Annotated in this window: 48 protein-coding genes and 8 pseudogenes (2 of these 56 running past the window's edge); 34 read left to right on the plus strand and 22 right to left on the minus strand. The window is 71.7% G+C overall.

All coding sequences use genetic code 11. The features are described from left to right. The 9 genes and pseudogenes from BJF81_RS14090 to BJF81_RS14130 form a co-directional block, all read left to right on the plus strand. On the plus strand, positions 1-643 hold the 3' portion of the coding sequence (locus BJF81_RS14090; protein WP_075958875.1) for an endonuclease/exonuclease/phosphatase family protein. 581 nt of this gene lie to the left of the window's left edge; 643 of the gene's 1,224 nt are visible here — the last part of the coding sequence; the start codon falls outside the window, past its left edge; the stop codon is at positions 641-643. Between the two features lie 111 nt (positions 644-754). After that, positions 755-2,278, plus strand: a complete 1,524-nt coding sequence (locus tag BJF81_RS14095) for a PHP domain-containing protein (RefSeq protein ID WP_083664251.1) — start codon at positions 755-757, stop codon at positions 2,276-2,278. Between the two features lie 233 nt (positions 2,279-2,511). Then, positions 2,512-2,928: pseudogene (locus BJF81_RS21650) on the plus strand (LAGLIDADG family homing endonuclease); the annotation flags it as partial. 6 nt (positions 2,929-2,934) lie between these two features. After that, positions 2,935-5,966, plus strand: a pseudogene (gene dnaE, locus BJF81_RS14105) (DNA polymerase III subunit alpha); the annotation flags it as partial. Positions 5,967-6,071: 105 nt separating this feature from the next. Beyond that, the gene (locus tag BJF81_RS14110; protein WP_075958876.1) at positions 6,072-6,593 is read left to right on the plus strand and encodes a hypothetical protein; all 522 of its coding nucleotides are present in this window, start codon (positions 6,072-6,074) and stop codon (positions 6,591-6,593) included. After that, positions 6,593-7,060, plus strand: coding sequence for a hypothetical protein (locus BJF81_RS14115; RefSeq protein ID WP_075958877.1), 468 nt, complete (start codon positions 6,593-6,595; stop codon positions 7,058-7,060). The genes BJF81_RS14110 and BJF81_RS14115 overlap by 1 nt, the downstream gene beginning before the upstream one ends. A gap of 10 nt (positions 7,061-7,070) precedes the next feature. After that, positions 7,071-9,206, plus strand: a complete 2,136-nt coding sequence (locus BJF81_RS14120; protein WP_237770254.1) for a S9 family peptidase — start codon at positions 7,071-7,073, stop codon at positions 9,204-9,206. Beyond that, complete coding sequence (locus BJF81_RS14125; RefSeq protein WP_075958879.1) at positions 9,203-9,631, plus strand: HIT family protein; 429 nt, start codon at positions 9,203-9,205, stop codon at positions 9,629-9,631. The genes BJF81_RS14120 and BJF81_RS14125 overlap by 4 nt, the downstream gene beginning before the upstream one ends. A 178-nt stretch (positions 9,632-9,809) precedes the next feature. Then, positions 9,810-10,949: a baeRF3 domain-containing protein gene (locus BJF81_RS14130; protein ID WP_143780872.1), complete on the plus strand. Its 1,140-nt coding sequence runs from the start codon at positions 9,810-9,812 to the stop codon at positions 10,947-10,949. A gap of 107 nt (positions 10,950-11,056) precedes the next feature. Here BJF81_RS14130 and BJF81_RS14135 read toward each other — a convergent pair whose 3' ends face one another. Together BJF81_RS14135 and glnA are read right to left on the minus strand one after the other, a co-directional pair. Next, a complete protein-coding gene (locus BJF81_RS14135) occupies positions 11,057-11,914 on the minus strand; it encodes a 3-hydroxyacyl-CoA dehydrogenase (RefSeq protein WP_075958881.1) in 858 nt (285 codons plus the stop codon). A gap of 128 nt (positions 11,915-12,042) precedes the next feature. Continuing rightward, the gene (gene glnA, locus BJF81_RS14140) at positions 12,043-13,467 is read right to left on the minus strand and encodes a type I glutamate--ammonia ligase (RefSeq protein WP_075958882.1); all 1,425 of its coding nucleotides are present in this window, start codon (positions 13,465-13,467) and stop codon (positions 12,043-12,045) included. A gap of 107 nt (positions 13,468-13,574) precedes the next feature. Between glnA and BJF81_RS14145 the strand changes: the two genes are divergently transcribed. After that, the gene (locus tag BJF81_RS14145; RefSeq protein ID WP_075958883.1) at positions 13,575-14,000 is read left to right on the plus strand and encodes an RDD family protein; all 426 of its coding nucleotides are present in this window, start codon (positions 13,575-13,577) and stop codon (positions 13,998-14,000) included. Between the two features lie 551 nt (positions 14,001-14,551). Beyond that, positions 14,552-15,553, plus strand: a pseudogene (locus BJF81_RS19955) (LTA synthase family protein); the annotation flags it as partial. A gap of 201 nt (positions 15,554-15,754) precedes the next feature. Here BJF81_RS19955 and BJF81_RS18160 read toward each other — a convergent pair. The 6 genes from BJF81_RS18160 to lipB form a co-directional block, all read right to left on the minus strand. Beyond that, positions 15,755-16,543: a DUF4191 domain-containing protein gene (locus BJF81_RS18160; protein WP_075958946.1), complete on the minus strand. Its 789-nt coding sequence runs from the start codon at positions 16,541-16,543 to the stop codon at positions 15,755-15,757. Between the two features lie 5 nt (positions 16,544-16,548). Further along, a complete protein-coding gene (gene lipA / locus BJF81_RS14160; protein WP_075958884.1) occupies positions 16,549-17,601 on the minus strand; it encodes a lipoyl synthase in 1,053 nt (350 codons plus the stop codon). A 99-nt stretch (positions 17,602-17,700) separates the two neighbouring features. Beyond that, the gene (locus BJF81_RS14165) at positions 17,701-18,669 is read right to left on the minus strand and encodes an ABC transporter permease subunit (RefSeq protein ID WP_075958885.1); all 969 of its coding nucleotides are present in this window, start codon (positions 18,667-18,669) and stop codon (positions 17,701-17,703) included. Beyond that, a complete protein-coding gene (locus BJF81_RS21175) occupies positions 18,666-19,283 on the minus strand; it encodes an AAA family ATPase (RefSeq protein WP_342447156.1) in 618 nt (205 codons plus the stop codon). The genes BJF81_RS14165 and BJF81_RS21175 overlap by 4 nt, the downstream gene beginning before the upstream one ends. Next, positions 19,280-19,726 (minus strand): ATP-binding cassette domain-containing protein, encoded by a 447-nt coding sequence (locus BJF81_RS21180; RefSeq protein ID WP_342447157.1) that lies wholly within the window; start codon positions 19,724-19,726, stop codon positions 19,280-19,282. The genes BJF81_RS21175 and BJF81_RS21180 overlap by 4 nt, the downstream gene beginning before the upstream one ends. A 94-nt stretch (positions 19,727-19,820) precedes the next feature. Then, positions 19,821-20,471, minus strand: coding sequence for a lipoyl(octanoyl) transferase LipB (lipB, locus tag BJF81_RS14175; protein WP_075958886.1), 651 nt, complete (start codon positions 20,469-20,471; stop codon positions 19,821-19,823). Between the two features lie 195 nt (positions 20,472-20,666). Here lipB and BJF81_RS19960 point away from each other — a divergent pair. Then, positions 20,667-21,377 (plus strand): annotated as a pseudogene (locus BJF81_RS19960) (serine/threonine-protein kinase); the annotation flags it as partial. A 965-nt stretch (positions 21,378-22,342) separates the two neighbouring features. On the opposite strand, the gene BJF81_RS14185 reads toward BJF81_RS19960, so the two are convergent. The 3 genes and pseudogenes from BJF81_RS14185 to lpdA all read right to left on the minus strand — a co-directional run bounded on the left by BJF81_RS14185 (position 22,343) and on the right by lpdA (position 26,836). Continuing rightward, positions 22,343-23,380 carry a TIGR01777 family oxidoreductase gene (locus tag BJF81_RS14185; protein ID WP_075958888.1) on the minus strand — a complete coding sequence of 346 codons (1,038 nt, stop codon included), beginning with the start codon at positions 23,378-23,380 and terminating at the stop codon, positions 22,343-22,345. 1 nt (position 23,381) lies between these two features. Further along, complete coding sequence (gene sucB / locus BJF81_RS14190; RefSeq protein WP_075958889.1) at positions 23,382-25,370, minus strand: 2-oxoglutarate dehydrogenase, E2 component, dihydrolipoamide succinyltransferase; 1,989 nt, start codon at positions 25,368-25,370, stop codon at positions 23,382-23,384. Positions 25,371-25,457: 87 nt separating this feature from the next. After that, positions 25,458-26,836: pseudogene (gene lpdA, locus BJF81_RS14195) on the minus strand (dihydrolipoyl dehydrogenase). A gap of 96 nt (positions 26,837-26,932) precedes the next feature. Here lpdA and BJF81_RS18165 point away from each other — a divergent pair. After that, entirely contained in the window at positions 26,933-27,109 is a 177-nt protein-coding gene (locus BJF81_RS18165) for a DUF5302 domain-containing protein (protein WP_158068706.1), read from the plus strand. Positions 27,110-27,237: 128 nt separating this feature from the next. On the opposite strand, the gene BJF81_RS14200 is transcribed toward BJF81_RS18165, so the two are convergent. After that, positions 27,238-28,779: a leucyl aminopeptidase gene (locus tag BJF81_RS14200; RefSeq protein WP_075958890.1), complete on the minus strand. Its 1,542-nt coding sequence runs from the start codon at positions 28,777-28,779 to the stop codon at positions 27,238-27,240. Positions 28,780-28,870: 91 nt separating this feature from the next. On the opposite strand from BJF81_RS14200, the gene gcvT reads away from it, so the two are divergent. Then, a complete protein-coding gene (gene gcvT / locus BJF81_RS14205) occupies positions 28,871-29,977 on the plus strand; it encodes a glycine cleavage system aminomethyltransferase GcvT (protein WP_075958891.1) in 1,107 nt (368 codons plus the stop codon). Positions 29,978-30,007: 30 nt separating this feature from the next. On the opposite strand, the gene BJF81_RS17700 is transcribed toward gcvT, so the two are convergent. Beyond that, positions 30,008-30,814 carry a helix-turn-helix transcriptional regulator gene (locus BJF81_RS17700; protein ID WP_075958892.1) on the minus strand — a complete coding sequence of 269 codons (807 nt, stop codon included), beginning with the start codon at positions 30,812-30,814 and terminating at the stop codon, positions 30,008-30,010. Between the two features lie 222 nt (positions 30,815-31,036). Between BJF81_RS17700 and BJF81_RS17705 the strand changes: the two genes are divergently transcribed. Further along, positions 31,037-31,261 (plus strand): hypothetical protein, encoded by a 225-nt coding sequence (locus BJF81_RS17705; protein ID WP_075958893.1) that lies wholly within the window; start codon positions 31,037-31,039, stop codon positions 31,259-31,261. A gap of 265 nt (positions 31,262-31,526) precedes the next feature. Here the strand turns inward: BJF81_RS17705 and BJF81_RS14220 are convergent, their stop codons facing one another. Next, entirely contained in the window at positions 31,527-32,039 is a 513-nt protein-coding gene (locus tag BJF81_RS14220; RefSeq protein WP_075958894.1) for a bifunctional adenosylcobinamide kinase/adenosylcobinamide-phosphate guanylyltransferase, read from the minus strand. Beyond that, positions 32,036-32,902, minus strand: coding sequence for a DUF937 domain-containing protein (locus BJF81_RS14225; RefSeq protein ID WP_075958895.1), 867 nt, complete (start codon positions 32,900-32,902; stop codon positions 32,036-32,038). The genes BJF81_RS14220 and BJF81_RS14225 overlap by 4 nt, the downstream gene beginning before the upstream one ends. A 147-nt stretch (positions 32,903-33,049) precedes the next feature. Between BJF81_RS14225 and BJF81_RS14230 the strand changes: the two genes are divergently transcribed. Further along, positions 33,050-33,268: a hypothetical protein gene (locus tag BJF81_RS14230; RefSeq protein WP_075958947.1), complete on the plus strand. Its 219-nt coding sequence runs from the start codon at positions 33,050-33,052 to the stop codon at positions 33,266-33,268. Between the two features lie 21 nt (positions 33,269-33,289). Here the strand turns inward: BJF81_RS14230 and BJF81_RS14235 are convergent, their stop codons facing one another. Then, on the minus strand, positions 33,290-33,889 hold the full coding sequence (locus BJF81_RS14235) for a DUF3043 domain-containing protein (RefSeq protein WP_083664256.1): 600 nt from the start codon (positions 33,887-33,889) through the stop codon (positions 33,290-33,292). Between the two features lie 68 nt (positions 33,890-33,957). Here BJF81_RS14235 and BJF81_RS14240 point away from each other — a divergent pair, with 68 nt between their 5' ends. Then, a complete protein-coding gene (locus tag BJF81_RS14240; RefSeq protein WP_075958896.1) occupies positions 33,958-35,337 on the plus strand; it encodes a dipeptidase in 1,380 nt (459 codons plus the stop codon). After that, positions 35,334-36,284, plus strand: a complete 951-nt coding sequence (locus BJF81_RS14245; RefSeq protein WP_075958897.1) for a glutathione S-transferase family protein — start codon at positions 35,334-35,336, stop codon at positions 36,282-36,284. The genes BJF81_RS14240 and BJF81_RS14245 overlap by 4 nt, the downstream gene beginning before the upstream one ends. A gap of 434 nt (positions 36,285-36,718) precedes the next feature. Here the strand turns inward: BJF81_RS14245 and BJF81_RS17715 are convergent, their stop codons facing one another. Both BJF81_RS17715 and BJF81_RS14250 read right to left on the minus strand, forming a co-directional pair. After that, positions 36,719-37,294, minus strand: coding sequence for a hypothetical protein (locus BJF81_RS17715; RefSeq protein ID WP_143780876.1), 576 nt, complete (start codon positions 37,292-37,294; stop codon positions 36,719-36,721). A gap of 277 nt (positions 37,295-37,571) precedes the next feature. Further along, positions 37,572-37,985, minus strand: a complete 414-nt coding sequence (locus BJF81_RS14250) for a hypothetical protein (protein WP_075958898.1) — start codon at positions 37,983-37,985, stop codon at positions 37,572-37,574. 536 nt (positions 37,986-38,521) lie between these two features. Between BJF81_RS14250 and trpS the strand changes: the two genes are divergently transcribed. The 8 genes and pseudogenes from trpS to BJF81_RS14285 all read left to right on the plus strand — a co-directional run bounded on the left by trpS (position 38,522) and on the right by BJF81_RS14285 (position 45,168). After that, on the plus strand, positions 38,522-39,643 hold the full coding sequence (gene trpS / locus BJF81_RS14255; RefSeq protein ID WP_446740566.1) for a tryptophan--tRNA ligase: 1,122 nt from the start codon (positions 38,522-38,524) through the stop codon (positions 39,641-39,643). 2 nt (positions 39,644-39,645) lie between these two features. After that, positions 39,646-39,912: pseudogene (locus BJF81_RS21655) on the plus strand (glycerate kinase); the annotation flags it as partial. A gap of 79 nt (positions 39,913-39,991) precedes the next feature. Further along, a complete protein-coding gene (locus BJF81_RS14260) occupies positions 39,992-40,738 on the plus strand; it encodes a glycerate kinase (protein ID WP_158068701.1) in 747 nt (248 codons plus the stop codon). Positions 40,739-40,886: 148 nt separating this feature from the next. Beyond that, a complete protein-coding gene (locus BJF81_RS14265) occupies positions 40,887-41,240 on the plus strand; it encodes a HesB/IscA family protein (protein ID WP_075958899.1) in 354 nt (117 codons plus the stop codon). Between the two features lie 67 nt (positions 41,241-41,307). Continuing rightward, positions 41,308-42,033, plus strand: coding sequence for a leucyl/phenylalanyl-tRNA--protein transferase (aat, locus tag BJF81_RS14270; RefSeq protein ID WP_075958900.1), 726 nt, complete (start codon positions 41,308-41,310; stop codon positions 42,031-42,033). A gap of 51 nt (positions 42,034-42,084) precedes the next feature. Beyond that, positions 42,085-42,972, plus strand: a complete 888-nt coding sequence (gene ctaC, locus BJF81_RS14275) for an aa3-type cytochrome oxidase subunit II (protein WP_075958901.1) — start codon at positions 42,085-42,087, stop codon at positions 42,970-42,972. A gap of 15 nt (positions 42,973-42,987) precedes the next feature. Then, positions 42,988-44,763, plus strand: a complete 1,776-nt coding sequence (gene ctaD / locus BJF81_RS14280; protein WP_075958902.1) for an aa3-type cytochrome oxidase subunit I — start codon at positions 42,988-42,990, stop codon at positions 44,761-44,763. 3 nt (positions 44,764-44,766) lie between these two features. Further along, entirely contained in the window at positions 44,767-45,168 is a 402-nt protein-coding gene (locus BJF81_RS14285) for a cytochrome c oxidase subunit 4 (protein ID WP_075958903.1), read from the plus strand. A gap of 76 nt (positions 45,169-45,244) precedes the next feature. Here the strand turns inward: BJF81_RS14285 and trpD are convergent. Next, a pseudogene (gene trpD / locus BJF81_RS14290) lies at positions 45,245-46,344 on the minus strand (anthranilate phosphoribosyltransferase). Next, positions 46,341-46,763 carry a hypothetical protein gene (locus BJF81_RS14295; protein ID WP_075958904.1) on the minus strand — a complete coding sequence of 141 codons (423 nt, stop codon included), beginning with the start codon at positions 46,761-46,763 and terminating at the stop codon, positions 46,341-46,343. The pseudogene trpD and the gene BJF81_RS14295 overlap by 4 nt, the downstream one beginning before the upstream one ends. A gap of 216 nt (positions 46,764-46,979) precedes the next feature. Here BJF81_RS14295 and ctaE point away from each other — a divergent pair, with 216 nt between their 5' ends. The 6 genes and pseudogenes from ctaE (at position 46,980) to BJF81_RS14325 (ending at position 52,152) form a co-directional block, all read left to right on the plus strand. After that, positions 46,980-47,633, plus strand: coding sequence for an aa3-type cytochrome oxidase subunit III (gene ctaE, locus BJF81_RS14300; protein WP_075958905.1), 654 nt, complete (start codon positions 46,980-46,982; stop codon positions 47,631-47,633). Between the two features lie 70 nt (positions 47,634-47,703). Further along, positions 47,704-48,507, plus strand: coding sequence for a cytochrome bc1 complex diheme cytochrome c subunit (qcrC, locus tag BJF81_RS14305; protein ID WP_075958906.1), 804 nt, complete (start codon positions 47,704-47,706; stop codon positions 48,505-48,507). Position 48,508: 1 nt separating this feature from the next. After that, positions 48,509-49,585: a cytochrome bc1 complex Rieske iron-sulfur subunit gene (qcrA, locus tag BJF81_RS14310; RefSeq protein WP_075958907.1), complete on the plus strand. Its 1,077-nt coding sequence runs from the start codon at positions 48,509-48,511 to the stop codon at positions 49,583-49,585. Continuing rightward, positions 49,582-51,395, plus strand: a pseudogene (gene qcrB / locus BJF81_RS14315) (cytochrome bc1 complex cytochrome b subunit). Before qcrA ends, qcrB begins: the two are co-directional and overlap by 4 nt. 103 nt (positions 51,396-51,498) lie before the next feature. Beyond that, on the plus strand, positions 51,499-51,834 hold the full coding sequence (locus BJF81_RS14320) for a metallopeptidase family protein (RefSeq protein ID WP_075958908.1): 336 nt from the start codon (positions 51,499-51,501) through the stop codon (positions 51,832-51,834). A 36-nt stretch (positions 51,835-51,870) separates the two neighbouring features. After that, positions 51,871-52,152: an Lrp/AsnC family transcriptional regulator gene (locus tag BJF81_RS14325; RefSeq protein WP_075958909.1), complete on the plus strand. Its 282-nt coding sequence runs from the start codon at positions 51,871-51,873 to the stop codon at positions 52,150-52,152. Between the two features lie 50 nt (positions 52,153-52,202). On the opposite strand, the gene BJF81_RS14330 is transcribed toward BJF81_RS14325, so the two are convergent. Beyond that, entirely contained in the window at positions 52,203-53,957 is a 1,755-nt protein-coding gene (locus BJF81_RS14330) for a DEDD exonuclease domain-containing protein (RefSeq protein WP_075958910.1), read from the minus strand. A 191-nt stretch (positions 53,958-54,148) separates the two neighbouring features. Between BJF81_RS14330 and BJF81_RS17720 the strand changes: the two genes are divergently transcribed. After that, a complete protein-coding gene (locus tag BJF81_RS17720) occupies positions 54,149-54,361 on the plus strand; it encodes a hypothetical protein (protein ID WP_075958911.1) in 213 nt (70 codons plus the stop codon). Positions 54,362-54,418: 57 nt separating this feature from the next. Here BJF81_RS17720 and BJF81_RS14340 read toward each other — a convergent pair whose 3' ends face one another. Then, complete coding sequence (locus BJF81_RS14340; protein WP_075958912.1) at positions 54,419-56,227, minus strand: AMP-dependent synthetase/ligase; 1,809 nt, start codon at positions 56,225-56,227, stop codon at positions 54,419-54,421. A gap of 137 nt (positions 56,228-56,364) precedes the next feature. Here BJF81_RS14340 and BJF81_RS14345 point away from each other — a divergent pair, with 137 nt between their 5' ends. Beyond that, positions 56,365-57,129 carry the 5' portion of an ROK family glucokinase gene (locus tag BJF81_RS14345; protein WP_075958913.1) on the plus strand. The gene runs 198 nt beyond the window's last position, so only the first 765 of its 963 coding nucleotides appear in the window; its start codon is at positions 56,365-56,367; its stop codon lies off the right edge, out of view.

The raw sequence follows: 57,129 nt of genomic DNA on the forward strand, positions 1-57,129 counted from the left end.
CTACTCGCAGGAGGCGCAGGAGGTGCTGCGCCTGTCCAGCAAGTCCCACTGGGACGTCCCCGTCGAGGTCGGCCACAGGACCGTGCACGTGCTCGCCGCCCACCCGACCCCGCCGACCTTCGACGGGCCCGAGGACCGCAACGGCCGGCGCAACCACGACGAGATCCGCTTCTGGGCCGACTACGTCGGCTCGCCGAAGGAGTCGGCCTACATCTACGACGACGAGGGGGAGCGGGGCGGGCTCAAGCCGGGCGAGCGCTTCGTGGTCGTCGGTGACTACAACGCCGACCCGCGCGACGGGGACTCGGTGAACGGCGCGATCGACCAGCTGCTCGACCATCCGCGGGTCAACACCACGGTCACCCCCGCCAGCGAGGGCGGGGCCGAGCAGGCCTTCCTCCAGGGCGGCGTCAACCTCGAGCACCGGGGCGACCCGGCGTTCGACACGGCCGACTTCTCCGAGCCGCCCGGCAACCTCCGCGTCGACTACGTCCTGCCCAGCCGGTCGTTGAAGATCGACGACGCGGGGGTGTTCTGGCCGACCTCCGACGACCCGCTGTTCCGGCTCGTGGGCACCTACCCGTTCCCCACGAGCGACCACCGGCTCGTGTGGGTGGACGTGCGGCTGCCACACCGGGGCTGAGGGGGTCGCCCGCCCCGCTGAGGGACCCCTGCGGGCCCCCCACCTGCGTCGTCGTCCGCGGCCCCGGCGCGGGGGCATACCTGTCGGTGGAGGGACCTAAGATCGGGGGCGATGTCAGCGCCAGCCAGCTCCGGGAACTTCGTCCACCTGCACAACCACACCGAGTACTCGATGCTCGACGGTGCGGCGCGGATCGAGGACATGATCTCGACGGCGCACGACCTGGGCATGCCGGCGATCGCGACCACCGACCACGGGTTCATCTTCGGGGCCTACGAGTTCTGGAAGACGGCGCAGAAGTACGACGTCAAGCCGATCATCGGGCTCGAGGCCTACCTCACGCCGGGCACCCACCGGACGGACAAGACCCGGGTGAAGTACGGCGACGGCGGGCGTGACGACGTCTCCGGCGGCGGTGCCTACACCCACATGACGATGCTGGCCCGGAACAACAACGGCATGCACAACCTCTTCCGGATGGCCTCGCTGGCCTCCATGGAGGGCTACTACTTCAAGCCCCGCATGGACAAGGAGCTGCTGGAGACCTACGGCCAGGGGATGATCGTCACCACCGGGTGCCCGTCGGGGGAGATCCAGACCCGGCTGCGGCTGGGGCAGTACCGCGAGGCCGTCCAGCACGCCAGCGACCTGCGTGACATCTTCGGCCACGAGAACGTCTACTGCGAGCTCATGGACCACGGGATCCAGATCGAGCGGCAGGTGCGCCAGGACCTGCTCAAGCTGGCCCGCGAGCTCGACCTGCCGCTGCTGGCGACCAACGACCTGCACTACACCAAGCAGGAGGACGCCAAGGCCCACTCGGCCCTGCTGTGCGTGCAGTCCGGGTCGACCATGCAGGACCCCAACCGGTTCCAGTTCGGCGGCGACGGCTACTACCTCAAGACGGCCGAGGAGATGCGCCACCTGTGGCGCGAGCTGCCCGAGGCCTGCGACAACACGCTCGTGGTCGCCGAACGCTGCGACATCTCCTTCACCGAGGGGGAGGGGCGCTACATGCCCAAGTTCCCCTGCCCCGAGGGCCACGACGAGACGAGCTGGTTCCTCGCCGAGGTGGAGACCGGGCTGCACCGGCGCTTCCCCGAGGGCGTGCCCGACTACGCCCGCAAGCAGGCGGCCTACGAGTCGAACGTGATCATCGATAAGGGCTACTGCTTCACGCCGGAGACCCCAGTGCTCATGGCGGATGGAGCCTGGAAGCCGATCCAGGATGTCCGGGCGGGGGAGGACGTTACCTCGGTAGACATGTCTTCCTACCGCGGACGCGTGGCCAGGGTCGAGGAAGTCCTGACTCGAGAGGTGTCCGAAGAGCTTTACGTAGTACGACCGCATGGTCAGCCATGGCCCATCCGTGCGACCGCGGAGCACCCGTTCCTCGTCGCTCGGCGTGGCTGGGTCGAGGCCAGGGACGTCCGTCCTGGGGACGAAGTCATGCTGCCGCAGCCGCCCAGAGATCCTTACCAACCGTTCGACCTGCGGTCGCTCATGCAGGAACGCGGCTGGCAGACCGAGGAACGGCCGGGCCAGCGCGTGGCCCGTCTCGGGTCGGGCAGGCTGCGGGCGCTCGTCCGAACAAGGGAGACATGCCGGGGGCCGTGGAATGGTCGCCAGAACTGATGTGGCTGCTCGGGATGTGGGTGGCAGAGGGTCATCTCTACGACCCGGATGGCGAGACGAACCCCGGGCAGATCGGGTGGACCCTCCACAAGGACGAGCCGGCAGTCGGCCGCCTCTGCGAGGCGATCGAGAACCTGGGTCTCGGCACCCCACGTGTCTACAAGAAGTCCTCGGAAAGCGCGCCATCCCACCAGGGCGTCTGCATCATGCTGACGAACCACCCCCTGGCACTGATGCTCAAAGAGCTTTTTGGCACCGGCGTACGGAGCAAGACAGTGCACCCGTGGGTGCGGTCGGTCCCGGATGAAGGTCTTTGGGCTTTCATCGAGGGGTGGGTCGACGGGGATGGGCACCAAGATGCCCGAGGAAAGACCAACGTTGTCACGGTGAACCCGACACTGGCGCGGGAACTTCGGAACATACTTTTGTCCCTCGGTCAGTGGGCCACCGTTCAGCAGAGTCCTAGCCAACGAACCTGCAAGGTCCTGTGGGTCAAGGAGAGAAGCAAGGCCCCCTATAACGCGTTCAACGCCGACGGTCGATGGTGGGTCAAGGTGCGCGCGGTCGACCGTGAGCCCTACAACGGCACCGTCTACAACCTCACAGTTGACGAGGACCACACCTACGTGGCCGAGGGTGTCGCGGTCCACAACTGTGGGTACTTCCTTGTCGTTTCCGACTTCATCAACTGGGCCAAGGACAACGGCATCCGCGTCGGGCCGGGACGAGGCTCCGGCGCCGGGTCGATGTGCGCCTACGCGATGGGCATCACCGACCTGGACCCGATCCCGCACGGGCTGATCTTCGAGCGCTTCCTCAACCCCGAGCGCAAGTCGATGCCCGACTTCGACGTCGACTTCGACGACCGGCGACGCTCCGAGGTCATCCGCTACGTCACCGAGAAGTACGGCGACGAGCGGGTCGCGATGATCGTCACCTACGGCACGATCAAGGCCAAGCAGGCGCTCAAGGACGCCTCCCGGGTGATGGGCTACCCCTTCGCCATGGGGGAGAAGCTCACCAAGGCGATGCCGCCGTCGGTCATGGGCAAGGACATCCCGCTCTCGGGCATCCAGGACCCGGAGCACAAGAGGTACGGCGAGGCCGGCGAGTTCCGCCAGATGCTGGCCGAGGACCAGCACGCCGCGGAGATCTTCGAGACCGCCAAGGGGCTGGAGGGGCTGAAGCGCCAGTGGGGCGTGCACGCCGCCGGCGTCATCATGTCCAGTGAGCCGCTCATCGACCTCATCCCGATCATGCGCCGGGAGCAGGACGGCCAGATCATCACCCAGTTCGACTACCCGACGTGCGAGACGCTCGGGCTGGTCAAGATGGACTTCCTGGGCCTGCGCAACCTCACCGTCCTCGACGACGCGATCGTCAACATCCGGGAGAACCGCGGCGAGGAGATCGACCTCGACGCCCTCTCCAAGGACATGACCGACCGGAAGACCTACGAGCTGCTCGGTCGCGGCGACACCCTCGGCGTGTTCCAGCTCGACGGCAACGGCATGCGCCAGCTGCTGCGGCTCATGCGCCCGGACAACTTCGAGGACATCTCCGCCGCGCTCGCGCTCTACCGTCCCGGCCCGATGGGGGTGAACGCGCACACCAACTTCGCCCTGCGCAAGAACGGCCAGCAGGAGGTCGTCCCGCTCGACCCGCAGCTGAAGGGCAAGCTGCAGCCGCAGATGGTGGAGGCGCTCGAGCCGATTCTCGGAAATACCTACGGCCTGTGCGTTGCGGGGGACACCCCCATCGTCGACGCCGACACGGGCGAGAGGGTGCGCATCGACGAGCTCGCCGACCGGGTCACGGAAGGGTTCTTCACCTTCGGTGTCGACGATCGCGGCAAGGTCGTCCGACGCCGGGTCACCCACTGGTGGGAGATGCCCGCGAAGCCGGTGCTCACGGTGCGCACGGACGCTGGTCAGGAGCTCCGCCTGTCGGCGGACCACAAGGTGCTCACCACCCGGGGCTGGGTCCCGGCGGGCGAGCTCGTGGCCGGGGTGGATGCGATCGCCCGCAGCTCGGACGAGCGCGTCGCGGCTCCTGAGCCCGCGATGGCGGCTGCCGGTGTTGCGGGCGGGATGTCGACCCAGGGTGCGACCGGGGGGCGCGAGACCGCATACCCGGAGCTGGACTGGGCCATCGTCGAGGACATCCACGTCGGTGACCCCGAGCCCGTCTACGACATCACCGTCGACGACGTGCACAACTTCGTCTCCAGCGGCCTGGTGCTCTCGAACTGCATCTACCAGGAGCAGGTGATGGAGATCGCGCAGAAGCTGGCGGGCTACACCCTGGGCAACGCCGATCTGCTCCGCCGGGCGATGGGCAAGAAGAAGAAGGAGGTGCTCGACGCCGAGTACATCCCCTTCTCCGACGGGATGAAGGCCCAGGGCTACAACGAGGAGTCGATCGCCTCGCTGTGGGGCGTGCTCGTGCCGTTCTCGGACTACGCCTTCAACAAGGCGCACACCGCGGCCTACGGCGTCATCTCCTACTGGACCGCCTACCTCAAGGCCAACTACTCGGCCGAGTACATGGCCGCCCTGCTCACCAGCGTCGGCGACGACAAGGACAAGACCGCCCTCTACCTGGCCGAGTGCCGGCGGATGGGCATCGCGGTGCTCCCGCCCGACGTGAACGCCTCGGTGGCCAACTTCGCCGCCGTCGGCGACGACATCCGCTTCGGGCTCTCGGCCGTGCGCAACGTCGGGCACAACGTCGTGGGTGCCGTCGTGCGCACCCGCGAGGAGAAGGGCGCCTTCACCTCCTTCGAGGACTTCCTGCGCAAGTCGCCGGCGGTCGTGTGCAACAAGCGCACCGTCGAGTCGCTGTGCAAGTCCGGCGCTTCGACAGCCTCGGCCACACCCGGCAGGGCCTGGTCACCGTGCACGAGCGCTACGTCGACGCCCTCGTCGACGAGAAGAAGCAGGAGGCCATCGGGCAGGACTCCCTCTTCTCCGGTTTCGGCTTCGGCGACGACGAGCAGGAACAGGAGGGTATGCAGATCGTCACCCTCCCGCCGGTGCCGGACATCGAGTGGGACAAGTCGGTCCTGCTCGCCTTCGAGCGGGAGATGCTGGGGCTCTACGTCTCAGACCACCCGCTCAACGGGATCGAGCACATCCTGGCGCAGCACTCCAACTCCTCGATCCTGGAGATCGTCGGCGAGGACGGGGCCCGGGACGGCGACTTCGTCACCGTCGCCGGCCTGCTGACCAACCTGCAGCTGAAGCGGACCAAGAACGGTGACCCCTACGCCCGGCTGTCGATCGAGGACATGGCCGGCTCCCTGGAGGTGGTGTTCTGGCCGAAGGTCTACATGACCATCTCCACGATGCTCGCCGAGGACACCGTGGCCGTGGTCAAGGGCCGGTTGAAGAAGGGCGACGACGGCGCCGAGCTGATGGCCAACGAGCTGCTCCTGCCCGACATCAAGCAGGGTCCGCGCGGTCCGGTCGTGCTCAGCCTGCCGCTGACCAGGGCCACCGACGGGCTGGCGCACAAGCTCAAGACCGTGCTGGCCGACCACCCCGGCAGCACCGAGGTCCAGGTCCGGCTCACCCAGCCGGGGCGCACCGTGCTGCTGCGCCTCGACGAGACCCTGCGCGTCACCGCCTCGCCCGAGCTCTTCGGCGACCTCAAGGCCCTCCTGGGACCGCACTGCATCGCCGGCTGAGCCCGGGCGACCGTTGACGACCGGGCGGCCGGGTGGGTCGGGCTGCCGAGCGGCACGCTTCTTGGCACGATGGCATCGAGGACCCACCGACCCCAGGAGGATGCCGTGCCACTGACCGCCGAGCAGGCCGGGCTGGACACGTCCGTGCTCGAGCTCTACCTCAACGACCACCTGGCCGGCGCCACAGTTGGGCGGGACCGTGCGCACCGGATGGCCAAGGACCACGCGGACCTGCCGGTCGCCGGCGATCTCACCTCGTTCGCCCGCCAGCTCGACGAGGAGTGGGACCGCCTCGACCGGCTCATCAAGGAGCTGGGCCTGGACACCCTGCGCTACCGGCAGCTGACCGCGACGGTCGGGGAGAAGCTGGGCCGGCTCAAGCTCAACCGGCGCCTGACGCAACGCTCGCCGATGACGCCGCTGCTGGAGACCGAGCTCATGCGGGGCGCGGTCAACGCCAAGCGCGGCCTGTGGCAGGTGATGGAGGCGCTCGCCCCCCGGCTGCAGATGGACCCCGCCGAGTGGCAGGAGCTCGACGCCCAGGCCGTGGACCAGTCCGAGCTGCTCGACCGGGTCCACGCGGCCCTGCGCCCCGACGCCTTCGTGCCGGGGAGCCGCCCGTCCTGATGCCGCTGCGTCACCTCCTCCGTGCCCTGGTCGCGCTCGTCCTCGCAGGCTCCGTGCTCTCCGCCTGCACCCACGAGGTGACGACCGAGGAGGTGCTCCGCGGGGTCCCGCTGGCCACCGACGAGATCGAGGGCTTCGAGGTCGAGACCCACGCGGTGACCCGCGGCACCGAGGTCGAGGAGGACGGGGACAGCCGGCTGGTCCGCGCCCGGATCACCCGTCACCTGCGACCGCTCGAGGGAACGGTGGAGGAGGCTGTCGCGCGGCTGGTGGAGCAGTCCTTCGCCCAGGGATGGATGCCGCAGGTCGAGGAGGGGGAGCTGCCGTTCGTGGCGACGCGGTCGCTGCCCGCCGGACCGGGTCGCCTGACCGTCTCGCTGCCCGAGGACGGGTCCACCGACCTGGTCGTGCTGACCATCGAGGTGGGCGACGACGCGGATGAGGACGCGGTCACCGGGCGCGGGTAGCGTTGACCGGGTGACCGCCGAGACCTCCCTGCCCACCCCGCCCGTCGCCGAACAGATCCCGGTCGTCCGCCGCCACCACGGCGAGGACGTCACCGACCCCTACGAGTGGCTGCGGGACAAGAAGGACCGCAAGGTCCTGGCCCACCTCGGGGCCGAGAACGCCTACACGGACGCGATGACCGCCCACCTGGACGACCTGCGCCGGCGCATCTTCGGCGAGATCAAGAGCCGCACCCAGGAGACCGACCTGTCGGTCCCGGTCCGGCACCGCGACTGGTGGTACTACTCCCGCACCGTCGAGGGCCAGCAGTACGCGGTCCACGGCCGGATCGCCGTCGGTGACTCCCCGCAGCGCCCCGTCCTCGACCCCGGCGAGGTGCCGGACGGCGAGCAGGTGCTGCTCGACGGCAACGCCGAGGCGCAGGGTCTGGAGTTCTTCTCCCTGGGCACCTTCGACACCAGCCCGGCCGGCGACCTGCTCGCCTACGCCGTCGACAGCACCGGCGACGAGCGCTTCGACCTGCGGATCAAGGACCTGACCACCGGCGAGATCGTCGACGACGCGGTCACCGGCATCGGCTACGGCACCGCCTGGTCCGCGGACGCGGCATACCTGTTCTATGTGCGCGTCGACGACGCGTGGCGCCCCTTCCAGGTGTGGCGCCACGAGGTGGGCACCCCCGCCGACCAGGACGTCCTCGTCCACCAGGAGGACGACGAACGCTACTGGATGGGCGTCGGCGCCTCCCGCGACGACGAGCACGTCGTCATCGCCCTCGGCAGCAAGAACACCTCGGAGTACCGCCTGCTGTCCGCCTCCGACCCCACCGGCGAGTTCCGGGTCGTCGCGCCGCGGCGGGAGGGGGTCGAGTATGACGTCGCGCCCGCGGGCGGGCGCCTCTGGATCGTGCACAACCGGGACCACCGCGACTTCGAGCTGGCCGTGGCGCCGATCGGGTCGACCTCCGACTCCGACTGGCGGGCCGTGCTGCCCGGGCGCAAGGGGATGCGGGTCGCCGGCGTCGAGGCCTTCTCCGGCCACCTGGCCGTGTCGCTGCGCAAGGACGGGCTGACGCAGGTGCGGATCCTCCCGCTGGGCGACGACGGGCTCCCCGTCGACGACGGCTACGACGTGCCGGTGCAGGAGGAGGTCTGGTCGATCGACACCGGGGCCAACCCCTCCTACGAGACCGACACCCTGCAGGTCGTCATCGAGTCGCTCGTCACCCCGCCGAGCATCTACGACCTGGCCCTGGCCACCGGCGACCTCACCCTCGTCAAGCGCAAGCCGGTCCTGGGCGGCTACGACCCGGCCGACTACGTCCAGCACCGGCTGTGGGCGACCGCCGAGGACGGCACCCGCATCCCGATCTCGCTCGTGGCCCGCAAGGAACTGGGCCCGGACGGCACCAACCCGGGGCTGCTCTACGGCTACGGGTCCTACGAGATCTCCATCGACCCCTACTTCTCGGTGTCCCGGCTGTCCTACCTCGACCGCGGCGTGGTCTACGCGATCGCCCACGTGCGCGGTGGTGGCGAGATGGGCCGCAGCTGGTACGAGCTGGGCCGGATGGAGCACAAGAAGAACACCTTCACCGACTTCCTGGCCTGCGCCGACCACATCGTCGGCACCGGCTGGGTCGCTCCCGACCGGCTCGCCGCGGAGGGTCGCTCGGCCGGCGGCCTGCTCATGGGCGCGGTCCTCAACCTGGCGCCCGAGCGGTTCCGGGTCGTGCACGCCGGCGTGCCCTTCGTCGACGCCCTGACGACCATCCTCGACCCCTCGCTGCCGCTGACGGTCGGCGAGTGGGAGGAGTGGGGCAACCCGGTCGACTCGGCCGAGGTCTACGAGCTGATGCGCACCTACACGCCCTACGAGAACGTCCGCCCGGTGCAGTACCCCGCGATCCTGGCCACCACCGGCCTGAACGACACCCGGGTCTTCTTCGTCGAGCCGGCCAAGTGGGTCGCCCGCCTGCGCGAGACGGTCACCAACGACCCGGCCACGCGGCCCATCCTGCTCAGGACCGAGATGGTCGCCGGCCACGGCGGCAAGACCGGTCGCTACGACGCCTGGAAGGAGACGGCGTTCGAGATCGCGTTCATGCTCGACCAGCTGGACGCGACCGAGCTCCTCGAGGGATGAGCAGCTGCGCGTTCTGCCGGATCGTGGCGGGGGAGGAGCCGGCCGAGGTCGTCCTCGCCGACGAGCAGGTCGTGGGCTTCCTCGACACCCGACCCGTCTTCAAGGGGCACGTCCTGCTCGTGCCCCGGCAGCACGTGCATACCCTCCCCGACCTGCCCGACGCCCTCGTCGGCCCCTTGTTCACCGCCGCCCGCACCCTGGCCCAGGCGGTCAAGGACGGGCTCGGCGCGCAGGGGTCGTTCGTGGCGATGAACAACCAGGTCAGCCAGTCGGTGGCGCACCTGCACGTGCACGTGGTGCCACGGACCAAGGGGGACGGGTTGCGCGGCTTCTTCTGGCCCCGGACGAAGTATGCCGAGGGAGAGGCGGGGGAGTACGCCGCCCGCCTACGGGCCGTGCTGCCCGGAGGCGATGCCGCGGGCTAGCTGCGCGCCCGGTCGCGGCTGGAGGCGAACAGGGCCGCACCCACGAGGAGGGCGCCCAGGGCCGGGGCCAGGACCGTGACGGACCGATCCGGCCCTGGCCCTGCGGCGGGAGCGGTCCTCGGCGTAGGCTCGCAGGACGTGGCCGGAAGGCCCAGCACCCGACCTCAAGGAGGACTTCATGGATCTGATGACCCGGGCCGAGTTCGAGGAGCTGGTGGGTGACGGCGACGGGACGAGGTTGTCCTTGTTCGTCCCGACGCACCGGGTGGGGACCACGAAGGAGAGCGACGAGGACCGGCTGCGGTGGAAGAACCTGCTGGGTGCCGTCGAGGACACGCTCCTGAAGGAGGGGCACGAGCGCCGCGACGTCGACGAGCTGCTGGCCCCCGCGTGGGAGCTGCACCACGACGGCATGGCCTGGAGCCACATGGCCGACGGCCTGGCGATGTACCTCACCCAGGGATGGTCGGCCTCCTACCGGGTGCCGCTCGAGCTGCCCGAGCTCGCGGCCGTGAGCTCGGGCTACACCCTCGGCCCGGTGCTGCCCCTGCTCAGCGACCAGAACTACGTCGTGCTCACCCTCAGCCAGAAGCACGTGCGCGTGCTGCGTGGCAGCCGTGACCGGATCGGCGAGCTGGACCTGCCGTCGGTGCCCGAGGCGTTCGAGGACGTCTTCGTCGCCGACGGCCCCCAGTCCGACTCCGTCCCGCGGCCCAACGCCTCCGGGCGGTCGGGGCCCGGGGGAGCGGTCTACTACGGCGCCAGCTCGCTGGACAACGCGCACAAGGAGGAGGTCGTCGAGTTCTTCCGCGAGGTCGCCCGCGGTGTCGACGAGCACCTCGCCGGCCGCTCGATCCCGATGATCCTCGCGGGCCTCCCCGAGTGGGTGTCGATCTACCGGGACATCGCCTCCTACCCGCACCTCGTGGACGGAGCGATCGAGCGCAACCCCGACGACATGTCCGCCGACGACCTGCGGATCGCCGCCTGGGACCTGGTCTCGAGCCGGCTGCAGAAGGAGAACCAGCGGCTCCTGGACCGGCTGAACGAGCAGCGCGGGCACGGCTCGGGCGCGCTGGGCGTGGACCAGACGCTGACGGCCGCCAACGAGGGCCGCGTGGACACCCTGCTGATGACGTCCGGAGGGTGCTACGTCGGCAACGGCGCGCCCCAGGTCGTCCTGCCGCTGCGTAGCCCCGAGGACTACTGCGGGCTGGCCGACGCCGCCGCCCGCGCCACCCTGCGCAACGGCGGGTCGATCCGGATGGTCGAGGAGCTGCCCAAGGGCGCGCCGGTGGCGGCGATCCTGAGGTACTGAGAGCACCGCTCGAGGAGCCGCTCAGGGGCGGACCGGCAGACCGGTCCGCCCCTGAGGCACGTCGTGGACCAGGCGTGCCACGTGTGCGATCGCCAGGTCAGGGCTGGTCAGCCGTAGCGGTAGAAGCCCTCGCCCGTGGGGACCCCGAGCTTGCCCTTGTCGATGTACTCCTCCTTGAGCAGCTTGGCGAACTTCTGCGAGCTCTCGTCGTCCCTGCTCTTGGCCAGGTTGTAGGGGGTCGTCATCCCGATCACGTCGTAGATCTGGAACGGCCCCAGCGGTGCTCCTGTGCTCGTGCGCCAGGTCAGGTCGATGTCCTCGACGTCGGCGACTCCGCGGACGAGCAGGTCCGCCGCCGCGTTGAGGAAGGGGACCAGGAGAGAGTTGAGCACATATCCCGGCTGCTCCTTCCTGACCCGTACGGGCACCATCCCGATCTCCTCGGCGAAGTCCGCCACCGCCTCGAACCAGCGCTGGTCGGTGCCCTCGTGCCCCATCACCTCACCGATGTTGTTTCGCCAGATCTCGTTGGCGAAGTGCAGGGCGAGGAACTTCTCCGGGCGGTCGGTGGCGTCGGCCATGGCGCTGGGCAGCAGGGTCGAGGAGTTGGTCGCGAAGATGGTGCGTTCCGGAGCGGACTCGGAGACCTTCTGCCACGTGTCCCGCTTGATCTCCAGGACCTCGGGGACCGCCTCGATGACGAGGTCGGCGTCGGCCACGGCCGTGGCCAGATCGGTCGTGCCGGTGATCCGTCCGACTGCGGCGTCCAACTTCTCCGGCGTCGCGTCCTCAAGGTCCCGCAGGTACAGCGGCCTGAGGTAGTCCCACCGCTCGGGGAGGCCGTCGACGGCCTCCTGGGAGAGGTCGTATGCCATCACGGTCTTGCCGTGGTAGGCGGACTGAAAGGCGATCTGCGAGCCGAGCACGCCGACGCCGAGGACGGTCACGTTCTGGATGGTGGTCATGCCTCCACCATGGCAGCCTCGTCCCGGCCGACGCCGTCGGGGGTGTCGCCCGCCCGATGGACGGCCCTGGAGACCACGGCGGGGAGGGCGCGCCCTGCACGCCCTCCCCGCCCTCGTGACCGGTCGACTCAGATGTCGAAGTACATCTCGAACTCGTGCGGGTGCGGGCGCAGCCGGATCGGGTCGATCTCGTGGGTGCGCTTGTAGTCGATCCACGTCTGGATCAGGTCCTCGGTGAACACGTCGCCCTCGGTGAGGTAGTCGTGGTCGGCCTCGAGGGCGTCGAGCACGGCCGGCAGCGAGGTCGGCAGCTGCTCGATGTCCTCCAGCTCCTCCGGGGGCAGCTCGTAGAGGTCCTTGTCCACCGGCTCCGGCGGCTCGATCCGGTTGCGGATGCCGTCCAGGCCGGCCATCAGCTGGGCCGAGAACGCCAGGTAGGGGTTGGCCGAGGGGTCCGGCACGCGGTACTCGATGCGCTTGGCCTTCGGCGAGCTCCCGGTGATCGGGATGCGCACGCACGCGGACCGGTTGCGGGCCGAGTAGACGAGGTTGATCGGCGCCTCGTAGCCCGGCACCAGCCGGTGGTAGGAGTTCATCGAGGGGTTGGTGAACGCCAGCAGCGAGGGCCCGTGCGCGAGCAGGCCGCCGATGTACCACCGGGCGACGTCGGACAGGCCGCCGTAGCCGTTCTCGTCGTAGAACAGCGGCTCCCCGTCCTTCCAGAGGCTCTGGTGGGTGTGCATGCCGGAGCCGTTGTCCCCGAAGAGCGGCTTGGGCATGAAGGTCGCGGTCTTGCCGGCGGCCCAGGCGCTGTTCTTGATGACGTACTTGAACTTCATCAGGTCGTCGCCGGAGTGCAGCAGCGTGTTGAAGCGGTAGTTGATCTCCTGCTGCCCCGCGGTGCCGACCTCGTGGTGGGAGCGCTCGACGTCGATCCCGACGTAGGCCAGGTCCAGGCACATCCGGTCGCGGATGTCGGCGAAGTGGTCGACGGGCGGCACGGGGAAGTAGCCGCCCTTGAACCGGGTCTTGTAGCCGCGGTTGCCGCCCTCCTCCGCGCGACCGGTGTTCCACGCCGCCTCGATGGAGTCGATGTGGTAGTAGCTGCCCTGCGGCTGCGAGGCGAACCGGATGTCGTCGAAGACGTAGAACTCGGCCTCGGCGCCGAAGAACGCGGTGTCGGCGATCCCGGTGGAGCGCAGGTGCTCCTCGGCCTTGCGGGCGATCTGCCGCGGGTCGCGCTCGTAGGGCTCGTCGGTGAACGGGTCGACGATCGAGAAGTTCATGATGAGCGTCTTCTCGACCCGGAAGGGGTCCAGGTAGGCGGTCTGCGGGTCGGGGATCAACTTCATGTCCGACTCGTGGATGGACTTGAAGCCACGGATCGAGGAGCCGTCGAACATCTGGCCGGTGTTGAACGCGTCCTCGTCGAAGGACGCCGCCGGCACGTTGAAGTGCTGCATGACACCGGGCAGGTCGCAGAACCTGATGTCGATGAACTTGACGTCCTCGTCCTTGATGAAGGCGAGGACCTCCTCGGCGTTTGTGAACATGGACTGCCTCCTGGGTGGACCAACTGGGTCGGGCACGACATTACGCGGTGGCGGTTTCGGCACCGTCACCCTCCTGTTTCGGGAGTGTTACGCCGTAGGCTGGCCCGGTGACGAGCCCCGCCTTCTCCGGCCAGCGCCTCGGCCTGCCGCCGCAGGGTCCCGGGTCCGTCGCCTCCCTCCTGCGCCGCCTGGTCGCCATCCTCGTCGACTGGACCCTGTGCCAGCTCGTGGCCACCGCCCTGCTCGACCTCACCTGGGGAGAGGTCGTCGGCGTGCAGGCGTTCGCCCCGCTGGGCCTGTTCCTCCTGCTCAACCTCGTCCTCGTGCCCACGATCGGCACGACGCCCGGCCACCGGCTGCTCGGCATCCGGGTCGTCTCCCTCGACGGCGACGGGCAGCAGCCCCCACCACCGGGCCGGGCCGCGCTGCGCGCGCTGCTGCTCGGCCTGTTCGTGCCGGCCATCATCCTCGACGCCGACAGCCGCGGCCTGCACGACAAGGCCGCCCGCAGCGTCGTCGTCAACGCCCGCTGAGCCACCTGCCCGTGCTCGCCCTCGTCGTCACCGCCCTGGTGGCCAAGTCCGTGCTCGTCGCGGGCGCCGTCCTGGAACCGGACCGGTATGCCGCGCTCGTCGCCCTGAGCGCCCTGCCGCTCGTGGCCCTCCTCGTCAGCCCGGCGCTGCTGATGCGCGGGCGCACGCGCACGGCATACCTGGTCGGGGCCGACCTGGTGGTGACCACGCTGCTGCTGGCCGACCTCGTCAACGCCCGCGCGTTCGGCCGTCTGCTGAGCGTGCACATGATGGCCGCCGCCGGCAGCTTCGACGGGCTGGGGTCCTCGGTGCTGGCGATGTTGCGCTGGCACGACGTGCTCCTCTACGTCGACCTGCTCGCCGCAGCCGGGCTGGCCGTGCTCGCCCGTCGTCGGACCCGGCCGTCCCCCTCAGGCGGTGGCCAGGGGTTCGTCGACCGGGTGCGCGACCTGCGCCGCCGCTCGACCCGGGTCCGCACGGCGGTGGTCGTGGCCGTGGTGGCGGCCCTCTCGTTCGGCACCCAGGTGGTGACCCAGACGTCGGACCCGGGCATGCGGGTGGTCAGCCTGTCGCCGCTGGGGACCCACCTGCACCAGGTCTACGACGAGCTCGTCGACACCCACCAGGAGCTCACCCCCGCGCAGCGGGAACGGGTCGGGGACTGGTTCGCCCGCAACGCCGCATACCAGGGGGTGGCGCCCGAGCACGAGGACCTGGTGGGGCTGCTCGCGGGGCGGGACCTCTACCTCGTCCAGGTCGAGTCGCTGGAGCAGGTCGTGCTGGGCGCGGCGCCGTTCGGGCAGGAGGTCACGCCGACGCTGAACCGTTGGCGTTCCGAGAGCGTGGTCTTCGACCAGGTGCTCGCGCAGACGCGGGACGGCAGCAGCTCCGACGGCGAGCTGCTCATGCTCGCGGGGGTCTACCCGCTGGAGTCGGGGGCGACCGTGCTGCGCTTCCCGGACAACCAGGGCTACACGACCCTGCCGCGCCTGCTCGCCGAGGAGGGCTACCGGTCGGTGGCGCTGCACGGGGACGCCGGCTCGTTCTGGAACCGCGACCGCGTGCTCCCGCACCTGGGGTACGAGCGCTACGTCGCCGAGGAGCAGTTCGCCGGCGGGACGCCGCTGGGCCTGGGTCTGGCCGACGCCGACCTGTTCGACCAGACGCTGCGCGAGCTGGACGGGGTGCCCCGGCCGCGGTTCCTGCACCTGATCACCACCACCTCGCACACGCCGTGGGAGCTGCCCGCACGCCTGCAGGGGCTGGACCTGCCGGGCGACGACGCGACCAGCCGCTACCTGCAGACGCTGCACTACACCGACGGGGCCCTGGCGGAGTTCGAGCAGGCACTCGCCGGGCGCGGGCTGCTGGAACGCTCGGCCTTCGTGGTGGTGGGCGACCACGAGGGTCCGCACAAGTACGCCCCCGCCGACGAGCGTTGGCTGACCGGCAACGAGGGCCGGGTGCCGTTCATGGTCCACGTCCCCGGGATGACCGGCCGGACCGTGTCCACCCCCGGCGGCCAGGTGGACGTGCTGCCCACGCTGGCCCGGCTCCTGGACGTCCCCGCCGAGCGGTGGGCCGGGTCGGTCATGGGCCGCAGCCTGCTCGGGGATCACACCGGCTCCGCGGTGACCCCCGAGGGACAGGTGCAGCCCGGCGCGGACGGCGCCGGGCTGCTTCAGGAGCCTACGAGATCGCCGACCTGGCGGTCTCGGGCGACTGGTTCCTGCGTCCCTGAGGGGTATGCGGTGTCAGCGGCCGCGCAGGGCGCGCCGGCTCATCCGCGGGGTGCGGGTGGGGTCGACGCCGGCGGGGATCGGCGGGCGGTTCTTGCCGCCGAGCGCCTTCATCCGCTGCTGGACGACCATCGCCTCGTCGTTGTTCAGCTTCTTGGGCAGCGAGCGCATCTTCTTGACCACGCCCCGCAGCGGGGTGGCGTCCTCGCCCTTGCCGACGATGATGGTGTGCACCGGGACGGTGTCGCCGACGACACGGGCGACCCGCTTGCGCTCGCCGGCGAGCAGCCGCTGGGCGGCACCGCGGGGACCCTCGCCGAGGAGCACGACCCCGGGCTTGCCGACGGCCCGGAAGACCATCGCGGCGTTGTGCAGGTCGCGCATGCCGCGCACGGTGCCGCCGGCCTCGGCGGCCACCGGCTCCTGGTCGTAGAACCAGCCGCGGCGCAGCTGGCCCAGGACGGCCGAGGTGGCGCCGGGCTGACCCTCGATCTGGGTGAAGGCGGCGCGCTCGGCCTTGCGGCCCAGCACGACGGTCGCCGCGAGCAGCGCCAGCGGCAGGCCGATGATGACGAGGTAGACGACCTGGTCGATCCACAGACCGATGAGGACGGCCACGAGCATGACGGCCAGCGCCGACAGCAGCATCCACCAGATCGCCGCCGGGTCGGCCTTGCGGGTCATCGTCAGCACCTGGCGGAGCTGGGCGATCCGACCCGGCTTGTTCGGGTCCTTGACCTTCTTGGCGCGACGACCGAACCGCCGCTTCTTCGTCGGCTCGCCGCCGGTGGTGCTCGTGGACATGCGGTTCAGGATACGTGGGCGGCGGGCGTGCCCTCGCCACGCAGGCCGTTGGCCACGAGCGAGGCGGCCTCCTGGCGTGCGGGCACCGCGGCCTCGAACTGCTCGCGCAGGTGGGACAGGTTCTCCGGGATCGGCCGGCCCCACTTGGTCATCGCCGAGGCGTAGAGCTTGCCGGCCCGGTAGGAGCTGCGCACGAGCGGCCCGGCCATGACGCCCTTGAAGCCGATCTCCTCGGCCAGCTCGGACCAGTGCACGAACTCCTCGGGCTTGACCCACCGGTCGATCGGGTGGTGCAGCGGGGAGGGCCGCAGGTACTGCGTGATCGTGAGGATGTCGCAGCCCGCGTCGTGCAGGTCGCGCATCGCCTGCTCGATCTCGTGGTCCTCCTCGCCCATGCCGAGGATGAGGTTGGACTTGGTGACCAGCTCGTTCTCGCGCGCCATCGACAGCACCTTGAGCGACTTGTCGTACGTGAACGCCGGCCGAATCTTCTTGAAGATGCGCGGCACGGTCTCCAGGTTGTGCGCGAAGACCTCCGGCCGGGCGTCGAAGACCTGCTGGACCAGCTCGGGCACCGCGCCGAAGTCGGGCGGCAGGATCTCCACGCCGGTCGTGGGGTTGAGCTCGTGGACCTTGCGGATCACCTCGGCGTAGAGCCAGGCCGCGCCGTCGGGCTGGTCGTCGCGGGCGACGCCGGTGATGGTGGCGTAGCGCAGCTCCATCTCGCGGATCGACTCGGCGACCTTGCGCGGCTCCTCCGGGTCGAGGGCGCGGGGCCGGCCGGTGGCGATGTCGCAGAAGTCGCAGCGGCGGGTGCAGATGTCGCCGCCGATGAGGAAGGTCGCCTCGCGGTCCTCCCAGCACTCGAAGATGTTGGGGCAGCCGGCCTCCTGGCACACGGTGTGCAGGCCGCCGCCCTTGACCATCGACTGCAGCTCGCGGTACTCCGGGCCCATCTTGGCGGTGGTGCGGATCCACGACGGCTTGCGCTCGATGGGCGTCTCGGCGTTGCGGGCCTCGACCCGCAGCATGCGGCGTCCCTCCGGTGCGACGGTCACAGGTGCTCCTTGCTTCGAGGTCGGCACGTGCCCGCGGGGGCGCGTGCGTGCACCCTCCAGCCTAAGCCGCGGGAGGGGGGTATGCCGAACCCGCCCGCCTCAGGTGACGTCGCCCCGGCGGAACCGCGCCCAGGCCGCGAGCAGGACGGCCCCCAGCACGACGGCCAGCACGGTGACACCGTGGGCCAGGCTCAGGGTCTCCACGACCTCCCGGCACCCCTGGGGCCCGTTGCAGTCGGTCCACGTCGTCCAGGTGGTCCCGTTCTCGACGAACGCCGCGACGTTGCGGACCAGCCCGAGCCGGGCCACCCCGGCGAACGCGGAACCGAGGATCCCCTCGACGATGAACATCCAGCCGATGACCAGGCCGAGCACGACCCCGGTGTGCCGCACGAGGAAGGCGAGGGCCGCGCCGAAGGCGGCCGCGACCATCCCCAGGACGAGGATCCGCAGCGACATCCACACGGGTGGCCCCCAGCCGTCCGGCATCGACCGGTCGAGACCGAAGACTGCGTAGACCACCGGAGTCCCGAGGAGCAGGAGGACCAGCCCGGTGAGCACGACCGGCGCCGAGGCCAGGGCGGGCGCGAGCACCTTGGAGACGAACACGGGGGTGCGTCGCGGGACGAAGGTCAGCCACGTCGCCATCGTCCGGTGCGCGAACTCGGCCGCCACGGCGGTGGACCCGATCGCCAGCGCGAGGAACATCAGCGGGTAGGAGGCCCCCTGGAGCAGGAACTGCAGCTGCTCGGCCATCGGGGGCAGCTGGCCGTAGAACTCCTCGATCGTGGGCACGGCGAAGTCGTCGCAGCCGAAGTCGACGGACGCGTCGCCGGACCGGCGCCGTTCCTCGGCCTCCGCGAGGCGGCACTCCTCCTGCACCCGCTCGTTGTCCTCGACCATCCGCTGGTACTCGGTGTCCGCGCCGGCCCGGGCGGACTCCAGCTGCCGGGCCTGGTTGGCCACGCCGAGGAGGCTGACGACGGCCACGGCGACCGCGCCCAGGACGGTCAGCAGGACGACCTTGCGGGCCAGCAGCCGTCTTAGCTCGACGAGCAGGAGCCTCATCGCGCGTCCGTCCCGCCGGTCGTGGCCGGTCCGCCCGGCCCGGCACCGCCCGCGGGTCGTGCCGGCAGCCCCTCGTCCTGGGTGAGCTCGAGGAAGACCTGCTCCAGCCCCCGGCGGCTCGGCACCAGCCGCTCCACCCACAGCCCCTGCTCGCCGAGCAGCCGGGAGATCTGCGCCGGCTCGGCCCCGGTGACCATGATCGTGCCCGCGTCGGTCGTCGGGTCGTAGCCGGCCAGCTCCTCGGCCGCGTCGTGGCCCCGGCGCCGGGCCACCCACTCCGCCGTGAAGCCGGCCTCGCGCAGGAGCCGGATCGCGTTGCCGGGGGAGGCCACGCCCACCTCCACCGTCTGCCCGCCGCCGCCGATGAGCCCGGCCACCGACCCCTGGGCGAGCACGCGGCCGTGACCGATGATCGAGACGGTGTCGGCGATCTGCTCGATCTCGGACAGGATGTGGCTGCTCACCAGCACCGTGCGCCCCTCGTCGGCCAGCGAGCGCATGGTGCCGCGCACGTCGGAGATCCCGGCCGGGTCCAGCCCGTTCGTCGGCTCGTCGAAGATCAGCAGGTCGGGCGACTTCAGCAGGGTCGCCGCGATGGCCAGGCGCTGCTTCATACCCAGCTGTAGGCGCGGAAGGGATCCTTGCCGCGACCACCGAGCCCGACCTGCTCGAGGACCTCGCCGACCCGCGACCGCGGAGTGCCGATCGCGTCGGCCAGCAGGGTGAGGCTGCGCTCGCCGCTGAAGGTGGGGAAGAACGTGGGCGACTCGACGATCGCGCCGACCCGGCCGACCACCTCGGGCAGCCGCTGCGGCACGGGCGTGCCGAAGACGTGCATCGTCCCGGAGTCGGCCCGGGCCAGGCCCAGGAGCATCCGGATGGTCGTGGTCTTGCCCGACCCGTTGGGGCCGAGGAAGCCGTGCACCCCGCCCGCGGGGACGTCGAGGTCGAGCCCCTGGACGGCGACGCGGCGGCCGCGGACCCCCGGGTAGGTCTTGCGCAGCCCCCGCGTGACGACCGCCATGCCGTCGGTGCGCTCCGCGGTCGCGGTGCTCATCCGGCTCCCCTCCGGGCCGGACCTCCGGCCCCTACGCTCACCATCCAACACTGCGTGTGTGTCCGGGAGGGGCAGGGCGTTGCAGCGTGTCCGCTCAGCCGTGCCGGGCGGGCACCGGGTCCAGCACCCGCCCGAGGTGCCGTTCGGCCAGCGGCACGACCTCGGCGACCGGCACCGGGCGGCCCAGCTCCAGGCTCAGCGAGGTCACCCCGGCGTCGGCGATCCCGCACGGGATGATGGTGTCGGCCCAGCGCAGGTCGCAGTCGCAGTTGAGCGCGAACCCGTGCATCGTCACGTCCTGGCTGACGCGGATGCCGATCTGGCCGATCTTGCGCTCCGGGCGGGTGCCGTCCGCCGGCAGCCACACCCCCGAGCGACCCTCGACCCGGCCGACCTCGACGCCCAGGTCGGCGCACACGGCGATCATGACGTCCTCCAGCCGGCGCACGTGGGCCACGACGTCCACCGGCCCGGGCAGGTGCACGATCGGGTAGCCGACGAGCTGCCCCGGCCCGTGCCAGGTGATCTTGCCGCCGCGGTCCACGTCGATGACGGGGGTGCCGTCCAGCGGACGCTCGTGCGCCTCGGTCCGCTTGCCCGCCGTGTACACCGCCGCGTGCTCCAGCAGCAGCACCGTGTCCGGCAGCTCGCCGGCGACGACCCTGGCGTGCACGTCCCGCTGGTGGTCCCACGCCTGCAGGTAGTCGACGTAGTCGGGGGCGAACCCGAGGTGCTCGAAACGCATGGTCGTCACTCTAGCCGGGCCGCCCTGTGGACAACCCGGGCGCCGGCGCCGCCGCCTCTGGCACGGTGGCGGCGTGGGAGAGGACAGCTGGGAGCAGCCCGGGGACGGCCCGGTCGGTCGCCCGACCGGCGACGGCGCGGGACGGGAGGCGGACGCGTGGGCTCCGGGGAACCACCGGTCCTGCCGGGGTATGACGTGCTCGCGCCCCTGGGCGCGGGCGCCACCTCGTCGGTGTGGCGGGCCGCCGGCGGGGCGGACGGTCTGGTCGTGGCGGTCAAGGTGCTGCGCCCGGCAGGAGGGGACGTGACCGCCGGGCTGCACGAGGCGGGGCTGCTGGCCCGGGTGCGACACCGGCACGTCGTGCACCTCTACGACGTGCTGCCCCTGCCCGACCCGGCGACCGGACGTCCGGCCGCGGTGGCCCTGGCCACCCAGCTCGCCGGGGGAGGGTCGCTGGCCCAGGTGCTCGCGCGCCGACGCATCCTCTCGCCCGGCGAGCTGGTCACCGCCCTGCAACCGGTGGCGGGGGCGCTGGCCGACCTCCACGGAACCGGTGTCGTGCACGGCGACCTGTCGACCGGCAACGTGCTGTTCCTGCGGGACGGCATGCCGGTGCTCGGCGACCTGGGGGCGGCGCGGATCACCGGCGAGGAGCCGGGGCACCAGCTCGGGACCGGGGCGGCCGACGGCATGGTGGCCCCGGAGGTCCTCGAGGGCTTCCCGCCGACCCCGGAGTCGGACGTCTACCAGCTGGGCGCGCTCGCCTGGTGCTGCCTGGCGGGGGAGCCGCCGGGTCCGCCCTACGACCGTGGCGAGCTGGCCGAGCTGGCCCCGGACCTGCCACCCGGGCTGGCCGACCTGGTGCTGCGGTGCATGGCCCCCGACCCGGAGGCCCGGCCGGACGCCGAGGAGGTGGCGCTGGCCCTGCTGGCGACCGCACCGCCCGAGCCGGTCGAGGTGGCCCCGGACGCCGACCCCGCGCACGGCCTGACCGAGCGGCTGCGCAGCCAGGCCCGGGAGGACCTGGACGAGGACCCGGCCGTCGGCCCACGCACGGCCGCCCGCCGGGCCGCCCGCAGGCCCGGTCGGGGCAGGAGTGGCTGGGGCAGGAGTGACGGGGGCACGCCGGGAGAGACGCCCGGGTGGCGACGGTCCGCCACGTGGCTGCTGCCCGCGGCCCTGGCGGTGGCGTCCCTGCTGCTCGTCCTGGCCGCCGTCGCCGTGGTCCGCCCCCAGCTCGTCGAGGCCCGGTCCGGGACGGCCGGGCCCAGCTCACCGTCGACGTCGTCCGACGCCCGGCATCAGACGGCCGGAGCGTCAGGCACCGCCAGGGTTCCGACCCCGGCGCTGCATGACGCAGGCGAGGCGCCGGCACCGGGCGACGAAGCGGCCCCGACCGACGGCCCGGCCGGACCGACGGACGACCCGGCCGCGTCGACGGAGAGACCAGGCGACGGTGAGCTGACGGACACCCTCCAGGTGCTCCTCGACGGTCGGGGGGAGGCCTGGGAACGGGCCGACGACGTCCTGCTGCTCGGCGTCGTGGCGCCCGGCTCCCCGGCGGAGGCCGCCGAGGGCGAGGCGCTGGCCCGGCTGCGGGAGTCGGGCGTGCGCTACCCGGACGTGACCTTCAGGGTGGAGGACGCCACGGTCCGGGAGGGCGACACCCCGTCCGGCGCCGACCGCCTCGCCGTGCGGGCCACCGTCTCCCGGGCGGCCCTGGAGGGGCGGGACGGGCAGGGGCGCCGGCTCGACCCCGTGCCGGCCGGCACCGAGCGCGTGGACCTCGAGCTGGCCCGGGCGGGGGAGCGGTGGCTGCTGTGGTCGTGGGAGCGGCCGCCGGCTGACGCCGGAGAACCTCGACCGTCGAGCTACGGGGTGATGGGCTCGAGCGGGGTCGGGTCGCCCGGCGGCATGGGGTCGGACGGCGGGACGGGGCCGGTCGGCGGGTCGAACTCCTTGCCCTCGGCGCCCACCCAGGCCATCGCGGAGGTCAGGTCGGGGTGGTCCCAGGCGAAGCCGGCGTCGGTGAGCACCGTGGGCAGGGCCCGCTGGCTGTAGAGGATCTCCCCGGCCAGCTCGCCCAGGACCAGGTGCATGGCGAACGCGGGCACCGGCAGCACGGCGGGCCGGTTCAGCTGGCGGCCCAGCGCCTTCACGACGTCGGCCTGGGTGTCCGGGTGCGGGCCGGTGAGGTTCACCGGCCCGGTCACGGTCGGGTGGTCGAGCAGGAAGACGATCGCGCGGACGTGGTCGTGCAGGGTGATCCACGACCAGAACTGGTCACCCCCGCCGAGCGGTCCGGCCAGCCCGAGCACGGCCAGCGGCATGAGCTTGGCCAGCGCCCCGCTGCGGCGGGTCAGCACGATCCCGGTGCGCAGGTGGGCCACGGAGGCACCGGCGGCCTCGGCCGGGAAGGTGGCGGCCTCCCAGTCGTGGCACAGGTCGGCCAGGAAGCCCCCGCCCAGGTCGCTGGTCTCGGTGAGGACGGCGTCACCGCGCTCGCCGTAGTAGCCCACGCCCGAGGCGGACAGCAGACGGGGCCGGGCCCCCTCGGGACGGGCAACGACGGCGCGGGCGATGGTGCCCGTGCCCTCGACGCGGGAGTCGACGAGGACCTTCTTGCGGGCCGTGGTCCAGCGCTTGTCGCCGATCCCCGCCCCGGCCAGGTGCACGACGGCGTCGACGCCGTCGAGCACGTCGGGGGCCAGGTCGGCACCCGGCTGCCACGCCCGCTCGGACATCCCGGCCGACAGACCGGGGTGTCCGAGCGCGCGCGGGGCGCGGCGGACCAGGTGGACCACCTGGTCGCCGCGCCCCAGCAGCGTCTGCGACAGCGCGGACCCGATGAGCCCGCTGGCCCCGGTGACGGCGACCGTGCGCCCCGAGGGTGCCGGTGCCTGCGTCACCTCATACCTCGAAGCTCGCGTCCTCGAGGCGTTCCTTCATCGTGTTGAGGAAGCGGGCCGCGTCGGCGCCGTCGACCACGCGGTGGTCGTAGCTCAGCGCCAGGAAGACCATGTCGCGGATCGCGATCGTCTCCATCCCGTCCTCGTCCACCACGACGACCGGGCGCTTGACGACCGCGCCGGTGCCGAGGATGGCGACGTTGGGCTGGTTGATGATCGGGGTGTCGAACAGCGCACCCCTGGATCCGGTGTTGGTCAGCGTGAAGGTGCCGCCGGACAGCTCGTCCGGGGTGACCTTGTTGTCGCGGGTGCGCTCGGCCAGGTCGGCGATCTTGCGGGCCAGCCCGGCGATGTTGAGGTCGCCAGCGTCCTTGATGACCGGGACGAGCAGCCCGCGCGGGGTGTCGACCGCGACCCCGAGGTGCTCGGAGGCGTGGTAGACGATCGAGTCGTCCTCGACGCTGGAGTTGACGATCGGGTGCTCCTTGAGCGCCTCGACCGCAGCCAGGGCGAAGAACGGCAGGTAGGACAGCTTGGTGCCCTCGCGCCGCAGGAACTCCTCCTTGGTGCGCCGCCGCAGCCGGGAGATCTTGGTGACGTCGACCTCGACCACGGTGGTCAGCTGGGCGCTGCCCTGCAGGGACTCCACCATGCGGGTGGCGATGACCTTGCGCAGGCGGGACATCTTCTCGGTGGTGCCGCGCTTGGCGTCCGAGCCGCCGGAGGGCGCCGCCTTGGCGGCCGGCTTCTCCGCGGGCTTGCTCTCCTCGGCGGGGGCGGCCTGCTCGGCCTCCTTGGCCGGAGCTGCCTTCTCGGCCTCCTTGGCCTTGGCGGCGTCGAGCACGTCCTGCTTGCGGATGCGCCCGCCCACGCCGGTGCCCTCGAGCGAGTTGAGGTCCACGCCGTGCTGGGCCGCGAGCTTGCGGACCAGCGGCGTGACGTAGGCGCTGACGTCCTGCTGCGGCTGGGCCTTCTCCTCGTCCTTGCCACCGTCGCCGGGGGCCGGCACGTCGGAGACGTCCTTGTGCGAGGAGGTGCCGCTCTCGGAGGAGCTGACGCCTACGCCGACGGCGGGCTCGGGCTCCTCCATCTTCGCCGCGTCGTCGTTGGCCTCGCCGGTCTCGGACTTGGACTGCGACTCCTCGGCCGCCTCATCCTGGACCTCGGCCTCCTCGGCCAGGTCGCTGTCGGCGGACTCCGCCGCCTCCTCGCGGTCCTCCTCGTTGTCGGCCGCGTCGGAGGCACCCTCGTCCTCGGTGCTCTCCTCGGTCTGCTGTGAGGAGGCCTGCCCGCCGTCGTCGGAGGACCCGCCGGAGGCCCCTCCGCCCACGACGCACAGCTCGCCGCCGACCTCGACGGTCTCGTCCTCCTGGGCGAGGATCTTGCTCAGCACCCCGGCCACGGGGGAGGGGATCTCGGTGTCGACCTTGTCGGTCGAGACCTCCAGCAGCGGCTCGTCCACCTCGACGGTGTCGCCCTCGGCCTTGAGCCAGCGGGTGACGGTGCCCTCGGTGACGGACTCGCCCAGCGCCGGCATGGTCACGGTCTCCCCGCCGCCCCCACCGCCGGAACCTCCGGAGGCCTGCCCGGAGTCGCCGCCGTCGTCGGAGGACGCCTCCGGCTCGGGCTCCTCGGCCGGTTCTTCGGCCGGTTCCTGCGCCGGCTCCTCCGCGGGGGCCTCCTCCTGCTCGGGCTCGTCGGCCTCCTCGGCCTGCGCGTCGTCGGAGGAGCCGCCGCTGCCGGCGGACTCGCCCTCCTCGCCCACCACGGCCAGGTCGCCGCCGACCTCGACGGTGTCGTCCTCCTGGGCGAGGATCTCCAGCAGCACGCCCGCGACGGGGGAGGGGATCTCGGTGTCGACCTTGTCGGTCGAGACCTCCAGCAGCGGCTCGTCGACCGCGACGCTGTCGCCGACCTCCTTGAGCCAACGGGTCACTGTCCCCTCGGTGACGGACTCACCGAGGGCCGGCATCGATACGCGTTCCGACATCTGTTGTCTCTCCTCGTGGCGGGGGTTTGCAGTCTACGGTGCGAGCTGGCTGGGGGGCGGGTCAGGCGCGCCTTCGCTGACGCCGGGTCAGCCGTGGGCGTGCAACGGCTTGCCGGCGAGGGCCAGGTGGGCCTCGCCGAGCGCCTCGTTCTGGGTGGGGTGGGCGTGCACGAACTGGGCGACGTCCTCGGGCAGGGCCTCCCAGCCGACGACGAGCTGGGCCTCGCCGACCTGCTCGCCCATCCGGGCGCGACCATGTGGACGCCCACGACCGGGCCGTCGGGGCCGGAGCGGACGAGCTTGACGAAGCCGGCGGTCCCCAGGATCTGGGACTTGCCGTTGCCGCCGAGGTTGTACTCGTAGGTGGACACCTCCTCGCCCCACCGCTCCCGGGCCTGCTGCTCGGACAGCCCGACGGAGGCGATCTCCGGGTCGGAGTAGGTCACCTTGGGCACCAGGGAGTCCTCGACCGGTGCCGGCTCCAGGCCGGCCAGGTCCTCGGCGACGAAGATGCCGTGGGCGAACCCGCGGTGGGCCAGCTGCGGGCCGGGCACCAGGTCCCCGACGGCGCGGACGCCCTCGACGCTGGTCCGGAGCCTCTCGTCGGTCGTCACGAAGCCGCGGTCGAGCTCGACCCCAACCTCCTCGTAGCCCATGCCCTCGGTGCGGGGTCCCCGACCGACGGCCACGAGCAGCAGGTCGCCCTCGAGGACGTCCCCGCCCTCCAGCTCGACCCGCACGCCCTGGTCGTCCTGGGACGTGCCGGTCACCTTGACGCCGGTGCGGATCTTCATGCCGCGCTTCTTATACGCCCGCTCGACCGTCGTGGAGACGGCGGGGTCCTCCATGGCGACCAGCCGGTCCATCGCCTCGACGACGGTGACCTCCGCGCCGAAGCTGCGCAGGGCGGAGGCGAACTCGACACCGATGACGCCGCCGCCGAGGACGATCGCGTGCCGCGGGACCTCCTCCAGCTGCAGGGCCTGGTCGCTGGTCATGATCCGGCCGCCGATCTGCACGTCCGGCAGGGTCTTGGCGTAGGAGCCGGTGGCCAGCACCACGGTGCGACCGGTCAGCTCGCGGTCGCCGACGGTCACGGTGTCCTTGGCGGTCAGCCGCCCGGTGCCGGTGACCAGCTCGACCGTGTCGGCAGCCTTGACCAGTCCCTGCAGGCCCTTGTAGAGCCGCGCCACCACGCCGTCCTTGTACGTGTTGACCTTGGCCATGTCCACGCCCTCGAGGCTGGCGAGCACGCCGTAGCGCTCGCTGTCGCGGGCCATGTCGGCGACCTCGGCGGTGTGCAGGAGGGCCTTGGTGGGGATGCAGCCGCGGTGCAGGCAGGTGCCGCCCACCTTGTCCTCCTCGACGAGGGCCACGGTCAGGCCGAGCTGGGCGGCGCGCAGGGCGCAGGCGTAGCCCCCGCTCCCGGCACCGAGGATCACGATGTCGTACGTCGATGTCGGCATGGGCACATCCTGCCACCCGGGAGAAAATCGGGTGACAGCACGCCGCCCGGGTGGGACGCTGGACCCGTCCAGTCCCCGAGGAGAAGGAGGTGGCCGATGAACGACTCCCAGGCCGCGGACGACGTCAAGGCCAAGTTCCGTGAGGCGCTCGCCCGGAAGCAGGCGCACGCCGGGACCGACGTCTCGGACCACTCCGAGCGCGGCAAGGTCGCCGGTGCCCGCGGGGCGAAGACCTCCGGGACCCAGCAGATGTTCCGCCGCAAGAGCGGCTGAGCGGACCTCGTCCGAGCAGGCCGCGAGGGGCACCGTCCGGTCCGGACGGTGCCCCTCGTGCGTGCGGTCGCGCTCCCGCCTTCCCTGCCGGCTGTTGTGACACATCGGTCGCGGGGACGACCGATGTGTCACATGCCGGGGTCGGCCGACGTCAGCCGCGTAGGTGCGCGCCAGCTCCACGAGCGTGCGGACGGCCGCCCCGGTGCCGCCCTTGGGCACGTAGCCCCACGGCGACTTCTCGTTGACGCCGGGCCGGCGATGTCCAGGTGCGCCCACGGGATCTGCTCGGCGTCCTCGCTCTCGCCGCGCTTGCCCACGAACTCCTGCAGGAAGGTCGCCGCGACGCTGGCGCCCGCCGACCGCTCGCCGGTGTGCTTGAGGTCGGCCACGACGGTGTCGAGGCTGGGCCGGATCTCCTCGGGCAGCGGCAGCGGCCACGCGGTGTCGCCGACCCCGTTGGCCAGCTCGACGACCTGCTCGCGCAGCGCGTCGTCGTTGCCCATGACGCCCATCGTGCGGTCGCCCAGGGCGATGATGCAGGCCCCGGTCAGGGTGGCCACGTCGACGATCGCGTCGGGGCCCTGCTCGGTCGCCAGCGCCAGCCCGTCGGCCATGACCAGCCGGCCCTCGGCGTCGGTGTTGATGATCTCCACCGTGCGGCCGTCGCGCATGGTGACCACGTCGCCGGGGCGCTGGGCGAACTCGCCCAGCATGTTCTCGGCCAGGCACAGGTATGCGGTGACCCGCACCGGCAGCCCGAGTTCGGCGACCGCGGTCACGGCCGCGGCGACGGCGGCGGCCCCGGCCATGTCCATCTTCATCGTCACCATGGAGGCGCCGGGCTTGAGGCACAGGCCGCCGGAGTCGAAGGTGATGCCCTTGCCGACGAGGGCCAGGTGCCTGGTCGCGCCCTCCGGCTCGTAGCGCAGGGTGACCAGGCGCGGACCCCGGCCCGAGCCCTGGCCGACGCCGAGGATGCCGCCGCAGCGCTCCTCCTGCAGCCGCTCGGTGTCCCAGACCTCGACCTGGACGGGGGAGCCGTCGAGCCGCTCGCCGACGTTGGCGGCGAAGGACTCGGGGTAGAGCAGGTTCGGCGGGGTGTTGACCAGGTCGCGGGCGTAGCGGACGGCGTCCACGACGGCCGTGGCCTGCGCGGTGGCTGCCTCGACCTCGTCGGCGGCCACGCCGGTGACGACCGCCTCGCCGAGGGCCGGCTTGGCGGACTCGGCCTTGCCGACGCCGTGGTGCTCGGCGAAGGTGTAGGCCCCCAGCACGGCGCCGCCGGCCACGGCCACGGCCTCCTCGGTGGTGGACTGGCCCAGCGCGAACGCGGCCCGCTCCCGACCGGTCAGGGCGCGGGCGGCGACCCCGGCCGCGCGCCGCAGGCGCTCGGTGCGGGGGGCCGGGCCCGACGGCATACCGACGACCACGACCAGACCCGCGGCCACCCCGGGGACGCCCGTGAGCCGGGTGGTCTCGTCCGCGCCGGCCTCGGCGCCGAGGGTGGTCAGCGCCTCCTGCACGTGCTCGGCGGTCTCGGCCGGCAGGCCGTCGGCGACGAGGGCCACCTGCCCGTCGTCTTTGGTCGCGGCCAGCACCAGGGTGTCGGCCTGCACCGTGGCCGGGTCCTGGTCGGTGAGAGTGAGCGTGGTGCGGCGGTTCTCGGCCATCGGGCAACGTCCTTCGTCGGTTCGTTCCGGTCAGTTTCCCCACGAGGGTAAGCCACCCCTGCGACGGTCCCCGGGGCTAGGCTGTGCGGGCATGAGCGCCTCATCGACGAAGACGTCCCCGCTGCACGACCGCCACACCGCCCTCGGCGCCAAGATGGCCGACTTCTCCGGCTGGTCGATGCCCATCGAGTACCCCGGCGGCGGCGTGGTCGCCGAGCACACCGCCGTGCGCGAGCGGGTCGGCATCTTCGACGTGTCCCACCTGGGCAACGCGCAGGTGAGCGGTCCGGGAGCCAAGGACTTCCTCAACCGGTGCCTGACCAACGACCTGGAGCGGATCGAGCCGGGCAAGGCGCAGTACACGATGTGCTGCGACGAGGACGGGGGCGTCGTGGACGACCTTATCGCCTACCTGCGCTCCGAGGACGACGTCTTCCTCATCCCCAACGCGGCCAACACCGCCGAGGTCGTCCGCCGGCTGCAGGAGGCCGCGCCGGAGGGGGTCATGGTGGAGAACGTGCACGAGGACTTCGCCATCCTCGCGGTCCAGGGCCCGCGCGTCGACGAGGTGATGGAGGCCGCCGGGCTGCCGGTGGGTCACGACTACATGAGCTTCGTCGACACCACCTGGCGCGACCGGCCGGTCACCGTCTGCCGCACCGGTTACACCGGGGAGCGGGGGTATGAGGTGGTGTGCCGGGTCGAGGACGCCGAGCAGGTCTGGGACGCCCTGGTCGAGGCGATGGCGCCGTTCGACGGGCTGCCCTGCGGGCTGGGTTCGCGGGACACGCTCCGCACCGAGATGGGGTATGCGCTCCACGGCAACGAGCTCTCGCGCGAGATCACCCCGGTGATGGGCCGCACCGGGTGGGCCGTGGGCTGGAAGAAGGACACCTTCTGGGGCAAGGAGGCCCTGACCGCCCAGCGGGAGGCCAAGGAGTCCCGGCTCTCCGGCGGTCTGCTCGTCACCGGCCGGGGGATCCCGCGGGCCGGCTGCGCGGTGCTGGACGCCGACGGCACGACGATCGGCGAGGTCACCTCCGGGACCTTCTCGCCCACGCTCAAGCAGGGCATCGCGCTGGCGCTGCTCGACCGCGGCGTGACCGAGGGCGACGAGGTGAGCATCGACGTGCGCGGCCGGCAGGTCGCCGCGCAGGTGAAAAAGCCGCCGTTCGTGGAGGGCGGCGCCAGCTCCTGACCGGCGCCGGCCGCTGACCGCGGCCGGGCGTCAGCCCGCCGCGGCCTCCAGGTCGCGCAGCCAGGCGATCGCCTCCGTGCGGCTCTGCGCGCCCACCCGGGCGTAGGCGTTCTCCAGGTGCTTGCGCACGGTGTTCTCCGACAGGCCCAGCTGCCGGCACACCTGCCGGTTGGACATGCCGGTGGCCACCAGCCGCAGGATCTCCCGCTGCCGCTCGGTCAGCGGCCGGCGCTCGGGGACCACCCGCAGCTCGGGAGCCACCTCGTGCTCGAGGCTGGCCGCCAGCAGCGGCTTGAGGTGCGGCAGCAGCAGCTCCATGAGCACCAGCTCGCGCTCGCCGAACGGACGACCCTCCTCACGGCCGGCGAGGATGCGCAGCGATCCGCCGGGCCCTCCGTGCGGGTAGGCGAGCAGCAGCTCGTCGACGCCGTGGCCGTACTCGGTGTTGGCCGGGTGGTTCGCCCAGGTCCGCTCCCCGAGCGACAGGCAGCAGGCGGACACGCTCGGGCGGCCGGTGCGGTCGACCAGGCTGCAGTCCAGCTGCCACCAGTAGTGGCTGAGCACCTCCACGGCCGGGTCGTCGTCGATCTCGACCAGTTCCTTGCCCCAGGCGGCGCCCTCGTCGCCGTGGGAGACGAACTGCACCCAGCTGCGGCGGAACCTCGGCCCGACGTTCATGTCCTGGAAGTTGACCCAGTCGCTGCCGATGAGCTGCTCGATGCGCCGCAGGACCTGGCCGACGGTCTCCCGGCCCGGCGGATGGCCGCCCGGTCTGGCCAGGTCGAGGATGTCCTTGAGCAGCACGATGTCGTGCCCGGTGACGCCCCTGCTTCCCATCCCGCTCACCCCTGCGAGCTCGCTGCGCCGTCGCCGTCGGCGGCGTTCCTGCCAGCTCTCCCAGGGTAGGTCCGCGGCGGGTGGCGCCGCCATACGCGGAACTGCGTAGTGTCCGTTCGTCGTATTCCGCGGGGGTGTGCCGGCGGCGCACGGTGGAGGGGCAGCACCAGCTGCACCCCGACGGCCCGGGCGATCAGGCCCGGGCGGGGGTCGAGCAGGGAGATGGGACAGATGGACGCAGGAGTTCGTCGTCGGATCCTCACCAGCGTCTCCGCCGGAGCGCTGGCCGGGGTCCTGGGTGCGGGTGGGATGGCCGTCGCTGTCGGCGGTCCGACCTACCCCGCCGACGTGGTGCCCGGGGTGTGCGGTGAGGCGCCGCAGCCGGACTGGGAGCCCAACGAGAAGGCGTCGGCCTGGTTCTGCGCCTACGGTCAGGCCGCCGAGTAGGCCGCACCGACCGGAGACGGTCGGCACGAGGGAGGAGATGGTCGACATGGATGCAGCAGGAGCTCGCCGGCGGGTCGTGGGACGGGACCGTACGACCAGGACCGGGCCATGCAGGCCTGGGCCGACCGGTTGACGGCGCTCGCCGAGGCTCACCTGGCGGCAGGGCGGTAGCCCGCCCGACTGACGCCGGAGGGTTGCACCGGCAACGGCGGCCCGGACCGACCAGGTCCGGGGCCGCCGTCCGCGCGTGCTGGACGAGAGGCGGTCAGCGCCCGGCGGTGGGTGCGCCGGTGAGGTCCAGGACCCGGCCGGCCACGATCGCGTGCACCTGGCCGCTGACGGTCGAGACCCGCTCGTTGGCGTGCGCGAGCAGGTCGACGAGGAAGGCGTCGCGGGGGTCGGCCGGAGGCAGGGACCACGACGGCTCGGTGGTGAGCACCACCACGTCGAAGGGGACCGCGCTCGCGGCCACGGCCAGCTCGTCGAGCCGGTCCTGCACGAGACCCCGCGCCGAGGCCGGGTCGTCCCACAGGTCCTCGCCGTCGAGGGTGCCGCGCAGCCAGTCGGTGAGGTCGTCCACGAGGACGGGGTGGCGCGAGCCGAGGATCGAGCGGCTCAGGTCCCGCGTCTGCACGAGCCGCCACCCGTCGGGGGAGTCCTCCGGCCCGGGGCCGTCGTGCGTGACGAGGTGCGTCACCTGGGGGTGGGCGGAGAGCAGGGAACGGGCGTGCCGGGCCGCTCCGTTGCGCGGGCCACCGATCACCAGGGTCGTCGTCATGGGCAGCGTCTCCTCGGTCGGTCTCGCTCGCGGTGCGCACCGACGCATGAGCCGGCCGCAGGGGGACGGGACGGGCGGGGCGCGGGTGGGCACAGCATACCGACCCGCACCCCGCCGGGAGGGACGCCCCGGGGCGGGGGCGTCAGCGCCGACCGAGGATGCCCCCGAGCACGTCGCCGAGGATGGAGCCGCCGCCGGAGGACGGCTGCTGGCCGCGGCCGGTCGCCCCGCCCAGCGCGCCGCCGAGCACGTCCTGCAGCACCGAGGTCAGGTCGCCGCCCTGGCCGCCCGGCACCTGTCCGCCGCCGGTCCGCCCCTCGCGGGGCACGTCGACGTCGACCCGGGCCGTCGCGGTCGCCGTCCATGCGTCCGAACGGTCCGTCGGCGGTGCCGCCGGAGCGCGTGTCGGCGCGGCCCGCCCCGCCCATGTCCGTCGTCCGCCCGCCGGCGTCCCCGACCCCGCCACCGGCACGACCGGTCACCTGCTTGGCGAGCCAGGACAGCACGATCGGCGCGAGGATCGGCAGCAGCTTGCGCACGAGCGAGGAGGTCTGCGCGCCGCCGAGCCCGCCGAGCTGCTGGGCGACGTCGTCGGTCTGCCCGCCGAAGACGTGGTTGACGATCTTCTCGCCGTCCTGCTCGTCGACGGCGTCCACCCGGGGGTTGTCGGCGAGGTCGTCCTGGTGCTGGCCCAGCGCGTCCAGCAGCGACGCGGCCCCCTGCGGCTGCTGGGCGTTGGCGCCGAGGCCGGCGAGCAGGGCGGGCAGCGCGGTGCGCACGGCCTGACGGGTCTCGTCCTCGCCGGCGCCGACCCGCTGGGCGAGCTGGTCGGTCGGGATGGCGCGCATGAGGTCCTCGAGCATGGTCGTCCCTTCGTCGTGGCGGCCCAGGTCGGCCCGCCTCTGCCGCTCACCCTAGTGACGGCGCCCGACGACGGCAGGTCGGCCGCCGGGAGGCGCCCGCCGGCCGCCGGATGGCCGAGCTCCCGGTCCGGCACCTACGGTGGGGGGATGAGCGAGCGCTGGACATGGAACTACGAGCAGGCCGACGGCACCCCGGTCGACGACCTGGGGATCGCCTCGGTCACCTTCCCGACGCAGGCCGACGCCGAGGCCTGGCTGTCCCAGGAGTGGGGCACGCTGGCCGACGCCGGCGTGCAGGCGGTCACGCTGAAGCGGGACGAGGAGGTCGTCTACGGGCCGATGAGCCTGAGCCCCGCGGCGGAGTAGCCGGGGAGCAGGCGCGCGTCGTCAGCGGCGCACGAGGTCGGCGCCGCGGTCGACCGCCGGCCGCGGGATCCGGGAGCCGCGCATCTGGAAGGCGCGCAGCACGACGTACCAGGCGGAGCCCTTGCCCGGCTCGTGGCCGAACTCGGCGACGAAGTCCTTCTTGGTGCGCCGCCACAGCAGCCAGGAGTCGACGATGCCGAAGAGCATGAGGGCGTAGGCCGACAGGAACATCCCGTTCTGCGCCCAGTCGAAGGGCAGCAGCGACAGCGCCAGGATGAGGATCATCACCGGCAGCAGGATCTCGCCGATGTTCCACCGACGGTCCACCGCGTCGCGCAGGAACCGGCGCTCGGGGCCGCGGTCGCGCTCGTGGAGGTACTTCTCCTCGCCCCGCATCATCCCCTCGCGGACCTTCGCACGCTGCTCGCGGATCTTGCGCTTCTCCTCGGGGGACTTCCCCTTGGTGCTGCCGGCCACGAGCGGTCGGCGGTTGGCCGCCTCCGCCTCGCGTCGCTTGGGGGTCGGGCGGCCCTTGCCGTGGGGCCGCGACGGGTCGACGGCCGGCTCCACCGTGGTCGTGGTGGGGGCAGCGGTCTCCGTCGTCTTCTTCCCGAACAGCACGGCCCCAGTGTATGCGGCCGCGCCACCCGCCCCCGCCAGGCGCCGAGGCGCGGCCTAGGGTCGGGTGCATGAGCCACCACACCTCTTCCGAGCGCACCCAGGAGCTGGCCGCCCGCGTGCGCGACCTCATGCCCGGCGTGCGCTCCGACCTGGAGTCGCTGACGCGCATCCCGTCGGTCTCCCTCGACTCCTTCGACCAGCGGCACGTCGAGGACAGCGCCGAGACCGTCGCCGACCTGCTGCGGGCCGAGGGCCTGGAGGTCGAGATCGTCCGCGAGGGTGGCCGGCCCGCCGTCATCGGGCACCGGCCCGGTCCGGAGGGCGCGCCGACGGTCCTGCTCTACGCCCACCACGACGTCCAGCCGCCCGGCGACGACGCCGACTGGGACACCCCGGTCTTCGAGCCGACCTTGGTGGGGGAGCGGCTCTACGCCCGCGGGGTGGCCGACGACAAGGCCGGGGTCATGGCGCACGTGGCAGCGCTGCGCGCGCACGGCGGCCGCCCGCCGGTGGGCGTGACCGTCTTCGTCGAGGGCGAGGAGGAGATCGGCTCCGACAGCCTGCCGCGCATCCTGGAGCGGCACGGCGACAAGCTGGCCTGCGACGCGATCGTCCTGGCCGACTCGCACAACTGGAAGGTCGGGGTCCCCGCCCTGACGACCACCCTGCGCGGCCTGGTCCGCGTCGTCGTCGAGGTCCGTGCGCTCGACCACGGCGTGCACTCCGGCCTCTACGGCGGGGCCGTGCCGGACGGGCTGACCGCCCTCTGCCGGCTGCTGGCCACCCTGCACGACGACGCCGGCGACGTGGCCGTGCCGGGGCTGATGAGCTCGCAGGCGGCCGACCTCGACTACTCAGAGGAGGACCTGCGCGCCGACTCCGGCCTCGCGGACGGCGTCTCGCCGATCGGCACCGGGTCGCTGCTGAGCCGGCTGTGGACCAGGCCGTCCATGACGGTCATCGGGATCGACGCGCCGACCGTCGACAGGGCCGCGAACCTGCTCATGCCCGTGGGGCGCGCCAAGCTGTCGATGCGCATCCACCCTGCCGAGTCTCCCCGCACCGCATACCTCGCCCTCAAGGAGCACCTGGAGAGCAACGCGCCGTGGGGGTGCCGGGTGAGCGTCTCCCTCGAGGACGAGGGCGACGGCTTCGCCGCGGACGCGCAGGGGCCGGTCTACGACGCGGCGCGGTCGGCCTTCCGCGACGCGTGGGACGGCGTGGAGCCGGTGGACATCGGCGTCGGCGGGTCGATCCCGTTCGTGGCGGCCTTCGCCGAGAGGTTCCCGCAGGCGTCGATCCTGGTGACCGGCGTCGAGGACCCCGACACCCGCGCGCACGCGGCCAACGAGAGCCTGCACCTGGGCGAGTTCGAGCGGGTCTGCGCCGCCGAGGCGCTCCTGCTGGACCGGCTCGGGCGGCATGGACAACGAGAGGATGAGGCATGACCCAGGACAAGGAGCACGGATCGTACGTCAGCGGCGGCGGCGAGTACGAGCGCAAGACCCGCTACATCGAGACGCGCATCACCAGGGACGGCCGGGACGGGTATGCCGTGGAGCCGGGACGCTTCCGGCTCGCCGTCTCGCGGGCCTGCCCGTGGGCGCACCGCACGATCCTGACGCGCAAGCTGCTCGGGCTCGAGGACGTGCTGTCGATGGCGGTCGCCGGGCCGGTGCACGACGCCGACTCGTGGACCTTCGACCTGGACCCCGGCGGCGTCGACCCCGTGCTGGGCATCCCGAGGCTGAAGGACGCCTACGACAAGCGGCCCGACGGCTACCCCGAGTCCGGGATCACCGTGCCGGCGGTCGTGGACATCACGACCGGGATGGTGGTGACCAACGACTTCGAGCAGATCGTCAAGGACCTGGTCACCGAGTGGACCGACTACCAGCGCAAGGACGCCCCCGACCTGTGGCCCGAGGCGCTGCGCGACGAGATCGAGGCCATCTCGCGGGCCAACTACACCGAGGTCAACAACGGTGTGTACCGGTGCGGGTTCGCGGGTTCGCAGGAGGCGTACGATGCGGCCTACGACCGGCTGTTCGCGCGGCTGGACTGGCTCGAGGAGCACCTGGCCACGCGGCGCTACCTGGTGGGGGAGCAGCTGACCCTCGCCGACATCCGGCTGTGGCCGACCCTGGTCCGCTTCGACGCCGCCTACCACGGGCACTTCAAGTGCAACCGCAGCAAGCTGACCGAGATGCCGGTGCTGTGGGCCTACGCGCGCGACCTGTGGCAGACGTGGGACTTCGGCTCGACGGTGAACCTCGAGCACGTCAAGGCGCACTACTACGCCACGCACCTGGACATCAACCCGACCGGGATCGTGCCGAAGGGGCCGGATGTGTCGGGGTGGGAGGTGCCGGCCGGGCGGGAGGCGCTCGGCTGATCTGTCCCGTGGGAGTCGTCACGTGGGAGTTGGGGACGGTCCCGAGAGCTACGTGACGAGAGTTGCGGGACGCATGCAGGGAGGCTTGCGAGAAGGCCTACGACCATGACCTCGCCGCGCTGGACTGGCTCGAGGGCACCTGGCGACGCGGCGCAATCTGGTGGTGCAGGTGCTGCGAGGGGCCCGCGACCTGTGGCGGACGCACGACTTCGGCTCGACGGTGAACTTCGAGCACATCAAGGCGCACTACTACGCGGTGCAACGGGATATCCACCCGACCGGGATCGTGCCAAGGGGCCGGACACGGCGGAATGGGAGGTGCCGGCCGGCGAGCCTGGGCCGAGCCACACCGTCAGAGGCGTGTTAACCACCGTGTGGTGCTCCTGCGCATCATGCGCACCGTAGGCTGCCGCAGGATCGTAAGTCTTAGTTGGTCAGCACTCAAGGCCGGGAGGCGAGACTGCGGACGCTGCCACACCGGAGTCGGTGACCTCGCAGTCGCTCTTCCGTACCCACTGCCAACCGATGGACTGGCCAGTCTGCGGGCTGCTGCCGTAACCGCCTGACGTGACATAAATTCTCATGGATGCCGTGCCCGCAGGAACGCAGACGGCGTTCATCATTGCGTTGTCTCCACACGCCTCCACGGCGCAACCACCGGGGGCGGCACAGGAGAGGACGTCGGACGTGATCGAATGCACGCCTACCGAAGTAGTGCCAATCAGGTAGGATGTGAACTGGATGTAATAGTCTTCGCTCGAAGCGTTGCTGAGGGTGACAGGCACGCCATAGGACTGCTTCGGAACACAGGAACTTTCACACGACCCACCTGGGTTCTTGTACGCGTTGTCGAAGTCAAAGGCGGGCGGCGGTGGGCAACTGTTGGGCGAGCACTGCACGTCGGCCACAGCCGCCGAGGCTCCTATCGCCACGACCGGCACGCTCCACGCGGCACCCTTGACCAGCGTGCGGCGGGTGGGCTTCAGACCGCCGGTGTGCTGTGTACTCATTAACTCTCCCCTTGATCCCTTGTGACGTGCATGCATGGAGCGCGAACGCTGGGCCTCACTGCGCTCCGTGCAGGTCAAGCCGACAGGCAGCCAGACACGGCGCGTCACGCTGAGATGAGCCACAGTGCCACGCGCACCGCACGGCGGGGACCCTGAGCCAACGAGCGGTGCAGCGTCGACTATACCCCCACGGAGCTCGGGCATCCAGTGACCGCGTCCGCCGCCGGTCTCTTCTTGACTGATCGCGTGCTCGCCGCCGCTCGCAGCCGTGGAGGAGTCAGAGGTCCTGCGTGCCCCCGTCCGCCGTGGTCGACATCAGGCTCGTCGTCGACGACTGGGGGATGTCAGGCACGACGATGGCGCCCCGGGGCTGCGTCTCGACGAGGCAGTCGGTGAAGCTGATCCGGCTGAGGGCGACGTGCTGGTTCTGGGAGTTGCCACTGGTGCCGGCGCGGTAGCGGAACGTGACTTCCTGGATGGGCCCCGCCCAGGTCACCGTGACCGCGCCCGAGCCGGAGTTGATCGGGTTGTCGCCCCAGCTCGACCGGCGGAACGGACTGGACGAGGTCCCGCTGCCCTGCAGGGTGGAGCCCAGGGAGTACGTGTACCCGCTGGTGAGGATGACGACCTCGTCGCGGTAGCCGCCGTAGGTGCTGTCGATGTCGTGGATCGAGAAGGACAGGTTCTCCATCGGCTGGCTGAGCGTGATGGTGACGTCGATGTAGTCGTTGTTGTTCGCCTCGGGTTGAGCATCTCGATCTCGACGTAGCTGAAGGGCGGGGTGGTGGTCGTGCGAGCCACCTGGCAGGTGTTACCTCGCCTCGAGGAGCCGACGTTGTAGTCGTAGGCCACTGTGGCAGTCACGGTCGAGGGGTAGAAGGAGATGGGCCCACCAACGCACGTCCCGACCTGGAGATTGTCGAAGGTGGTCTGCACCACGCACTGCGATGCACCGACCGCGTGGGCCGGTGAGGCCATCGCCACGACCGGCACGCTCCACGCCGCTCCCTTCACCAGGGTGCGGCGGGTCGGCTGCACGCCGACATGACGGACAGGCTGAACGCCCATGTTGTTCTCCCCGAGTAATGGTGATCGTCACGGTCCTGCTCCCGGTAGGGTAGCGCTCCGGGCCGCCCTGTCAAGGATGGCACCGCCTCGAGTCGCAGCAGGCGCACCGGCGCCCGTCCCGTAGCATCGACCGACGTGACCACGACCTCCGACACGCACCTGGACGACACGCACCTGGACGACAGCTCCGAGGCCCTCGCCGACAGCACCTCCGACGCCTCGCTGGCGCGCAGCCTCGCGCGCAGCGCGCAGATCGAGCGGCAGATCGAGACCGACCCGGCGCAGTTCCGGATGCTGACCGGCGACCGGCCGACGGGGCACCTGCACCTGGGCCACTACTTCGGCAGCCTGCGCAACCGGGTCGCGCTGCAGGACAAGGGCGTGGAGACGTTCGTGCTCATCGCCGACTACCAGGTCATCACCGACCGCGACGGCGTGGACCACATGCGCGAGCGGGTGTTCTCGCTGCTGACCGACTACCTCGCCGTCGGCCTGGACCCGGCGCGCACGACCGTCTTCACGCATAGCCAGATCCCCGCGCTCAACCAGCTGATGCTGCCCTTCCTGTCCCTGGTCACCGACAGCGAGCTGCGCCGCAACCCCACGGTCAAGGCCGAGCAGGAGGCCACCGGCGGCCGGCCGATGAGCGGGCTGATGCTCACCTACCCGGTCCACCAGGCCGCCGACATCCTCTTCTGCAAGGCCAACGTCGTGCCGGTCGGCAAGGACCAGCTGCCCCACCTCGAGCAGACCCGCGTCGTGGCCCGCCGCTTCGACGAGCGCTACGGGCGTGCCGGCGACAAGAGCGCCCCCGTCTTCCCGGCCCCCGACGCGCTGCTGTCCGAGGTGCCCAACCTGCTCGGCACCGACGGCACCAAGATGAGCAAGTCGCGCGGCAACACCATCGAGCTGCGGATGAGCGCCGACGAGACCGCCAAGGTGCTCAAGAAGGCGGTCACCGACTCCGACCGGCACATCACCTTCGACCCCGACGCCCGCCCCGGTGTGTCCAACCTCCTGCAGATCGCCGGTCTGACCACCGGCCGCGACCCCCGCGCGATCGCCGAGGAGATCGGCGACGGCGGCTCCGGCACCCTCAAGAAGCTGGTCACCGAGGCGGTCAACGAGCACCTCGCCCCGATCCGCGCCCGCCGCGCCGAGCTCGACGGCGACCCGGCCGAGCTGCGCCGCATCCTCGCCGACGGCAACGCCCGGGCCAACGAGGTCGCCGACGCCACCCTCGACGAGGTGCGCGAGGCGATGCAGATGGTCTACGCCTGACCATGGTCCAGCGCGCTCCCCGCGTCGTCGTCGTGGCCGACGGCTTCGGCGGGCTCGGCCCCCACGAGGCCGCCGAGCAGGCCGCCGCCGGCTGGTCGGCCACCGCGACCCATGCCACCGTCGAGGCGCACGCCAGCCACGACGGCGGGGCCGGCTTCGCCGAGGCGGTCGCCCGCACGCTCGGCGGGACGGTCCACCCCGTCGTCGTCCCCGGGCCCACCGGGGGAGAGGTGCCCGCCGGGATCGCGCTCGTCGAGCGCGACGGGACGCGCACCGCATACCTCGACACCGCCCAGGCCTGCGGGCGTCACCTCATGGATGCGGAGTCGCTCCGCGACCCGGGGGGGTATGACGAGCGCCGGCGTCGGCGCCCTCCTCACCGCGGCGCGGGGCACGGGGGTGGACCGGATCGTCGTCGGCGTGGGCCCGCTCGCCTGCCACGACGGCGGTCTCGGCCTGCTGCAGGCCCTGGGGGCGGGCGAGGACCTGGCCCGGCTGCCCGAGGTCCGGCAGGACTGGGCCGGCACCAACCTCGTGCTCGCGACGACCACCGAGGCCACGTTGCTGGGGTTCAACGGCGCGAGCGCGCTGCTGACCGAGGACTTCGGCGTGGCCCCCGCGGTCTCCCAGCGGCTCGAGGGCGAGCTGGGCCGGCTCAGCGACCGCGTCAACCAGGTGGTGCCCCCGGTCAAGGAGCTGCTCACCGGGCTGCCGCGCCGTCCCGAGCGCGAGGTGGGGTCCGGCGCCGGGGGAGGCGTGGGCTACGCCCTCCAGCTGCTCGGCGCGCGCACCGTGCCCGGCGCCCGGCTGCTGCTCGACGAGCTCGGCCTGCGTGAGCGGCTGCCAGGGTCGCTGCTCGTCCTGGTGACGACCTCCTACGACGGCGCCACCGTCCACGACGGCGTCGTCGCCGAGACGGCGAAGGCCGCGCTGGACACCGCCACGCCCACGGTGGTGCTCGCCGCCGAGGTCGCCGTCGGTCGCCGGGAGGGGATGGCCCTGGGCGTCAGCGGCAGCTACGAGCCGAGGGCGGGGGAGGACCTTCCCGCGACGGCGGCCCGCGTCGCCCGCACCTGGACGCCGCCGCCGCGATGACACGGCCCCGGGGAATCGACGAATTGTCGGAGCACGACCGGATCTGACGTACGCTGGCACCGGACGGCTCGGCCGCGTCGGGAACACCCGCCGCCGCGACGACGTTGCCTCCGAGAGACCGACCCACCTCAGGGAGAGGACCCGCAGCATGACCGACACCACCCAGAGCACCGCGACCCACGGCGTGACCCTGTCGGACCTGGCCGCCGAGAAGGTGAGGAGCCTGCTGGCGCAGGAGGGTCGTGACGACCTCCGCCTGCGCATCGGTGTCCAGCCCGGTGGCTGCTCCGGCCTCATCTACCAGCTCTACTTCGACGAGCGCACCCTCGACGGCGACCTGTTCGCCGACTTCGGCGGCGTCGAGGTCGTCGTCGACCGGATGAGCGCCCCCTACCTCGACGGGGCGTCGATCGACTTCGCCGACACGATCGAGAAGCAGGGCTTCACCATCGACAACCCCAACGCGGGCAGCTCCTGCGCCTGCGGCGACAGCTTCAGCTGAGTCCTTCCGACACGCCCTCGTCCCGGTCGGGACGGGGGCGTTCGTCGTGCCGGGGGGACACTGGGGTATGCCGATCGAGCCGCCGCCCACGCCGTGGCACCTCACCGCCGAGGGGGCCACGCCCGGGGACGACCTCGTCGGCATCGGGGCGGACCTGGAGCCGGGCACGATCCTGCGGGCCTACCGCTCGGGCCTGTTCCCCATGGGCCTGGGCGTCGGCGGCGCGCCGCCGCTGGGCTGGTGGTCCCCGGACCCCCGCGGGGTGCTGCTGCCCGGGGACCTGCACGTCTCCCGCTCGCTGCGCCGGTCGCTGCGTCGGTTCGAGCTGCGGGTGGACACCGCCTTCGAGGACGTGGTCGCCGGCTGCGCCGACCCCTCGCGGGACGGGCGCTGGATCACCCCCGCCGTCGCGACGGCATACACCCGGCTGCACGAGCTCGGCTGGGCCCACTCGGTGGAGGTGTGGCGCGATCAGGAGCTGGTCGGCGGGCTCTACGGGCTGGCGGTCGGTCGGCTCTTCGCCGCCGAGTCCAAGTTCCGCCGGGTCACCGACGCCTCCAAGGCCGCCGTCGTCGGGCTGGTGCAGGTGCTCTCCGAGGACGGTATGCCGTGGGTGCTCGACGTGCAGTGGTCCACCCCCCACCTGGCCTCCCTGGGCGTGCGCGAGGTGCCGCGCACCGCATACCTGCGGATGGTCGCCGCCGCGGTGGCCCAGGAGCCGCCGGATCGCTGGCGCGGGGTGCACGACAATACGTCGCACGTCGTGCGAGAATCCCCGGGTGCGCCACGGTAAGGTGTGCGGAGGTCATGCCCGGTGTAGGTGCGAGGAAGTGCGAGGTGTCCAGTGACGAGGCGTGAGAAGAGCAGGTCCGGCGGCGGGTCCGCCCGACGGTGGGGCCTGACCGCGACCGCCGGGGCGGCCGCGGTGCTCCTGTCCGGGTGCGGCGAGGCCTTCACCCGTGGCTACCTTCCCGAGCCCGTCACCGAGGCCGCCGACGAGGTCGTCTTCTTCTGGAACGCCGTGTGGATCGCCGCGCTGGCGGTCGGCCTGCTCGTCTGGGGCCTGATGCTGTGGGCCGTCTTCGCCTACCGCCGCCGCAGCGACGACGAGCTGCCCCCGCAGTTCCGCTACCACGTGCCGCTGGAGATCCTCTACACCGTCGTGCCGATCCTCATGGTCGCGGCGATCTTCGGCAAGACCGTCGAGGTCCAGAACACCCTGCTCGAGCGGCAGGACGACCCGGACGTGGTCGTCAACGTCGTGGGCAAGAAGTGGAGCTGGGACTTCAACTACATGAACGAGGACGTGCACGTCGCCGGCATCCAGGCCAACGACCTGAACAAGGGCGAGGAGGGGCTGCCCGAGACGCTGCCCACCATGGTCCTGCCGGTCGACAGCCGGGTCGAGTTCGTGCTCACCTCGCGCGACGTCATCCACTCGTTCTGGGTGCCCCAGTTCCTGCAGAAGCTGGACATGGTCCCCGGGCGGGTCAACATCTTCCAGGTGACCACCACCGAGGAGGGCGTCTTCCAGGGCAAGTGCGCAGAGCTGTGCGGCGCCTACCACTCCGAGATGCTCTTCCAGGTGGAGGTCGTCTCCCAGGGGGAGTACGAGACCTTCATCGAGGACCTGCGCGACTCCGGCAACACCGGCATCCTGGGCACGGAGCTGGACCAGTACGAACTTCAGATCGACCAGCAGGACAAGCTCGTCGAGCCGGCCGGACGCTGACGCGGAGGACTACCAGTGGCGATCATCAACTCACCCGACACGCAGGGGGCAACGACCTCCCCCCGGCGCCCGGAGGACAAGGACTCCTTCGTGCGCCTGGCGGTCAAGGTCCTCACGACCACCGACCACAAGGTTATCGGCAACCTCTACTTCGTCACCACGATGGCCTGGTTCATCGTCGGTGGCCTCATGGCCCTCATCATCCGGGCCGAGCTCTACACCCCGGGCCTGCAGGTCGTGGACAACCCCGACCAGTTCAACCAGCTGTTCACGATGCACGGCACGATCATGCTGCTGATGTTCGCGACACCGCTGTTCGCCGGTTTCGCCAACGCGCTCGTGCCGCTGCAGATCGGCGCGCCCGACGTGGCCTTCCCGCGGCTGAACATGCTGGCCTACTGGATGTACTTCTTCGGCAGCCTCGTGGCGGTCGGCGGCTTCCTCACCCCCGGCGGCGCGGCCTCCTTCGGCTGGTTCGCCTACCAGCCGCTCGCCGGCCCGACGCACAGCCCCGGCCTGGGCGGTGACCTGTGGGTCCTCGGCCTGGCGGTGACCGGCTTCGCGACGATCTTCGGCGCGGTCAACTTCATCACCACGATCGTCTGCATGCGCGCCCCGGGCATGACGATGTTCCGGATGCCGATCTTCACCTGGAACATCCTCATCACCTCGATCCTGGTGCTGATGGTCTTCCCGGTGCTGGCGGCCGCGTTCTTCGGCATGGCCGCCGACCGCATCTTCGGCTGGCACATCTACGACCCAGAGTACGGCGGCGCCCTGCTCTGGCAGCACCTGTTCTGGTTCTTCGGCCACCCCGAGGTCTACATCATCGCCCTGCCGTTCTTCGGCATCATCACCGAGATCATCCCGGTGTTCTCGCGCAAGCCGATCTTCGGCTACAAGACCCTGATCTTCGCCACGATGGCCATCGCCGCCCTGTCGGTGTCGGTGTGGGCCCACCACATGTACGCCACCGGCGCGATCCTGCTCGAGTTCTTCGCCATCATGACGATGCTCATCGCCGTGCCCACGGGAGTGAAGTTCTTCAACTGGATCGGCACGATGTGGAAGGGCTCGGTCAAGCTCGACACCCCCATGCTGTGGGCCGTCGGCTTCCTGGTGACCTTCCTCTTCGGCGGTCTGACCGGTGTCATCCTGGCCAGCCCGGCCCTGGACTTCCAAGTCACCGACTCCTACTTCGTCGTGGCGCACTTCCACTACGTGGTCTTCGGCACCGTCGTCTTCGCGATGTTCGCCGGCTACTACTTCTGGTGGCCCAAGCTCACCGGGCACATGCTCAACGAGACCTGGGGCAAGGTGCACTTCTGGCTGCTCTTCCTCGGCTTCCACGGCACCTTCCTCATCCAGCACTTCCTGGGCGTCATCGGGATGCCGCGGCGCTACGCCGACTACATGCCCGAGGACGGCTTCACCTGGATGAACCAAGTCTCCACCGTCTCCTCGTTCGTGCTGGCCGTCTCGATGCTGCCGTTCTTCTACAACGTGTGGCAGAGCTTCCGCACGCCCAAGGTCACCGTCGACGACCCGTGGGGCTGGGGCGGCTCGCTGGAGTGGGCCACCTCGTGCCCGCCCCCGCGGCACAACTTCGACGCCATCCCGCGGATCCGCTCCGAGCGCCCCGTCTTCGACCTGCACCACCCGGAGGTCGGCACGATGGAGTCGCCCGAGCCGGACAAGTCCGTCGCCGAGGAGCTGCTGGGCGGCCCCGACACCGACCCGCGTGGTCGGGTCGGCACCGAGACCGGTGGTCGCACCGGAGAGGAGCGCTGAGCCGTGAAGGCTGAAGCCAAGGTCTTTGCCTACCTGATCCCCTTCTTCCTCCTCGTCGGGGTCATCTACGCCTACTTCACCGGTCTGTCCGAGTGGGTCGGCATCCTGGGCCTGCTCCTGACGGCCGTGATGACCGGGTTCGTCGCGTGGTTCTTCTGGCTGTCCGGCCGCACGGTCGACGCCCGGCCCGAGGACAACCTCGAGGGCGAGATCGCCGACCAGGCCGGGGACTACGGCCACTTCGCGCCCTACTCGTGGTGGCCGCTGTGGCTCGGCCTGTCGACGACGGTCGTCGTCCTGGGCGTCGCGGTCGGCTGGTGGCTCACCGTCGTGGCCACCCCGTTCCTGGTGGTCTCGATCCTCGGCTGGACCTTCGAGTACTTCCGCGGCGAGAAGGCCGTCTGAGCGGACGACCCGCCCCCCGCACAGCCAGAACCCCCGGCCGATGCGGCCGGGGGTTCTGCTGTCGTCGGGACGGTCGTCAGGCAGTCAGGGCCCGGCTGGCCTCGACCCACCGCCCGACCAGTGCCGCGGCCGTGCCCTCGTCGATCGCCCGGGCGGCCCGGTCCATCCCCGCACGGACGTGGGCGTGCAGCTCGTCCTCGGTGCGCGGGTGGGGGCCGTTCTCCCCGGCCTGCAGCAGGGCAAGAGCCACGCCGGCGTTGAGCAGGACCGCGTCGCGCACGGCACCGGTGGAGCCGGCGAACAGGTCGCGGGCGACCTGGGCGTTCTGCGCGGCGTCGCCTCCCCGCAGGTCCTCGACCGTGTGCAGGGGGACGCCGAGGCGGGTGGGGTCCAGCGTCCACTCCTGCACGGACCCCCCGCCGTCGACCCACCACAGGCGGCTCGTCGTGGCCGGGGTCACCTCGTCCAGCCCGTCGTCGCCGCGGAACACGGCGGCGGTGGTGCCGCGGTCGGCGAAGACCCCGGCCATGAGGGGGGCCATCCGCGCGTCCGCCGAGCCCACCACGGCATACCGGGGCCGGGCGGGGTTGGTCAGCGGGCCGAGGAAGTTGAAGGCCGTGGCGATCCCCAGGTCGCGACGCACCGGGGCGACGTGCCGCATCGCGGGGTGGAAGACGTTGGCGAAGCAGAAGGTGATGCCCACCTGGCCGGCGAGGTCGGCGACCTGGTCGGGGGACAGGTCCAGCCGCACGCCGAGGGCCTCGAGCATGTCGGCCGAGCCGGACCGGCTGGAGGAGGCCCGGTTGCCGTGCTTGACGACGACCGCCCCGGCGGCCGCCGTCACCACGGCCGCCATGGAGGAGATGTTCACCGTCATCGCGCGGTCGCCGCCGGTGCCCACGATGTCGATCGTGGGTCCCTCGACGGTCAGCTGCTGGGCGTGCTCGAGCATGACGCCCGACAGGCCCACCATCTCCTCGACCGTCTCACCCTTGGCGCGCAGCCCGGTGAGGAAGGCGGCCACCTGGGCGGGGCCGGCCTCGCCGACATGATCCGGTCCATCGCCCAGCGGGTGTCCTCGCGGGACAGGTCGTGCCGGCCGACGAGCGCGGTCAGCAGGTCCGGCCAGGTGGTCGCGGCGGCGTCGCCGGCGGGGGAGGTCGCTCCGCCGGTCACCGGCGGGCGAGGTGGGCGACGGTGTCGGCCAGCTTCTCGGGGTCCAGGGGGCGCGGCACGGCCGCGTCCGCCAGCGACCACGTCGCCAGCCAGCCGTCGACGGGACGGCCGGTGAGCACGACGATCGGCGGGCAGTCGAAGACCTCGCTCTTGAGCTGGCGCGCCAGACCCATCCCGCCGTAGGGCTGGGCCTCGCCGTCGAGGATGAGCACGTCGTAGCCGCCCTCGTCGACCGCGGCCTCCACGGCCGGGGCGGTCGCGCACTCGTGCCAGCGCTCCACGACGACGTCGTCGGCCGGGCGGTCACCCACCCCGAGCCGGACCTGGTCGCGCACCGAGCGGTCGTCGCTGAAGAGCAGGACCGAGATGCTGCGGGCCTGGGTGTCAGGGTGCTGGGACGCGGCGGGGGTGACGGTCATGGGCACGATCGTAGCGGGTGGGCGGCCCGGGCCGTCGGCCCCGGTCGTCCAACCTTGGGGCCCGCCGGGAGGTCGGCCGACCCCTGCCGCGACCGCCTCCGACCACGGGATCCGTGCCCCGGCGGCACATCCGGGGGCGGCACGCGGGCCGGGGGTGCACATTCATCTACGACGTTGGGCCATAATGTCCGGGTGGCGACGACACCTGCAGCAACGATGACCGACGCGGACCGGTTCCACGCGACCATGCACGGGCCTGCGACCAGGCCCAACATGACGGCGGTCGGGACGATGGTCTGGCTCTCCAGCGAGATCATGTTCTTCGCCGCTCTGTTCGCGATGTACTTCACCATCCGGTCCGTCGCGCCGGACATGTGGGCCGAGCGCACCGAGTACCTCGACGTCACGTTCGCCACGATCAACACGATGATCCTCGTGATCTCCTCGCTCTGGTGCCAGTTCGGGGTGTGGAAGGCCGAGCGCGGCATCCCGCACCGCACCGGCAGCATCTTCAAGATCGGCAACCCGCTGGGGGCCGAGGGCTGGGGCATGCGCGAGTGGTACGTGCTGACCTACCTCTTCGGGGCCACCTTCATCGCCGGCCAGGTCTGGGAGTACGCCACGCTCACCAGCGAGGGGGTCACGCCGACGGCCGACCCCTACGGGTCGGTCTTCTACATCACCACCGGCTTCCACGGGCTGCACGTCACCGGTGGTCTCATCGCCTTCCTGCTCATCATCGGCCGCAGCTTCACCGCCAAGCGGTACACCCACGCCCAGGCCACCGGCGCGGTCGTGACCTCCTACTATTGGCACTTCGTCGACGTCGTGTGGATCGCGCTGTTCGCCGTGATCTACCTGCTCCAGTGACACCATGAACCCGTCCGCGGCCGACAGCGGCCCACCCGCCCACCCCGATCACCCTCGGAAGGATCGACGAGTGAGTTCTCTCGCCGCACGTCGCCGCAGCCCCCTCGCGCTGCTGGTGCTGCTGCTGCTGGGCCTGACCTTCACCGGCACCGCCTACGCAGCCTTCGCGCCCAAGGCCGCCCCCGGCACCTCCGCCGCCACCGCCACCCAGGAGGACGTCGAGGCCGGCGAGCAGTTGTTCCTGGCCAACTGCGCCACCTGCCACGGCACCAACGCCCAGGGCGTGGACCCGATCGGGCCCTCCCTGATCGGTGTCGGGGCGGCCTCGGTCGACTTCCAGGTCTCCACCGGACGTATGCCGCTCCCCGCGCCGGGCGTGCAGGCCGAGCGCAACGCTGCCCAGGTCCAGTTCAGCGAGGAGCAGATCTCCCAGCTGGCCGCCTACGTCGACTCCCTGGGCCCCGGCCCGGACGTGCCCGACGAGGAGTACCTCGACCTGGAGGGGGCCGACATCGCCGCCGGGGGCGCGGCCTACCGCACCAACTGCGCCATGTGCCACAACTCCTCGGGCACCGGGGGAGCGCTGACCCGCGGCAAGTACGCCCCCACCCTCATGGGCGTGGAGCCGCAGCACATCTACGAGGCGATGCTCACCGGCCCGCAGTCGATGCCGGTGTTCAACGACCAGAACCTCACCCCGCAGGAGAAGGAGAACGTGATCGCCTTCCTCAAGTACATCGAGGACGGCGGCAACTCCCACGGCGGCGCCGGCCTGGGCAGCGTCGGCCCGGCCGGGGACGCGCTGTTCGTGTGGACCATCGGCATCGGTGTGATGATCGCGGCAGCGATCTGGATCGGACGGAAGGCGGCCTGAGGTGGCGACCTACTACAACGACCTGCCGGCCCTGAGCGGCACCGCGCCCCAGGACCGCTTCACCAACCCGGGCCTGCCGCCGCACGTGCCGCGACGCGCGGACGTCGACGAGAAGGCCGCTCGGCGGGCCGCGACCCAGGTCGTGGTGCTGTTCACGATCTCGGCGATCTCCTCGATCCTGTTCCTCGTCGCCTACTTCGCGATCGACCCCGAGCTCAAGGGGACGATCATCGGCATCGGCGAGGTCAACCTCTTCCACGTCGTCCTCGGCCTGACGATGGGCCTGTCCCTGCTCGGCATCGGCCTCGGGGCCATCCACTGGTCCAAGACGCTCATGCCCGACGTCGAGCAGGTCGAGGAGCGGCACCCCCAGACCTCCCCGGACGACGACCGTCAGGCCGTGGCGCAGACCCTCTCGCACGGGTGGCGCAGCTCCCAGCTGAACCGCCGCACCGCGATCCTCGGCTCCGCCGGCGGGGCGCTGGGCCTGTTCGCCCTTCCCCTGGTGGTGCCCGTCGTCGCAGGTCTCGGGCCGCGTCCGCGTGGCGAGCTCTACGACACCGTCTGGGAGGCGGGCATGCGGTTGATGATCGACCCGTCCGGAACTCCCATCCGGGCCGCGGACGTGACCCGCGGGTCGGTCTTCCACGTCATGCCAGAGGGCTACGTCGGCGAGGCGGCGCACGACCTGCCCGCCGACGAGCTGCTCATCGTCAAGGCGGAGGCCCAGGTCATCGTGGTCGGCCTCGACCCCTCGGTGGTGCAGAGCCAGAAGCAGCTCGACTGGGGCGTGGACGGGGTCTTCGCCTACTCCAAGGTGTGCACGCACGTCGGCTGCCCGGTGGCGCTCTACGAGCAGCAGACCCACCACCTGCTGTGCCCGTGCCATCAGTCGACCTTCGACATGACCAACGACTGCGAGGTCATCTTCGGTCCGGCGCGGCGGCCGCTGCCGCAGCTGCCGATCACCATCGACGACGAGGGCTACCTCGTCGCCGCGGACAGCTTCCGCGAGCCGGTCGGCGTCAGCTTCTTCGAGCGTGAGCGTCCCGGCCTCCTGAAGGGAGACGACGCATGAGCGCCACCCACGTCCCGCAGGGGGCCGACCACCTGCGCACGGAGAGCGCCTCGACGACGACGGCGATCGACCCGACCAACCAGGCCTCGGCGGACGCCCGCTTCCCCCGGGCGCTCGGCCCGATCGACGACCGGACCGGCCTGGCCAAGGCCATGCGCTTCGGCCTCAAGAAGGTCTTCCCCGACCACTGGAGCTTCCTGCTGGGCGAGGTGGCCATGTACTCCATGGTCATCGCCCTGATCACCGGGACCTTCCTCACCTTCTGGTTCGTGCCCAGCCTCGGCCACGTGACCTACGACGGTGCCTACGTCCCGCTCAAGGCGTCGGCATGTCCGAGGCCTACGCCTCGACGCTGGACATCAGCTTCGAGGTCAAGGGCGGCCTGCTCATGCGGCAGCTGCACCACTGGTCGGCCCTGTTCTTCATCGTCGGCATCGCGCTGCATGCGGCCCGCGTCTTCTTCACCGGCGCCTTCCGCAAGCCGCGCGAGATCAACTGGGTCATCGGCGTGGTCCTGTCGCTGCTGGCGGCCATCGAGGGCTTCGCCGGCTACTCGCTGCCGGACGACCTGCTCTCGGGCACCGGCATCCGGGCGATGAACGGCTTCATGATGTCCGCCCCGGTCATCGGCACCTGGATGACCTTCTTCGTCTTCGGCGGGGAGTTCCCCGGCGAGGCCATCATCCCGCGGCTGTACATCGTGCACGTGCTGCTCATCCCGGCGATCCTCGTCGGCCTGTTCGTGGCCCACCTGGCGCTCGTGGTCATCCACAAGCACACCCAGTACCCCGGGCCCGGCCGGACCAACAACAACGTCGTCGGCTTCCCGGTCATGCCGGTGTACGCCGCCAAGGCCGGCGGGTTCTTCTTCGTCGTCTTCGGCATCACCGCCCTGGTCTCGGCCCTCGTCCAGATCAACCCGGTCTGGGTGTACGGGCCCTACGACCCGACCCAGGTCACGGCCGGCTCGCAGCCGGACTTCTACATGTGGTTCTCCGACGGTGCGCTGCGGCTGCTGCCTGGCTGGTTGGAGTTCGAGCTGTTCGGCACCACCTGGAGCATGAACATCTTCCTGGGCTCGCTGCTCCTGCTCCCGCTGGTGTGGCTGATCCTGGGCGTCTACCCCTTCGTCGAGGCCTGGATCACCGGCGACAAGAGGGAGCACCACCTGCTCGACCGCCCGCGCAACGCCCCCACCCGCACCGCGGTCGGCCTGGCCGCCATCTCGATGTACCTGGTGCTGGCGCTGGCCACGATCAACGACATCCTGGCGATCAAGCTGCAGCTGTCGATCAACGACATCACCATGTTCTTCCGGCTGATGTTCTTCGTGCTGCCGGTCATCGTGTTCTTCCTGACCAAGCGGATCTGCCTGTCGCTGCAGCGGCACGACCGGGAGAAGGTCCTGCACGGCCACGAGACCGGACGCATCGTGCGCACCCCCGAGGGCCGGTTCTTCGAGGTCCACGAGCCGATGGACGAGTACGAGCGCTGGGCCCTGGTGCAGCACGACACCTACCGTCCGCTCGGTCTCGAGGCCGGCGGTGTCGACGAGCACGGGGTGCGCCGTCCCGGCGGCGGCTCCGGCCTGCGCAACGCGCTGTCGCGGTTCTACTACAAGGACACGATCGCCCCGGTCACCCCGGCCGAGCTGGCGGCGGCCCACCACCACGGCGAGCACGAGGCGCTGGACACCCCCGAGGCCGCGGCCGGCATCGAGCAGCACTCGGAGTCCGTCTCCGACACTCCCGGCGCCCCGGTCAGCGGGCACGTCGAGGACGACAGCATCGGAGCCGGTCGTCGTCGCTGACGAGCACGCACCCGACGAGCGCCCCGTCCCCCTCCCGGAGGACGGGGCGCCGTCGTCGGGCGCGGCGGAGGGCGACCTGGGCGGTGACCCGGCCGCGCTGACGATGACCGAGTTCGAGGAGGCCGTCGGCGACGCCCTCGACCTGGTCCCGGTCGAGCTGATGGACCAGCTCGACAACGTCGTCTTCCTCGTCGAGGAGGAACCCCCGCCGGAGGACCCCGAGCTGCTGGGCGTCTACGACGGGGTGCCGCTGACCGAGCGCGACCTGTCCTGGGGCGGCACCCTGCCCGACCGGATCACGATCTTCCGCGGGCCGCTTGTGCGGATGTGCGAGGACCGCGAGCACCTCCTCGACGAGATCGCGGTGACCGTCGTCCACGAGATCGCCCACCACTTCGGCATCGACGACGAGGCGCTGCACGAGCTGGGCTGGGGCTGAGGCACCGGCCGACCACCCGGGCGCTACAGTGGCCTGGTGATTTCGGCGATCGTCCTCATCAAGGCAGAAGTGGCCCGCATCCCTGAGGCGGCGCGGGAGATCGCCGCGATCGAGGGCATCAGCGAGGTCTACTCCGTCACCGGTGACGTCGACCTCATCGCCGTCGCCCGGGTCTCCCGCCACGAGGACTTCCACGACGTCATCGCCGACCGGCTCAACAAGGTCGCCGGCGTCCTGGAGACCAGCACCCACATCGCCTTCCGCACCTACTCCGACGAGGACCTCGACGCCGGCTTCGACCTGGGCCTCGACGGCTGACGTCCCTGGCCACGACGGCCTGATCGCCGGAGTGGGTCCGACCGGCCCGCTCAGCCCGGCACGCCGGCCACCGCACCGACCGGGCGGTCCCACGGCCGCCCCGGGGCCGGGTCGAGGTGGTCCGGGTCGCCCCAGGAGCTGGCCTGCGGCTCCAGCTCGGCCCGGGAGGCGCCGGCCCCGTCGACGGGGCACGTCCACGTCCCCTGCAGATCGATCAGGCGGGTCCCCGGCTTCTCCAGCCAGCCGAGCACCAGCTCGCTCTCCTCCGGCAGCGCCCCCGGTCCGCCCACCACCTCGGCGGTCTGTCGCAGCGCCTCGACGTAGGGCATCGGGTCGGCCCCGGCGGGGGTGGTCGTGGTGCCCGCCAGACGGCCGTGCCGTACGCACACCACCTCCCAGCCCCCGCCGTCGCGGGGGCGGGCTGCGACCAGCTCGGCCGTCTGGGTCAGCGGTCGCAGTCGTTGGGCCCGCGCCGCGGCCCTGACCAGCGCCATCATCCGGTCGCGGAGGGTCCCGGCCTCCTCGAAGCGTTCCTGCTCCGCCAGGGCGTCCAGCCGCGCCCGCAGCGAGCCCATCACGTCCCGGCAGCTGCCGGTGAGCGCCTCGCCGGCCCGGCGGACGACCTCGGCGTAGTCCTCGACCGACTGGGCGCCCACGCACGGCCCGCCGCAGCGGCCCATCTCGAAGAGCACGCACGCCGACGTCTGGGCGGCGCGGGCGGCGAGCCGTGCGGTGCACTGCCGCAGCGGCACCACCTCGTGCACGGCCGTCACGGCCGCCTCGGCCGTCCGTCGGCTGGTGAAGGGCCCGGCGTAGTGGGCGTCGTCGGCCCGCACCGTCCGGACGATGGACAGGCGGGGGAAGGGCTCGGCGGTCAGCTTGACCCACATCGCCTTCTCCGGGTGCCGGGACCGCCGGTTGTAGCGGGGCTTGTGCTCGGCGATGAGGCGCAGCTCGCGCACCTGCGCCTCGAGCCGGGTGGCGCACACGATCGGGGTGATCGACTCGGCCAGCCCGACCATCTCGGCCATCCGGCGGCGCGTCTCGGACGCGGTGAAGTAGGTCAGGGTGCGCCGGCGCAGGTCCGAGGCCGTCCCCACGTAGAGCGGCTCGCCGCGGGCGTCCCGGAAGACGTACACCCCGGGTGCCGACGGCATCGCCTCGGCGAGGAAGCGCTTGCGCCGCTGCGCGGTGCTGACCCGGGAGCTGTAGGACTGCAGCTCCTCCAGGGTGTGCACGCCCAGGTTGCCCACGCGCTCGATGAGCCCGTGGAGCACGTCGACGGTGGCGCGGGCGTCGTGGAGGGCACGGTGGTCGGGCGTCGTGGCGGCGCCGAACAGCCTGGCCAGGCTGGCCAGCTTGTGGTTGGGCGCCTCGTCCTTGTGGACCAGCTGCCGGGCCAGGCGGACGGTGTCGATCACCGCGAAGCCCGGCCAGGGGTGCCCGGTCTCGGCGGCCGCCGCCTTGAGGAAGGAGACGTCGAAGCCGGCGTTGTGGGCCACGAGGACCGAGCCGGCGGCGAACTGGAGGAACTGCGGCAGCACGGTGCGGATCGAGGGCGCGTCGGCCACCATGGTGTTGGTGATGCCGGTCAGGACGCTGATGAACGGCGGGATGGGGGACGCGGGCCGCACCAGCGTCTGGAACTCGCCCAGCACCTCACCGCCACGCACCTTCACCGCGCCGACCTCGGTGATCTGGGAGCCCGCGGGGGAGGACCCGGTGGTCTCCAGGTCGACGACGACGAAGGTGACGTCGGCCAGGGGAACCCCCAGGTCCTCGAACGTCGCCTGCACCATCTGCATGTCCCCGAACGTAGACGCCGGCTCCGACAGACCCCCTCCACCGACACGCTGGAGCGGGGTATGTCGGACCCCGCCCCTAGCGTCGAGGACGAGGAGGTGGACCACATGACCACGACCACCATCGACTGCCAGACCTGCCCGGTGCGGGGCCGTCACTGCGGTGACTGCTTCGTCCCCGTCCTGGGCGCCGTGTGGCTGCAGACGCGACCGTCACCACGCCGGAGGCCCAGGAGGTCAAGGAGGTCCCGATGGCCCCGGACGACCCCGGCCCCCGTGGCGTCCGGCTGGACAGCGACGAGCTGGCCGCCGTCGGCGCGTTCGTCCGGGCAGGCCTCGTCACGCCGCAGGAGGCGTCCGCGGCCCGGGCCGAGCTCGTCGACGACCGCCGCTGGGCCGCCGGCTGAGCCGTCCTGGCCGCACCAGTCCCGGCCGCGACCGCCCGGGCCGTGACCGCCCTGACCTCAGCCGCGCCGGGGTGCCGACCGGGTGTAGAGCGCGTCGATCTCGTCCTGCAGCTTGTCGGTGATGCGCCCGCGCTTGAGCTTCATCGACGGGGTGAGCAGGCCGTTCTCGGCGGTGAAGTCCTCCCCGAGGATGGTGAAGGTGCGGATCGACTCGGCCCGGCTGACGGTGTCGTTGGCCGCGTCCACGGCCTTCTGCACCTCCGCGCGCACCGCCTCGTGGGTGCGGGCCTCCTCGACCGTGAGGCCCTCCAGGCCGTGCGCGGCAGCCCAGGTGGGCAGCATCTCCTCGTCGAGGGTGATGAGGGCGGCCACGAACGGGCGTCCCTCGCCCACGACCATGCACTGCGACACGAGCGGGAAGGCCCGCAGCCGGTCCTCGAGCGGGCCGGGCGAGACGTTCTTGCCGCCGGCGGTGACGAGCAGCTCCTTGGTCCTCCCCGTGATCCGCAGGAAGCCGTCCTGGTCCAGCTCCCCGAGGTCGCCGGTGCGGAACCAGCCGTCCCGCAGGACCTCGGCCGTCGCCTCCGGGTCGTCGTGGTAGCCACGCATGACGTTGACACCCTTGACCTGGACCTCGCCGTCGTCGGCGATCCGCACCGACACCCCTGGGAAGGGACGCCCGACGGTGCCGATCCGGATCATGTCGGGGGTGTTGACCGTGGCGGGGGCGGTGGTCTCGGTCAGGCCGTAGCCCTCGAGGACCAGGACGCCGATCCCGCGGTAGAAGTGCCCCAGCCGCTCCCCGAGCGCGGCCCCGCCGGAGATGGCGTAGTCCACCTTGCCGCCCATCGCCGCGCGCAGCTTGCCGTAGACCAACGTGTCGGCCAGGGCGTGCTGGGCCCTCAGCGCCACCGGCACGCGGCCGCCGTCCTGGGCCCGGCTGTAGTCCTGCGCCACGCGGGCGGCCCACCGGAAGATCCGCCCCCGGCCCCCGGCCTCGGCCTTCTGCTCGGCCGAGTTGTAGATCTTCTCGAACACCCGCGGCACCGACAGCAGGAAGCTGGGGCGGAAGCCGGCCAGGTCCGTCAGCACCTTCCTCGGGTCGGGGGTGTGGCCCAGGCGGGCCCCGGCGTGCACGCAGACCACCTGGATGAACCGGGCGAAGACGTGCGCCAGCGGCAGGAACAGCAGGGTCGAGGCCTCCGGTGCCTTGATGACGACCGCCAGGCGCTCCGCGGCGTTCTCGGCCAGCCCCATGAAGTTGTCGTGCGTCAGCTCGCAGCCCTTGGGCCGTCCGGTGGTCCCCGACGTGTAGATGATCGTGGCCAGGTCCGCCCGCACGAGCGCGGCCCGCCGCCGCTCGACCTCCGCCACCGGCACGTCCTGCCCGGCGGCGACCAGCTCGTCGAGCGACCCGCCGTCGATGCACCAGACGTCGCGCAGCGTGGGCAGGGACTCCCGGACCGAGGAGACCACGCCGAGCAGGTGCTGGTCCTCGACGATCATCGCCACCGCGCCGGAGTCCTGGACGATCCACTCGACCTGGTCCCGCGAGCTGGTCTCGTAGACCGGCACCGGCACGGCGCCCACGCTCCACAGCGCGAAGTCGACGAGGGTCCACTCGTAGCGGGTGCGGCTCATCACGGCGACGCGGTCGCCGGTCTCGATGCCGGCGGCCACCAGGCCCCGGGCCAGCCCGTCGACGTCGGAGCGGAACTGCGCGGCGGTCACCTCGTCCCAGCCGTCCGGCCCGGGCCGGCTCATCATCACCCGCGAGGGCTCGCGCTCGGCCCACTCCACGGCATACGTGGAGATGCTGCCCTCGGTCGTGGGCGGGATGAGCGGGGGGACGGTGACGTCCTGCACGGGCGGGCTCCTCGTCGCAACGGGGTCGGGGGAGGTGCGCGGCCCACCCTACTCGCGCCCCGGAGGCGTCCGCGGCAGCACACGGCATAGGCTGTGACGAGGACCGCACAAGGACCGGACGAGGAGAGGGACGGGCGTTGGGCATCTGCGTCGGAGTGGACATCGGCGGGACCAAGATCGCGGCGAGCGCCGTCGACGGACAGGGCCGGGTGCTGCACCAGGCGCGGCGGGAGACCCCCGCCCAGGACCCCGACCTCATCGCCCGCGCGGTCGCCGACGTCACCGAGGAGCTGCACCGGGCGGTCGCCGCGGACGGCGGGAGCGTGGCCGCGCTGGGCGCCGCCTGCGCCGGCTTCATCGACCAGGCGGGGGAGACGGTCGTCTTCGCCCCCAACCTGGCCTGGCGCGACGAGCCCCTCAAGGCCCGCCTCGAGGACCTCGTCGGCCTGCCCGTGGTCATCGAGAACGACGCCAACGCGGCCGCCTGGGGGGAGTTCCGGTTCGGCGCGGCCCGGGACGTGGACGACATGCTCCTGCTCACCCTGGGGACCGGGGTCGGGGGCGGCATCATCGTCGACTCGGTGCTCATGCGCGGGGCCCACGGCATGGCGGCCGAGGTGGGTCACCTGCGGGTGGTCCCCGACGGGCACCGGTGCGGGTGCGGCAACAAGGGCTGCTTCGAGATGTATGCCTCCGGCAGCGCCCTCGTGCGCGAGGCCCGGGCCCTCGTCGCCGGGGGCTCGCCGCACGCCGGCACCCTCTCGGACCGGTGCGGCGGCGACCCCGCCCGGCTCACCGGGCAGCTGGTCACCGAGGTCGCCCAGGAGGGCGACCCGGCCGCCACCGAGCTGCTCGAGGACGTCGGCCGGTGGACCGGTGAGGGCGCGGCCAGCCTGGCCGCC

The sequence above is a fragment of the Ornithinimicrobium sp. CNJ-824 genome (assembly GCF_001942405.1).
GTDB lineage: Bacteria > Actinomycetota > Actinomycetes > Actinomycetales > Dermatophilaceae > Ornithinicoccus > Ornithinicoccus kibberensis.

Coding starts and splice junctions, on each gene's coding strand:
- BJF81_RS14095 (WP_083664251.1), top strand. CDS start 755: ATGTCAGCGCCAGCCAGCTCCGGGAACTTCGTCCACCTGCACAACCAC.
- BJF81_RS14115 (WP_075958877.1), top strand. CDS start 6,593: ATGCCGCTGCGTCACCTCCTCCGTGCCCTGGTCGCGCTCGTCCTCGCA.
- BJF81_RS14125 (WP_075958879.1), top strand. CDS start 9,203: ATGAGCAGCTGCGCGTTCTGCCGGATCGTGGCGGGGGAGGAGCCGGCC.
- BJF81_RS14130 (WP_143780872.1), top strand. CDS start 9,810: ATGGATCTGATGACCCGGGCCGAGTTCGAGGAGCTGGTGGGTGACGGC.
- BJF81_RS14135 (WP_075958881.1), bottom strand. CDS start 11,914: ATGACCACCATCCAGAACGTGACCGTCCTCGGCGTCGGCGTGCTCGGC.
- glnA (WP_075958882.1), bottom strand. CDS start 13,467: ATGTTCACAAACGCCGAGGAGGTCCTCGCCTTCATCAAGGACGAGGAC.
- BJF81_RS18160 (WP_075958946.1), bottom strand. CDS start 16,543: ATGTCCACGAGCACCACCGGCGGCGAGCCGACGAAGAAGCGGCGGTTC.
- BJF81_RS14165 (WP_075958885.1), bottom strand. CDS start 18,669: ATGAGGCTCCTGCTCGTCGAGCTAAGACGGCTGCTGGCCCGCAAGGTC.
- BJF81_RS21175 (WP_342447156.1), bottom strand. CDS start 19,283: ATGAAGCAGCGCCTGGCCATCGCGGCGACCCTGCTGAAGTCGCCCGAC.
- BJF81_RS21180 (WP_342447157.1), bottom strand. CDS start 19,726: ATGAGCACCGCGACCGCGGAGCGCACCGACGGCATGGCGGTCGTCACG.
- lipB (WP_075958886.1), bottom strand. CDS start 20,471: ATGCGTTTCGAGCACCTCGGGTTCGCCCCCGACTACGTCGACTACCTG.
- sucB (WP_075958889.1), bottom strand. CDS start 25,370: ATGTCGGAACGCGTATCGATGCCGGCCCTCGGTGAGTCCGTCACCGAG.
- BJF81_RS18165 (WP_158068706.1), top strand. CDS start 26,933: ATGAACGACTCCCAGGCCGCGGACGACGTCAAGGCCAAGTTCCGTGAG.
- BJF81_RS14200 (WP_075958890.1), bottom strand. CDS start 28,779: ATGGCCGAGAACCGCCGCACCACGCTCACTCTCACCGACCAGGACCCG.
- gcvT (WP_075958891.1), top strand. CDS start 28,871: ATGAGCGCCTCATCGACGAAGACGTCCCCGCTGCACGACCGCCACACC.
- BJF81_RS17700 (WP_075958892.1), bottom strand. CDS start 30,814: ATGGGAAGCAGGGGCGTCACCGGGCACGACATCGTGCTGCTCAAGGAC.
- BJF81_RS17705 (WP_075958893.1), top strand. CDS start 31,037: ATGGGACAGATGGACGCAGGAGTTCGTCGTCGGATCCTCACCAGCGTC.
- BJF81_RS14220 (WP_075958894.1), bottom strand. CDS start 32,039: ATGACGACGACCCTGGTGATCGGTGGCCCGCGCAACGGAGCGGCCCGG.
- BJF81_RS14225 (WP_075958895.1), bottom strand. CDS start 32,902: ATGCTCGAGGACCTCATGCGCGCCATCCCGACCGACCAGCTCGCCCAG.
- BJF81_RS14230 (WP_075958947.1), top strand. CDS start 33,050: ATGAGCGAGCGCTGGACATGGAACTACGAGCAGGCCGACGGCACCCCG.
- BJF81_RS14240 (WP_075958896.1), top strand. CDS start 33,958: ATGAGCCACCACACCTCTTCCGAGCGCACCCAGGAGCTGGCCGCCCGC.
- BJF81_RS14245 (WP_075958897.1), top strand. CDS start 35,334: ATGACCCAGGACAAGGAGCACGGATCGTACGTCAGCGGCGGCGGCGAG.
- BJF81_RS17715 (WP_143780876.1), bottom strand. CDS start 37,294: ATGAGTACACAGCACACCGGCGGTCTGAAGCCCACCCGCCGCACGCTG.
- BJF81_RS14250 (WP_075958898.1), bottom strand. CDS start 37,985: ATGGAGAACCTGTCCTTCTCGATCCACGACATCGACAGCACCTACGGC.
- BJF81_RS14260 (WP_158068701.1), top strand. CDS start 39,992: ATGACGAGCGCCGGCGTCGGCGCCCTCCTCACCGCGGCGCGGGGCACG.
- BJF81_RS14265 (WP_075958899.1), top strand. CDS start 40,887: ATGACCGACACCACCCAGAGCACCGCGACCCACGGCGTGACCCTGTCG.
- aat (WP_075958900.1), top strand. CDS start 41,308: ATGCCGATCGAGCCGCCGCCCACGCCGTGGCACCTCACCGCCGAGGGG.
- BJF81_RS14295 (WP_075958904.1), bottom strand. CDS start 46,763: ATGACCGTCACCCCCGCCGCGTCCCAGCACCCTGACACCCAGGCCCGC.
- ctaE (WP_075958905.1), top strand. CDS start 46,980: ATGACCGACGCGGACCGGTTCCACGCGACCATGCACGGGCCTGCGACC.
- BJF81_RS14320 (WP_075958908.1), top strand. CDS start 51,499: ATGACCGAGTTCGAGGAGGCCGTCGGCGACGCCCTCGACCTGGTCCCG.
- BJF81_RS14330 (WP_075958910.1), bottom strand. CDS start 53,957: ATGCAGATGGTGCAGGCGACGTTCGAGGACCTGGGGGTTCCCCTGGCC.